The following is a 40,605-nucleotide window of genomic DNA, read 5'->3' on the forward strand; positions in this document are numbered from 1 at the left end:
GCAGCCGCCAACCACCCACACACCCCCATCGACGACCTCGACATCCTCCTACCCAACGAACACCACCAGATCCTCACCACCTGGAACAACACCACCGCCGAGCATCGCCCGGGCACGCTGAGCACACGTTTCGAGCAGCAAGCCGCACGCACTCCGTACGCCATCGCGGTCACCGACGGCGCCACCACACTCACCTACCAACAGCTCAACGACCGCGCCAATCAGCTTGCTCACCACCTCGGCGCAGGCCTCGAGACCACCGTCGCCGTCGCGGTGCCCCGCAGCACCCAGCTGCTCATCACCCTGCTGGCCATCGGCAAGACCGGGGCCGCCTACCTCCCCATCGACCCGGACCACCCCGCCACCCGCATCCAGCAACTGCTCGCGGACGCGCGGCCCCGGCTGCTCATCACCACCACCGGCAACGGCGCGAAGGGCGTCCCCGTCCTCTACCTCGACGACCCGGAAACCGCTGCGGCCGTGGCCGCCCGGCCCACCACCAACCCGACGCCCGGAACGCACCCGGACCACACCGCGTACCTCATCTACACCTCCGGGTCCACCGGCCGGCCCAAGGGCGTCATGGTGTCGCATCGGTCGATCGTCAACCGCCTCGACTGGATGCAGGCCGAATTCGGGCTCACGCCCGAGGACCGGGTTCTGCAGAAGACGCCGGCCGGCTTCGACGTCTCGGTGTGGGAATTCTTCTGGCCGGTCCTCGTGGGCGCAACCGTCGTGATGGCCAAGCCGGAAGGCCACCGCGAGCCCGACTACCTGGCCGCCGTGATCCAGCGTGAGCGGATCACGACCATCCATTTCGTACCGTCGATGCTCGCCACCTTCCTCCAAGAGCCGGCCGCCACGGCCTGCCGCAGCCTGACGCGGGTCATCTGCAGCGGCGAGGCGCTGCCCGCCCACCTGGCCGAGAAGTTCCACGCGACGCTGCAGGCCGGGCTCTTCAACCTCTACGGGCCCACGGAGGCGGCGGTGGACGTCACCTTCGCCCCCTGCACCCCCGGCCGGCAAGGTGCCTCGGTGCCGATCGGCCGGCCGGTCTGGAACACCCAGGTGTACGTGCTGGACCGGCGCCTCCGGCCGCTGCCACCCGGCGTCCCCGGCGAGCTCTACCTGGCCGGCGTCCAACTCGCCCGCGGCTACCACAACCGCCCCGACCTCACCGCCGAACGCTTCACCGCCAACCCGCACGGCACCCCCGGCAGCCGCCTCTACCGCACCGGCGACCTCGCCCGCTGGCTCCCCGACGGCACCCTCGACTTCCTCGGCCGCGTCGACCACCAGGTCAAACTCCGCGGCATGCGGATCGAGCTCGGCGAGATCGAAAGCACGATCCTGGCGCACGAGGCGGTGGCCGAGGCCGTCGTGACGCTCGATGTCGACCAGCGCGGCGAGCAGCGGCTGGTCGGCTACCTGGTGCCGGACGGGTCCAGGGCGGCCGCGGTCCGGGCGCTGTTGGCACTGGAGAAGGACGGGACCGTCGACGGCGTACCGCGCATGACCTTCCCGGACGGGATGTCGGTCTTCTACCGCAACCGGTCGGAAACCACGTTCTTGCGTGAGGAGATCTTCGAGGATGAGGAGTACCTGCGCAACGGCATCGTCATCGCGGAGGACGCGTGCGTGTTCGACGTCGGTGCGCACATCGGCATGTTCACGCTGTACGCCGCGGCGCGCGCCCCCAAGGGTGTGGTGCACGCCTTCGAGCCGATCCCGGACCTGTTCCAGGTGCTCGCGCTCAACACCCGGTTGCACGGCGTCAACGCGCGGCTGCACCCGATGGGCCTGTCCGACGCCGACGGGACGGTGAAGTTCGCCTACTACCCGGAGCTGTCCATCATGTCCGGGCGCTACGCGGACACCGACGAGGACCGGACGGTCGTCCAGGCGTACACGGAACAGACCTGGCAGGAGGTCACCGAGCCGGGAGTCGAGGGCCTGCGTGCGATGGTGGACGAGCTGGTCAGCGACCGGATGCGGCAGGAGATCGTGTCGACCCGGGTGCGCACGCTGTCCCAGATGATCCGCGAGACCGGGGTCGACCGCATCGACCTGTTGAAGGTCGACGCGGAGAAGAGCGAGGAGGACATCCTGCGCGGCATCGAGGACACGCACTGGCCGATCATCGACCAGGTCGTCGCCGAGGTGCACGACGTGAACGGCCGCCTCGACGCGATCACCGAACTCCTCAAGGGGAAGGGCTTCCAGGTCACTTCCGGCGTTACCTCGGCGCTGCACCGCACCCGGCTGGTGACGCTGTACGCCGTCCGCGAGGTGCGCGGCGGCGCCAATCCGCCACCGGTGAAGCGATGGTCCGACCCGGACCGCCTGGTCGAGGACGTGCGCGGGCACCTGCGTGAGCGGCTGCCGCTTCCGATGGTCCCCGACGCCATGGTCGTGCTCGACGGGCTGCCGCTGTCGCACAACGGCAAGCTGGACCGGCGCGCCCTGCCCCACGCGGCCCGGGCGGACCGGGGACCGCGCCGGCCGCCGCGGACCGACCGCGAAGAGGCGCTGTGCCGGTTGTTCGGCCAGATCTTGGACGTGCCGGAGATCGGCATCGACGACGACTTCTTCGAGCTGGGTGGCCAGTCCTTGCTGGCGATCCGGCTGGTCAGCCGGGTGCGCGCCGAGCTGGGCGGGGACGTGAGCATCCGGACTGTGTTCGAGTCGCCCACGGTCGCCGCGCTCGCCGAGCGGATCGGCGAGCGGACCGGCCGGGACGATGTCGCCGTGCTGCTGCCGATCCGGGCGTGGGGCAGTGAGCCGCCGCTGTTCTGCATCCATGAGCTGTACGGGCTGAGCTGGGCGTACCGCCGGCTCGCCGAGCACGTGCCGGCCGATGTTCCGGTGTACGGCCTGCAGGCCCGCGGGATCCTGGAGCCCGACCGGTTGCCCCGCTCGGTGGCGGAGATGGCGCTCGACTACGTGAAGCAGATCCGCTCGGTCGCGCCGCACGGGCCGTACCGGCTGCTGGGCTGGTCCTCCGGCGGCAATGTGGCGCATGCCGTCGCCACGGCCCTGCAACAGGAGGGTGAACAGGTCAGCTTCCTGGCGCTGCTTGACTCGTACGTGCCGGACTGGCACCGCCGGCAGGGTGACGACGACGAGGACATGGTCCTGCGCCGGATCGTCGAATTCCTCAGGCGGGACGACGGCCGGCAGCGGGACCGGGAAGCTGTCCTGGCGCTGCTGCGGGAGGAATACGGCGGCTGGGAGCATCTCGGCGACTGGATCTTCCCGGCGTTCGTGGACGCCGCGATCAACACCCGCGCGATCGTCCGGGAGTCCAAGCCTGAGGTGTTCGAGGGTGACGTGCTGTTCTTCTCGGTCGAGGGTGACCAGCCGCACCTCGGCTGGGAGCCCTACGTGACCGGACAGGTCGAACAACACCCGGTCTCAGGCGCGCACAACGACATGATGGAGCAACCGGCGGTGGACGAGATCGGCGCCATCCTCGGCCGGAGACTGGCATGACGAGCGGCAACCGGGACCGCAACGGACTGATGCGGCACGTCGAGTCGCTGGCCGCGGCGATGATGCCGACACCGCTGGTCCCGCTGGCCGATGAGCGGCTGGACCTCTACGCCAAGCTGGAGTTCAGCAACTTCTCCGGCAGCGCCAAGGACCGGTCGGCCCTGTGGATCCTGCGGCAGGCGATCCTGCGCGAGCAGGTGACCCCGAAGTCGGTCCTGGTCGAGTCGTCCTCGGGCAATTTCGCCATCGCCCTTGCGTCGCTCTGCGCCTCGCTCGGTCTCGAGTTCGTCCCGGTGATCGACTCGAACGTCAACCGGACCACCGAAAACTTCTTGCGGGCGCTCAGCAGCCGGGTGGAGCGGGTGCACGACATCGACGACACCGGCGGCTTCCTGAAGTCGCGCCTCCGACGGGTGCAGGACCTGTGCGCGGAACTGCCGGACTCTTACTGGCCCAACCAGTACGCGAACACCGACGGCGCGGACGCGCACTATCGCTTCACCGCATCCGAGTTGTGCGACGCGCTGGACCGTATCACCCACGTCTTCGTCGGTGTCGGTACGGCCGGCACCATCGCTGGTCTGTCCCGTCGTCTGAAGCAGACCGATCCGCGCGTACGCGTCATCGCGGTCGACGTCGAGGGATCGGTCATCTTCGGCGGCGCCCCGGGCCGCCGGCGCATCCCCGGCATCGGCTCCAGCATCGTCCCGCCGCTACTGCAGCACGCGCTCATCGACGAAACCATGCTGGTGTCCGAGTACGCGAGCATCGTCGGCTGCATCCAGCTGTGGCAGCGGCACGGCATCTTCGCCGGCGGGTCCAGCGGCAGCGTCTACGCGGCCGTCCAGCGCTACTTCGCCGGCTACCGCGGGCCCCGCCCGCGGGTCGTGTTCCTGTGCGCCGACCGCGGCAACGCTTATGCCGACACCGTCTTCAACCCACAGTGGGTCGCCGAGACCTATCCGGAGCGGATCGACGACGTGTTGATCTCCTCAACGGCATCAGTGTGATTGGAGGAGAGAGCATGCCCTACGCCCCGCCCGAAGCACTGCTCGTCGTCCGCGGCGCCGAGGTCGCCGAGCAGATCGAAGGGAACCGGGAAACGGTTCAGGACATCGTGCGTGACGCCTACCTGACGCACGCCCGTGGCGACTCGTCGCTGCCGCACAGCAGCTTCCTGCGCTTCCCAGACCGGGAACGGGACCGGATCATCGCGCTGCCCGGTTACCTGGGCGGGCGGTTCCGGGTCTCGGGCGTGAAGTGGATCGCCAGCTTTCCCGGCAACATCACGCACGGATTGGCGCGGGCGTCAGCCATCCTGCTGCTCAACGACGCCGGGACCGGGTTCCCGTACGCGTGCCTCGAGTCCTCGCTCATCTCGGCCGCCCGCACCGCCGGTTCCGCCACGCTGGCCGCCGAGGAACTGATCGGCGGGCGGCGTGCCGGGCGGGTGGGCTTCGTCGGCACCGGCTTGATCGCCGAGCACATCCGGCGCTTTCTCACCGAGCTCGGCTGGGAGATCGGCGGGTACCGGCTGTTCGACACCGATCCGGCGGCGGCCGAGCGGTTCGCGCAGACGCTGCGCGAGACCGACGCGCCCGACGTCAAGGCCGTCGGCGACGTCCGTGAGGCGTTCTCCGCGTGCGACCTGGTGATCCTCGCGACCGTCGCGGGCACGCCGCACCTCGCCGACCCACAGCTCCTCCGGCACGCCCCTGTTGTGCTGCACGTCTCGCTCCGCGACCTCGACCCGGCGCTGATCGCTGCGGCGCAGAACGTCACCGACGACATCGGGCACGTCGTGCGCGAGCGGACCTCGCTGCACCTCGCGGCGGAGCGGTTCGGACACCAGAACTTCATCGACGGCACACTCGCCGATGTGCTGACGGGCGGCTTCACCCGGGACCCGGGGCGAGCCGTCGTCTTCTCCCCGTTCGGGCTGGGCGTGCTCGACCTGGCCGTCGGCAAGCACGTCTACGACCGGGTGGCCGGACTCGGCGGAGGAAGCCCGGTGGCCGGCTTCTTCCCCGCGGGTTAGCCATGGACGAGCCGTTCCTGGACATCAACGGCCTTACCCGTACGTACCGGAGCAAGGGTGGCGCCCTGGTGCACGCCAACGTCGACATCGACCTGGCCGTCGCGCCGGGTCAGGTGTTCGGCCTGCTGGGCGCCAACGGCGCGGGCAAGACCACCATGGTCATGCAGATCCTGGGACTGCTCACGCCGACATCGGGATCGATCCGGGTGGCGGACGTGGACGTCGTCCGGCAGCCGGAGGCAGTCAAGCACCTGGTGGGTTTCCTGCCGCAGCAGGGCCTGGCGATGCGGCTCATCGAGGTGCGGCGGGCACTCGCCTACACCGGCCGGCTCCGCGGGCTGTCCGGCGGGGCCGCCCGGCGGCAGAGCGACGACCTGCTCGACGAGTTCGGCATCGCCGCCGACGCCGACCGCTACGTCAACGGGTTGAGCGGCGGCCAGTTGCGCCTGGTCAACCTCGCCATGGCGCTGGTCGGCCGGCCGCGGCTGCTGGTGCTGGACGAGCCGACGAACGAACTGGACCCGCGCAGTCGCCGGCTGGTGTGGGACGCGCTGCGACGCCGTAACGAGGAGGACGGCACCACCGTCCTGCTGGTCACCCACAACGTGCACGAGGCCGAGCAGGCGGTGCACCGGGTAGCCGTGATGAACGGCGGCCGGATCGTCGCCGAGGGCACTCCCGGCGAACTCAAGGAGCACCTGGGCAGCCAGGTCCGGCTGGAGCTACGCCTCAAGGAGGGTGAGACGCTCACCCCGGCCGCCGCCGCGCGGCTGGCGTCGTTCGGCTCGCTGGCTCCGCGCGGCAAGGAGGGCGGGTACGTGATCCGGGCCGAACCGGATCGCATCGGCGCGCTGATGGACGTGGTGGTGTCCGACGTCCGGCTCAAGCGCGTCGACGACTTCCGGGTCGCGCGCCCCAGCCTGGAGGAGGCCTATCTGGAACTGGAGGCTACCGGCGACCGGCGGGAGTTCCCCTCGCCGCCGGCGGCGCCGGTGCCCCCGGCCGTTCCCGCCGCAACCCCCCGCCCGCGGCCGCCGGCCCGGGAGTCGATCGGCCGCCGGGTGCGCGAGGTGGGCCACCTGTGGCTGGAACAGATGCTCGGAGCCCGTACCACCTGGGTGTGGAATGTGTTGTTCGGGGTTCTCATGCCGCTCGCCATGGTCTTTGGCATGACGAAGATCGGCTCCGGGCTGACCGACCGGCAGAGCATGCTCTACATCATCAGCGGCGCCACCGTCTTCGCGCTGACCACCGAGAACGTCAGCAACCTGGCGCAACGGGTCGGCATGCTCAAGGCCGAAGGCACGATCATGTACTACGCGTCACTGCCGATCAGCAAGGTCTCGTTCGTCTCCGCGCTCATGCTCTCCCGGCTGCTGCTGATAGCTCCGGGCCTGCTCACCCCGATGGTGGCCGGGGCGATGCTGTACGACCTGCAGCTGTCACCCTCCCCGCTCCTGCTGCTGGTGCTGCCGCTGTCGGCGCTGTCCCTGGCATCGCTGGGAATGATGATCGGCAGTCTGTTCGCCCGGGTGGACATCATCGCGATCGTCACCAACATCCTGGTGTTCGCGCTGCTGCTGATCGCCCCGGTGATGATCCCGGCGGCCGCGCTCCCGGTGCCGCTGCAGATCATGGGATGGGCGCTGCCGCCCACGTACGCGGCCGACGCGCTCCGCCGGACGATGAGCGGAGACCTGGGTATGCCGCTGACCGTCGATCTCGTCGTTCTCACCGGGATGGCGCTGCTCGGCCTGATTGGGTCGGCCCGCTGGTTACGCTGGCGGCTGTGAGTCTCACGCCGTCGGCGTGCCGGTGATGATCCCCTGCACGGCGGCGGCCAGCCGCTCCTCTCCCGCCTCCCATCCCGTCGTCCAGCCGAGCAGGCGGCGCCGGTGGGCCACGGCGCGCTCACCGGCCTCGGCGATCGCCCGGGCTCGGGACCGGGGACCCGGGCCGCCGCCGTACTCGGCCGCGGCGCACACCTCCGCCGGTTCCGTCGGCACGTCCTCGATGCGGTCCTTCAGCGCCTCACCCATCGACGACGCCTCCGCGTCCAGGACGAGCCGCACGGCCCGGCCCACCTCGTGGTGGGCGCGCCGGAACGGGACGCCGCTGCGCACCAGCTCCTCGGCGATCGCCGTCGCGACGGTCATGCCGTCCCGCGCGCGCCGCTGCATGGCCGCGGGGTTCACTGTGGTCCGGGAGAACACCTTGACCAGGATCGCTGCGGCGTCGCTGCTCTCGCGCAGCGCGTCCCATATCGGCTTGACTCCCTCGGTGCCCACCGAGATCGAGTTGGTGTACGGTTCGTTGCGCATCGCCGCGGCCGCGGTCACGAACGCCCCGAGCGCAGCCGAGGACTTGCCGCGTACGTTTTCAAGGACGAACGGATTGCGTTTCTGCGGCATCATCGAACTCGAGCCCACCAGGTCATCGGGCACCGTCAGCAGGTCGAACTCCTGTGACGACCAGAGCAGCAGGTCGGTCGCGGCCCGGCTCAGCAGCACGCCCAGCGTCGCGGCCGCGGCCCCGATTCGCAGCACCACGTCCCGCGCGGCTACCGCGTCGATCGAGTTGCGCAGCGGGCCGGCGAAGCCGAGCAGCTCGGCGGTCCGATCCGCGTCGATCGGGATTGAGGTGCCACCGACGGCACCGGCACCTAGCGAGCTGTACGCCAGCCCCTCGCCCGCTGCCAGCAGCGCGTCCACCTCCCGGGCCAGGCCGCCCGCCAGGCCGGTCAGGTAATGCCCGTACGTGATGGGGGTCGCCGGCTGGAAATGGGTGTAGGCCGGCATGACGCACTCGCCGTACCGCCGGCTGCGGTTGATCAGGACGAGTTCCAGCCGGATCAGGCGGTGAATCAGCTCGGCCAGCGGCTCGCGCAAGCCGAGCCGCAGGCAGGTGGCGTTGAGGTCGTTGCGCGAGCGGCCGGTGTGCAGCAGGCCGCCCACCCCCTCGCCCAGCGTCTCGATCAGGTGGCCCTCGTAGGCAAGGTACAGCCCGCGCGGCGCGGGCCGGCCCTCGATCGGCCGGAAGTCCTGCCGGCGCAAATCGGTGACGGCCGCCAGCAGGGCCGCGGCCGCGGCCCGCCCGACGATGCCCCTCTCGGCGAGCATGACCACGTGCGCCAGGTCCACCCGGGCGATGCGGTCCAGCTCGGCCTTCCACGGCGCGGTGACTTTCCAGCGGGGTTCCAGCAGCATGCGTTGAAGCTCGGGGTCCAGGCCGGTGGTCAGCCGTCCGGTGTCCGCCCCTCCTGTCGCTGTCAACTCAGGGTTCCTTCCGGATCTCCGGTGTGAGCTTGTGCAGCGCCGCCTCGGCGGCCGCGCCGGACTGCGCGACGACGTGGCCGATGCGGTCGCGGAAGTCGCCGTTGCGGGCCAGCAGGGTGCCCGGCTCGCGGTAGATCTGCACCTCGACGACGCCGGGGATCGCCGCGGCGTCCTCGACGCCGTGCACGGCGACCAGCTCGCCCTCGGTGTCCGGGATGAGGAAACGGATCGAGCTGGGTCGCGGTGCGACGTCCTGGGACAGGCGCGGCGGCAGGCCGGCGAACCCGCGGACGGTCTGCAGCACCAGGTCCAGGCCGGTCGCCTCCTGCACCAGGCGGGGAATCCAGCCGCCCGCCAGCCGCGGGTTGACCTCGATGAGCACCGGGCCGTCCGGGCCGAGGCGCAGCTCCACGTGCGCCGGGCCGAAGGACAGCCCGAGCCGCAACACCGCCCGCCGGGCCGCGTCTCGCAAAGCGTCCTCGTCCGGCGGGGAAAGCATCGCCGGAAAGTCGTGGCCGGCCTCCACGAAGGACGGCGGTGCGCCGAGATGCTTGCGCGTCACGCCGACCGGGACACCGCCGAAGAGCTCGACGGAGAACTCCGTCCCTGGGACGTACTGCTCCAGCAGGATCCGCTGCGGCAGCGGCCGGCCGCGCTCGTCGACCCGCTCGCCCAGCAGCTTGCCCGCGTACCGGACGGCCTCCTCCGCGGTGCCGCACAGGCGCACGCCGCGGCTGCCGCTGCCGGAGACCGGTTTGACGACGACCGGCGTGCCGAGCCGGTCAACCGCGACCGCCGCCTCGTCCGCATCGGAGACGCCGGCGAAGCGCGGGACCTGAACGCCAGCGGCGTGCAGCCGCTCGCGCTGCCGTTCCTTGTCCCGGGTGACCTCGACCGCGGCCGGGTCGGCGCCGGGCAGCCCGAACCGGCCCGCAGCCGCGGCCGCGATGCCCACGTAGTACTCCGAGCTGGTGCCTACCCCGGCCAGATCGCCGGCCAGCCTCGCGCACGCGCGCACCACGTCGTCGAGGTCGTCCGTCCGGGCCGCGACGACGTCCGGCTCGTCGTCTCCCCAGTGGTAGCGGGACGCGTTCTCGGTGAGCAGCACGGGCCTCAGGCCGCTCGCCCGGGCGCGCCGGACGAAGAGCCGTCCGGTGCCGGAGGTGTTGCTCTCCACCAGGACGAGGATGCGGTCGCTCATCGCGTACCCACCGCCGCCCGCAGGTCGACGACCTCGTCGCGGGTGCGCCGCCCCCAGGCGTACCGGCTCCAGCGGTCCTCCAGGTCGCCCGGATGGGCGATCTCCGTCGGCTCGCGGGGCGCCTCGACGCCGGCCAGCCCCTCCCGCCGCAGCCACGCGTCGTGGAAGACGGTCCGCTGGTAGCGGTGCCCCTCGTCGGGCATCACGGCCAGCACCGTGCCGCCCGGGTTGTGCCGCGTCCACCATTGCCCCACCTGGTAGGCGGCACCGCTGGTCGGGCCCATGAAAAGCGTGTGGTCGGCGTGCAGCCGCCGGGTCATGGCGAACGCGTCCCCGGCCGGCACCCAATGCACCTCGTCGAACAGTGAATGGTCCAGCACCTTCGGCAGCAGTCCGTTGCCCAGGCCGCGGAGTCGGCGCCGGCCGTTCGGCGCGCCGAACAGGACGCTGCCGGGGGTGTCGACGCCGATCAGCACGAGATCGGGCCAGAGCAGCCGGAGGAAACCGGCGATGCCGGTCGAGGAGCTGCCCGAGCCGACCGGGCAGATCAGTGCGTCCACCTGCGGGAACGACTCGGTGATCAGCTCGGCGACCCGGCCGTACGCGTTGGCGTGCATGGTGTTGTCGTACTGGCCGGGGGTGAATGGCGAGCGGTGCCGCGCCCGGATGCGTTCCACCCGGTCGAGGCGCGCCTGCTGGATCCCACCGGTCCGGGCGGCCTGTCCGCTGACGATGCTCACCCGGGCGCCGAGCGCCTCCAGCCGGCGCCGCAGGTGACTGTCGATGGCGGTGTCGCCGACCAGGATCAGCGGTAGCCCGAGCCGGCGGCACACCATGGCCAACCCCAGCCCGTACGTGCCGGAGGTGGTCTCGATGACCGTGCTGCGCTCGGTCAGCTGCCCCTGTTCCAGGGCCCGCTGCAGCACGAACTGCGCGGGCAGGAGCTTCATGAGCTGGAAGGCGGCGGCGTACAGGTCGCCGGAGAGGTGGATGAGCCGCGGCAGGACGGCCGAATCCACGACGTCCGTGAAGGGCTTACGAATCCGGAAGGCGCTCATCGTCCCCGTCCGTGAAGAACTCCCAGGTGCGGGAGATACCGATGCGGAAGAGCTCACGCCGGGCCCGGTCGATCTTGCCGGCGAGATTCGGGTCCGCGGCGTCGAAGAGCAGGCCGGCCACGCTGCCGCTGTGCGCCACCTCGATGCCGGCCGCCCGGGTCTCCTCGGCCACCTGGAGCAGCCGCGGGAAGTGCTCGATCGGCAGGAACCGCTGGTTCAGCCGGGCGCTCGCGGTGGCCACCCGGCCCAGCGCCGCCACGTCACCCTCGGCCGCGCCCCGGCGCAGCATGCCCCGCAGCGTGCGGAAGCTCTCGATCTCCCACCGGCTGTACCGGGCCGGCGCGAGTGCCAAGGTGTCGATCGGCTCGGGGCGGGCGGCGAAGCCGATCACCTTTATCCGGGGCATGCGCACCTGGAAGTCCTCCAGGATCAGGCCCTCCCGGTGGGCGAACAGCAGCATGCGGTCGTACATCAGCGGGTCCGCCGCGCGCTCGGCCTCGACCGCGATGCGTGCGATCCGGTCGGTGGGCAGGGTGGCGCCGAACGCGCTCAGCACGGCCCGGATCGTGGCGGTGACGTCGCTGGTGGACGACCCCATACCGAAGCCGGTAGGGATGTTGCTCTGCACCGACACGGCCCCGCCGGCCTTTTCGCCCAGGATGTCGGCGGTGGCGCGGGCGGCCAGCAACGCCTTGGTCTTCCACGGCGGGTGCGCCGTCCACTCCGGAGTTTCCTCGGTGACGACGACGCTCACCTCGGTGCTCATGATCGGGCAGGGCAGCGTGACCAGTCCCCGGTGCAGGGAACCGGCGAACTCGAAGACACCCTGCAGAAGCTCGCCGTGGTGGCCGTGTGCGGTCCCCCACCCCCGGCGGTCGCCGTCGCCGGGAAGGAGCAGGGTGCCCTGCGCCTCGTCCTGCTGGCTGCTCAATTGCCTACCCGTCTCTCTCCAGCGCCGGCGCGGCGTGCCAGCGCGAATTCCACCACCTGCCGGCTCACCAGGGCGAGCTGGTGCTCAACGGCCGGGCTCGGTATCCCCTGGCACAGCGCCGACGCGCGGTCCACCGCGACGCCCAGCGGGGTCGGCCAGCCGCGCAGGGAATGCACCGTGTCGCGCAGGGAACGCATCGTGTTGACTGGGCCCTGCGTACCCGCACCGACGGCGACACAGCCGACCGCCTTGTCGGTCAGGTACGGATTCGCGTGGTCCCGGAGTCCTTCCAGGTAGTCGATGGCGTTCTTCAGCAGTCCCGAGAGCGAGCCGTGATGGGAGGGCGATCCCAGCAGTACGCCGTCGGCCGCGGCCACCGAGGCGAGGAGCTCGCCGACCGCCGCCGCGTCGCGGGCGTCGACCGGCGAACCGTACAGCGGAAGCCGCAGCTGCTCGCCCCGGAAGAAGCACACGTCTGCGCCCAGCAGCTCGGCGTGCGTCGCCGCCACCCGCAGCAGGCTCTCCGTGGACGACTGCGGCGCCTGGCTTCCGCACAGGGCCACCACGCGGATCACGCCCATGTCGCTCACCGCATGCGCCGCAGCGGGGGCCGGGTGGTCTGCGCCGCGCCGGCCAGGGCTTCCGCCACGCCGGCAACGGTCGGGTCCATCATCACGTCCCGCAGGTTCAGCTCGACGCCCAGCTCGCTGCGGATCCGACTGAGCAAGCGGACGGCCAGCAGGGAGTGCCCGCCGAGGTCGAAGAAGTTGTCGTCATCGGTGACCGACGGCACCTCCAGGACCTCGGCGAAGAGTTTGCGCAGGATCGTCTCCCGCCCCCCGGCCGAGGCCGGCCCCGCCGCGCCCGGCTCTGCCGGGGCGGGCAGCGCGTCCGTGTCCACCGTGCCTGCGGCGGTCAGCGGCAGCGCGTCCAGCAGCACCAGTCGCCGGGGGACGAGGTAGTCGGGCAGCCGTTCGCTCCATGCCCGCCGGATGGCGTGGACTACGGTGCCGGACTGCCGGGGCACCACGTAGGCCAGCAGGCCGTCCTCGTCGGCCACCACGACGGCCTGGGACAGCAGGTCGCCGTCCGCCAGTCGGGCCGCTATCTCCGCCGGGTGCACCGGCACCCCGTCGATCAAAACCTGGTCCTCGACGCGGCCTGCGACGTGCAACTCTCCCTGCCGCGTCCACTTGGCCAGGTTCCCGGTACGCCGCAGACGCGTGCCCGGGGGTCCGAACGGGTTGGCCACCGTGTCCGCCGCCGGCCCTTCCGCGCTGACGTACAGCTCGCCCAGCACGCCGTACGGCACCGGCTGCAGCGCGTCGTCGAGCACGAACGACTGCCTGGCGTTGCCGGCCGCCATCAGATCGTGCCGGTCCTGCTCGCCGAGCACCGGCAGACGGCCGACTGGCAACGACGGGTCCGCGGCGGCCGCGGTGAGCAGCCGCTCCCAGGCGGCGACGAAGAATTCGATGGTCGCCCGGTCGAAGAGTTCGTCGGCGTACTGGATGAAGCCCTGCAGCCCCCGCTCGCTGCCGTTGTCGCCGAAGCGCTCGTTCACCTCGATGACCAGGTCGAACCGGGAGATCGGATTGAAGATCTCTTCGTCAGTGATGCCCAGGCCCGCGTAGTCGACCTTCGCGACGTTCTGCAGGACGAGCATGACCTGGAAGAACGGGTGGCGGGCCAGGGAGCGGTTGGGGTTGAGGGCCTCGACCAGGTAGTCGAAGGGCAGGTCCTGGTGGGTGTAGGCGTCGAGGTTGGTGGCGCGGGTCTGCTGCAGCAGCTCGGTGAAGGTGGGGTTGTCTGCCGTGCTGGTGCGCAGCACGAGGGTGTTGACGAAGAAGCCGATCAGCTTGTCCAGAGCGGGATCGGTACGCCCGGCGATGGGTGCGCCGATCGGGATGTCGGTGCCGGCTCCGAGGCGGGTCAGCAGGGCGGCCAGTCCGGCGTGGATGACCATGAACAGTGTGGCGTCGTGCCGCCGGGCCAGGCGGGTGAGGTCCCGATGCAGGGTGGCCGGCATGGTGAAGTGCGTGGTGGCGCCGTGATGGCTGGCGATGGCCGGCCGGGGCCGGTCGGTGGGCAGGACAAGGTGGTCCGGTAGCCCTTCGAGCTTCTGGCGCCAGTAAGCGAGTTGCTCGTCGCGTACGGTGCCGAGCAGCTTCTGCTGCCAGAGCGTGTAGTCGATGTACTGGACCGGCAGGGGCGCCCAGCCGGGGGGCTGTCCCTGCCGGCGAGCCTGATAGGCGGTGGTGAGGTCCTCGGCGAGGGGCGCGAAGGACCAGCCGTCGCCCGCGATGTGGTGCAGGGTCAGCAGCAGCACGTGTTGCCGGTCGTCCAGAGTGAACAGGTCCGCGCGCAGCGGTAGCTCACGGTCCAGGTGGAACGGCCGGCGCGCGGCGGCGGCGAGGTCGTCGGGCAACCGCGGCGCGGTGCTGTCGTGCCGCTGCAGTGGCACGGAGAAGTCTTCGAGGACGTGCTGGGTCGGTTCCCCCTCGACGACTCGGATCAGGGTGCGCAGGCTTTCGTGCCGGCCGATCAGATCACCTAACGCGGCGTGCAGGGCGTCGTGGTCGATCGGGCCGTCGAACCGCAGCGCATTGGGCAGGTTGTAGGTGGCACTCGGACCTTCGAGCTCGGCCAGGAACCACAGGCGGCGCTGCGCGTAGGACAGCGGGGGTCCGGCCGGCCGCGGCCCGGCGGTCAGCGCGGGCCGGCTCCCGCCGGTTGCCTCGGTGAGGCGGGCAGCGAGGGCGGCGATGGTGGGTGCCTCGAAGATGGCCCGGGTGGGCAGCTCGGTGTTCAGGGTGGCCCGGATCCGGCTGACCAGCCGGGTAGCGAGCAGCGAATGCCCGCCGAGCTGGAAGAAGTTGTCGTCGATCGTCACGCCGGCGGTGCCGAGGACGTCGGCGAACAGGTCCGCGAGCGTCGTCTCCGTCGCGGTGCGCGGCGCCCGCCCGCTGCTGCCGGCGGGGCTCTGCGGCACGGGCAGGGCCTTGCGGTCGATCTTCCCGTTCGGGGAGACCGGCAGGCTGTCCAGCACCACGAACACGGCCGGCACCATGTGCGGCGGCAGCAGGGACTCCGCCGTCTTGTGCGCGTCCTGCGGGTCGACCGGCCCGGCCAGGTAGGCCACTAGCCGCTCGTGGCCGGCTGTGTCGGCGCGCAGCATCACCACCGCGTCGCGGGTGCCTGGCGTGGTCCGCAGCGCCGCCTCGATCTCCCCCAGTTCGACCCGCCGCCCGCGGATCTTCACCTGGTGGTCGGTCCGGCCGAGGAACTCGAGCTGTCCGTCGGGAAGTCTGCGTACGAGGTCGCCGGTGCGGTACAGGCGCGCGCCAGCCCGGCCGGAGAAGGGATCCGGCACGAACGCCAGCGCCGTGCCGACCGGATTGTCGAGATAGCCGAGTCCCACGCCCTGCCCGCCGACGTACAGCTCGCCGGCCGTGCCCGTCGGGGCCGGCTGGAGCGTCTGGTCCAGCACGTAGAGCTCGGTGTTGCGGACCGCCCGGCCGATCGGCGCGACCACGCCGGCGACGTCCGCCGCGCTTCGGATGAACCCGTGCGTCACGTCATCCGAGCACTCGGTGGGCCCGTACGCGTTAACCATCGGCACGCCGGGGAAATGCCGGAACCAGCGCCGGCACAGGTCGGCGGAGAGGGCCTCGCCGGTGACCAGCAGCCAGCGGAGCGTCTCCAGCCCGGGCAGCGGCGCGCCGTCGTCCCAGGCGTCCAGCGCGGCGCGCAGCAGCGACGGCACCACCTCCAGTACTGTGGCCCGCTCCCGGTCGGTCTGCCGGAACAGCGCCACCGGGTCGAGGGCGGTGTCGTCGTCGACGACCAGGACGCAGCCGCCGACGGTAAGCGCCGCGAGCATCTGCCACACCGAGACGTCGAAGGTCAGCGGGGCGTTTTGCACCACGACGTCGGCGGCGACCAGGTCGAGGTCCTCGTTCTTGGCCGCCAGATGGTTGACCATGCCGAGGTGATGGACGAGGGCGCCCTTGGGCAGTCCGGTACTGCCGGAGGTGTAAAGCAGATACGCCGCCTGATCCGGCTGGACCGGGGGCGGCTCGATGCCGGCCGGCTTGGCAACCTCGCCGAGGACGACGACTCGCACCCCCGCAGCCGTGGAGATCTCCGCGGCGGTCTCGGCGTGCTCGGGGCCGGCGAGCAGGACATCCGCCCCGCTCGACTGCAGCAGCGACGCGTTGCGGGCGGCCGGGGCTCGGGTGTCGAGCGGCAGGAAGGCGTGGCCGGCCCCGTGCGTGCCGAGCACCCCGACGATGACGTTGACGCCGCGCTCGGCGTAGATGGCGCATCTGCCGCCCGGCGGGATGCCGAGGGACAACAGCTGACGGGACAGCGCGCCGGCTCGGCCGACGAGCTCCGCATAGGTGATGCGGACGCCGTCCGCGATCACCGCTGGCGCCTCGCCGTGGGCCGCCGCCAGCTCGTGCACCCGCTCCAGCAGGCTGCTCATGGCGTCGGGCCGGTGCGCCCCGGTCAGCTCGGTGATGAGCCGGGCCCGCTCGTCGGGACCCAGTATCGACAGCCGGCCCAGCGCGCGCTCGGGGTGGCCGGAGATCTGCTCCAGGAGCCGGATGAGCCGGTCGCCGATGGTCTTGGCCTCGGCCGCGGCGAACAGGTCCGGCCGGTAGTCGATTTGCAGCTGCCAGTCGGGGAACGGGATGGCCACGAGCCGGAGCGGGACGTGGGCCGCGTCGTGCACGTCGGCACCGGCCAGCGACAGCCCCGCGCCGAGGTTCTTGAACTTCGCCAGGTCCAGCGGGTAGTTCTCGACAATCACCACCGTGTCGTAGAGCTGGCTCAGGCCGGCCGTCCGCTGGATATCGGTCAGGCCCAGGTGCTGGTGAGGCAGCAACTCGGCCTGCTGCTCCTGCAGCTCGGCGAGCAGCTCGACCACCGGACGCGACGCCCGCGGGCGAACCCGGACCGGCACGACGTTGATGAAGGAGCCGATCATTTCCTCGGCGCCGGCCACCTCGTCGGACCGGCCGCTGACGGTGGCGCCGAAGCACACGTCGTCCCGGCCGGTGAGGCGCGCCAGCAGGATCGCCCAGGCGCCCTGGATGATCGTGTTCGCGGTGAGGCCGTGCCCCTTCGCCAGCCGGGTCATCGCCGCCGCCAACTCGGCTGGCAGCACGATCGTGTGCTTGTGCGGCATGACCGGCAGCCGGGCCGGGTCGGCCGGGGCGACCAGCGTCGGCTCGGTCAGGCCGGCCAGGGCCGCCCGCCATGCCTCCCGGGCTTTCTCGGCGTCCTGCCCGACCAGCCAGGCGAGGTGGTCGCGGTGCGGCACCGGAGCCGGCAGCGCGCCGGCGTCGCCGCGCCGCTCGTACAGCCGGAAGAGCTCCTGCAGCAGCACCGGCATCGACCAGCCGTCCAGCAGGATGTGGTGGTTCGTGAGCAGCAGGCGCCACTGGTCGTCCGCGCTGCGGATGAGGGTGAAGCGAATCGACGCGGGCTGCGCCAGGTCGAAGCGCCGGTCCAGCTCCGCCGCGGTCAGCCGGGCCACCTCGACGTCCCGGCGCTCGGCGGGCAGTTCCCGGAGGTCCTCGAAGCGCCATGACGCGGCCACGCCCTCGACGATCAGCTGCACCGACTGGCCGTTGTCGCGCTGGCGGAAGGCGGCGCGCAAGGCCGCGTTGCGCCGTACCAGCGCGTCCGCGGCGGCCCGCATCGCGGCCGGGTCCAGGTCTCCAGCCAGGTCGAGGGAGTACTGGACGTGGTACACGTCCGGGCCCTCCCGGTCGTACAGGGCGTGGAACAGCACGCCCTCCTGGAAGGGCGTCAGTGGCAGGATGTCCACCACTCGGACCCGGTCCGCCACGTCACGCCTGCCGTTCCATTGCTTGGACCAGGCTCCTCGGCCGCATGTCGGTCCAGTTCTCGGACACGTAGGTCAGGCAGGCGGCGCGGTCAGCCTCGCCGAACACCACGGTCCAGCCGGCCGGCACGTCTACGAACGTCGGCCACAGGGAATGCTGACCCTCATCGTTCACGAGAACCACAAAGGGCGCACCCTCGTCGTCGAAAGGATTCGTCACAGCGATGCTCCGGTCCGTCTCGAATGGATTCCGGTACTGGCTTCCGGCAGGCTAACAATCGCTCCTAACACTCGACTTAGCTGCGGCTTAAGCGGCTGCATGGTGATCGGCAAAGAATGTCTTCAGGCCGGTTCGGGACCGATGACTGAATACCGCACCGGCCCGCATGATGTATGCGGCCATCAGCCCCGAGGAAAGTGCGGAGCCATGTGCGGAATCGCTGGGTATCTGGACCTCCGCGGGGACCACCCCGTCGACCAGGAGGTTCTGTCGGCGATGACGGCCACGCTGGAGCACCGGGGCCCGGACAGTGCCGGGCGGTTCACCGACCCGGGGATCGGACTGGGCTTCCGGCGGCTGAGCATCATCGACCTCACGACCGGCGCTCAGCCGATCACCAACGAGGACGGCAGCGTGGTCCTCGTCTGCAACGGCGAGATCTTCAACCACCGGGAGCTCCGGGACGGGCTGACCGCCCGCGGGCACACCTTCCGCACCGGAAGCGACGTCGAGGTTCTGGTCCACCTGTACGAGGAGCGCGGGACGGGGCTGCTCGACGTGATTCGCGGGCAGTTCGCCTTCGCGATCTACGACCGGGCGCGGCGCCGGCTCTTCCTGGCCCGGGACCACGTCGGGATCCTGCCGCTGTTCTACGCGCGGACCGCTGGCCATTTCGTCTTCGGCTCGGAGAACAAGACCGTCCTGAGTCACCCGGCCGTCCCGCGCGCGGTCGACCTGGCGGGCCTCGACCAGGTGCTCACGTTTCCCGGGCTGGTCAGCCCGCGCACCATGTTCGCCGGCGTGCACAGCCTGGAGAGCGGCCACTATCTTCTGGTCCAGGACGGGCAGGTGCGGAAGGTCCGCTACTGGGACCTGGACTATCCCGAACTCGGCGAGGGGCCCGCGGAACGGCCCGAGGAGTTCTACGTCGAGCGGCTGCGCGGCCTGCTCGCGACGTCGGTGCAGCGGCGGCTGCTGGCCGACGTGCCGGTGGGGTTCTACCTGAGCGGCGGACTGGACTCGTCGCTCATCGGCGCCCTGGTCGGCGAGGTCTCGCCGCACACCCGGCGCCACTCCTTCTCAATCGCCTTCCGCGACGCCGGCATCGACGAGTCGCCCTTCCAGCGGCTGATGGCGGCCAAGCTCTCCTCGGTCCATCACGAGGAGATCTTCGGCGTCGCGGACGCCGCCGAGAGCTTCCGCCGGATGATCCGGCACGCCGAGTGCCCGGTGAAGGAGACCTATAACACCTGCTCGCTGTCCCTGTCGGCCGCGGTGCGGCGCGCGGGGGTCCGGGTCATCCTCACCGGGGAGGGCGCCGATGAGCTGTTCGGCGGCTATCCCGGCTACCGCTTCGACCAGATCGACCGCACCGGCCTGCCGCACCGTCGCGGCGTCCTCGACCTGCTGGAGGCCGAGGCCCGGCAGCACCTGTGGGGCGACGAGAAGGTCTTTTACGAACGCGACTACCTGGCCTGGAGCGACACCAAGCTGGAGCTGTACTCGGCGGAGGCGGCAGCCGAATTCGACACCTTCGAGTGTCTGGCCCTGCCGCTCGTCGACCACGAGATGCTGCGCAACCGGCATCCGCTGCACCAGCGGTCCTACCTGGACTTCAAGCTACGGCTCTCCGACCACCTGCTGGCCGACCACGGCGACCGGATGGGACTCGCCAACGCCGTCGAGGCGCGCTACCCGTTCCTCGATCTGGACGTCATCGACTTCGCCCGGACCATACCTCCGCGCCTGATGGTGACCCCACAGGGCGGCGAGAAGCACCTACTCCGGCAGGCGGCGCACGGGCTGGTGCCCACCGAGATCATTCAGCGGGAGAAATTCGGCTTCCGGGCGCCCAGCAGCCCCTGGCTGTTGCGCCAGCATCCGGAATGGGCGAACGACCTGCTGTCACACGCCCGCATCAAACGACAGGGCTACTTCAATCCCGACACCGTCGAGCGGCTCAAATCCCAATACCTGAGCGCCGATTTCGACGTGCATCCGCATGTGGGCGACGACCTGCTGCTGGTCGTCCTCAGCTTCGGGGTGCTGCTCGATGAGTTCGACCTGCCCGACCACCATTGATTCCCGGCACTTGGCATGGCCGTAACGGAGGAAGGAAAGAGGATGGCTTTCGAGGCGATCCATTCGCTGGTCCGCACAGCGGCCGAGCGGTCGCCGGGACGCCGTGCGGTGTCGTCCCCCGAACGCACACTGACCTACGCGGCGCTGGAGAACGCGGCGAACCGGCTTGCCGGCCGGCTGAGCGCGGCGGGCGTCGGGCCCGGCCACCTCGTCCCGGTGCTCACCGCGAACCGGGACGAGACGATCATCGCCATCCTGGCCGTCCTGAAGATCGGTGCCGTCTTCGTCCCCGTCGACCTGGCGGCGCCCCAGGCGCGCAACGGCGACATCCTCGCCGGCACCGCCGCCGGGCACGCGATCGTGCAGGGCGCGGCCGCCGAGGAGTTCTGCGGTACGCACCTGCCGGGCGCCCGCCTGCTGTGCGCGGACGTGGGCGACCCGGATCAGGACACGCTCGACGCGGACGCGGTCCGGCACATCCCGGCGGCCGACGACCCGTGCTATGTCATGCACACCTCAGGCTCCACCGGCCGGCCGAAGGGCATCGTGGGCAGGCTCGGCGCCATCGACCACTACATCCGCTGGGAGACCGAGCTGCTCGGCGCACAGGACGGCTGGCGGGTCAGCCACCTCACCTCGCCTGCCTTTGACGCCATGCTGCGGGACCTGTTCGTCCCGCTCGCCAACGGCGGGACGGTGGTCATTCCGCCGCCGGACCTGCTCCTCGACCCACCCGGCCTGCTCCGCTGGATCGATGCGGAGCGCATCCAGCTGGTGCACTGCGTCCCGTCGATCTTTCGCGGCCTTGCCTCGGTGGACGGGCTCGAGCTGCAGCACCTGAGCTGCATCGCGATGTCCGGCGAGCGGCTGTCCCCCGCCGACGCGGCCCGGTGGTTCGAGCGGTACGGCGAGCGGATCCGCCTGCTCAACCTGTACGGCCCGTCGGAGACGACGATGACGAAGACCTACCGCTTCGTCACCGCTGAGGACACGCAGGCCGCCTCGATCCCGATCGGCCGGCCCATGCCGGAGACGGAGGTGCTGCTCCTCGACGCGGCCGGGCGGCCCTGCCGGGAGGGGCGGATGGGCGAGATCTACTTGCGGACGCCGCACCGGTCGCTCGGCTACCGCGACCTACCCGAGGAGACGGCCGCCGCGTTCGTCACCAACCCGCTGACCGGGGACCCGGCGGACGTGGTCTACCGCACCGGCGACTTCGGCCGTCTGCTGGCGACCGGCGAGCTGGAGTACATCGGCCGCAAGGACCACCAGGTCAAGGTCGGCGGCGTCCGGGTCGAACTGGGCGAGGTGGAGAGCGTGCTGCGCACCCACCCGGCCGTACGGGACGCGGCGGTGGTGGTGCATGAGCAGCCCGATGGGGCGTCCTCGCTGTGCGCCTTCCTCGAGCTGTCCAGCCCGTCAGACAACGATGAGATCCGCCGGCACGTCGCGCAGCGGCTGCTGCCCAGCGCCGTACCCGCCGTGCTGGTGCCGCTCGACCAGCTCCCGCGGACCATCAGCGGGAAGATCGACCGGCGCGCCCTGCCGGTTCCGGTGGTGCCGGCCGCCCAGGACGACCAAGAGGTCGTGCCGCCGCGCACGCCGACCGAGAAGGCCCTCGCCCGGCTGTGGGAGGAGCTGCTTCCGGTGGCGGAGGTGGGCGTCCGGCAGGACTTCTTCGACATGGGCGGGCACTCGCTGCTGGTCATGGCAATGCTCTCCCGGCTGCGCGCGGAGTTCGGCGTGGAGGTGCACCTCCAGGCGTTCCTCACCGCGCGCACCATCGAGGCGCTGGCCGAGCAGCTCGAGGAGGCCCTGGCGAGCGAGCCCGATCAGGCCGAGGACCTGCTCGACGCGCTGACCGACGTTGCGGGGGGTACGCGATGACGCAGGTGGAGCCGGCGACGCTGCAGCAGGGACAGGCGCGCGTTCTCGAGCAGGAGGTCGAGACGGCGATCCTGGCGCACGAGAACGTCGCGGACTGCGCCGTCGTGTACCAGGGCTCCGCGCCGGCCACCGAGGTGGCGCGGGCATGCGTGCGCTGCGGCATGGACGCCGCCTACCCCGGTGCGGACCTGGACGACGGCGGCACCTGTTACTTCTGCCGCCTCTACACCGGCAACGAAGCGGCGATCCACTCGTACTTCGGGGATGTCGACGGCTTCCTGCGGAAGGTGCGGGAAAAGACCGCGGGCGGCGCCCCGGAATACGACGTCCTGCTCCTGTTCAGCGGCGGCAAGGACAGCACGTACGTGCTGCACCGCCTGGTGGACCTGGGCTTGCGGGTGATGACATTCACCTTCGACAACGGATTCATCTCGCAGACCGCGCTACGCAATGTCGAGAACATCACCGCCAAGCTGGGCATCGAGCACGTCACCCTCGGCCGAGCGGACCAGAACCGGGTCTTCGTGGAGAGCCTCCGGCAGCACCAGAGCGTGTGCAACGGATGCTTTCGCTCGCTGCTGAGCCTGAGCACCGAACTGGCCGCGCAACGCAAGATCCCGGTCATCGTCACCGGCCTGTCCCGCGGCCAGATCATCGACGAGCGCCTGAGCTGGTTCTACCGGCGCGGCATCTTCGACCCGCGGGAGATCGAGGAGCAGCTGGCGGTCGGGCGCCGGGTCTACCACCAGATCGGTGAGCGGGTCGACCCGAACGCGGTCGAGGCGTCCGAGGTGGTCGACTTCTTCCGCTACAGCGACGTCAGCAAGGGCGAGATCCTGCGCTACCTGGCTGAGGAGGCGACCGCCTGGACGCAGCCCACCGACACCGGCTTCTGCAGCTCCAACTGCCTGATAAACGACGTCGGCGTGTACGTCCACAGTGCCGAGCGCGGCTACCACAACTACGAGTCGCCCACCCGCTGGGAGGTGCGGCTCGGCCACCTGGAGCGGGCAGCCGCGGACGAGGAGCTCCGCACGCCCGTGGACATCCCGCGGGTCCGGCGCATGCTCGCCAAGATCGGCTATACCGATCCGGCCGACCGGCAGCGCCTCGGTCGCCGTCTGGTGGCCTACTACGTGGCGAGCGGGCCGGTCACCGCGGGTACGCTGCGCAGCTTTTCCGCGCGGACCCTGCCGGACTTCCTCGTTCCCGAGCAGTGGGTGGCGGTCGACCGCATCCCTCGCGACGGCGGCGTGCTGCAGCGGCAGGAACTGCCCTCCCCGGCCCCGGCCGCCGTCGAGCCGAAACCCCCTCAAGCATCCGCCGAGTCGTTCCCGCTAACCCCCGCGCAGCAGCAGATCCTGGCGGAGAGCGGCACGCCCGGACGGGTCGCCCTGGTCGGGCTGCCGGACGACGCAGACCTCGCCAAGGTCCGCCGCGCGGTGCTGCGGCTCATGCTGCGCCACGACGCGCTCCGGCTGCGCTTCGTGCCGCCCGGCCCGGACGGCGGGTGGACGCAGGTCGACGGCGGCATCGGGCGCATCGCCGTGCCGCGGGTCGACCTCAGCGGGCGCCCCGAGCCGCGCATCGACCTGCTGCCGACCGTGGCGGACCGGCTGCTCGCACAGCTGGACCCGGTGGCCGGCCCGGTGGTGCGCTGCGCGGTCGTCGACACCGACGACGCACGCCTGCTTCTGTTCGCCGCGCACGCCCTGGTCCTCGACGTCCGCTCGTTCCGGCTGCTGCTGACCGATCTAGCCGACGTGTGGGACTGGCTCGACGACGCGGCTCCCGAGCCGCCGCCGGCCGGATCGTTCCTCGCCCAGCTCGACCGGACATCACCGCCCACCGCCCAGCCCGCGGAGATCACCGCCGTGCTGGCCGTGATCGGCGCGCCCCCGCTCACCGTGGACGTCGTCGACCACACGGCGGGGTCCACGACCACGCTCGGCCCGTTTCTCGCCGTCGGGCCCGTCGCCGGGCCGGACATCGCGCCCATCCGGCTGCATTACTTCGGGCCGTTCGGGGCGGAGGCCAGCCAGGCCGAGCCATTCCAGCCCTCAGCCCTGCCGGGCCACGGCCTGGCCGCGCTGCCGGCCGTGTATCCGCTGGAGCTCGGCGTGAGCCTGATCGACGGACGACTCCGTCTGCACTGGACCGGCGGGCCGGCTGCCGGTGTCGATCCCGCCCGGATCGCAGCCCGGCTGGAGCGGCCGGCCGGCAACCTCTCGGCCGGCGATTCCCCGGCCGCATGACGATCCGGCGAAACCTCGGCGTCCTCGGCGGGATGGGTCCGGCCGCGACGGCCGAGTTCCTCCGCCTGCTGGCCGCCGAATCGCCGGCTACCAGCGATCAGGAGCACCCGCGCGTACTCCTGATCTCCGAGCCGGCCATCCCGGACCGCAGCGCCGCAGTACTTGCCGGCCGGTTGGACCCGCTGGCCCCGATCCGGGCGGGCCTGCTGGATCTCGTGCGCTGGGGGGCAGACCTGCTGGCCGTCCCCTGCAACACGGCGCACGTCTTCATCGACCGGATCGGCGACGAGCTGCCGCTGCCCCTGGTGCACATCGTCGACGCGACGCTGCGGGAGGCCGTCCGGCGGGCGCCCGGCGGCGGCTGGCTCGCGGCCACCACCGGCACCGTGGCAAGCGGTCTCTACCAGCACCGGGCCCGCCGGCTGGGTTACCCGCTGCACGTGCCCGGCGCCGCGGCTCAGGCTGCCATTCAGCAGACAAGCGTCCTGGTCAAGGCCGGACGGACGGCCGAGGCCGGGCAGGTGTTCGCGGCGGCGACCCGCGGGCTGTGGCGCCAGCACCGGGTTCCGGTGCTGGCCGCCTGCACCGAACTGCCCATCGCGTACGAAGCCGCCGGCCTGCCCGCCGACGCCATGGTGTCCAGCCTCCAGGCTCTCGCGCTGGCGTGTCTCGACCGGCTGCGCGGCGAGTCGGGCACGCCGACGCTCATCCGGCCGGGAGTGATGCCAGGGTGAACCAGTCCTTCTTCTCGGCGCCGCGCTCCAACTGCTGCGCCAGCTCCGCCTCGTGGCGCTCGTCGACCGCGACGGTCACGCCGAGGCGCTGCAGCAACCGCTGAAGCGACAGCACCAGCCACCCGCCGTCGGCGAAGGCACCGCCGAGGCGATCCCGATTGTCGAGCCAGATCAGCAGGCATGACACGGCGGCGTGGTGGGCACAGTGCTCCCGCGCGGCCGTGATGGCGGCGACCGAGCTTGACTGCCAGGACTCGGTGGCCGTGATGCGGTGGTGCAGGGCGGCGCGCAGCTCGCTCAGCCTGGCGCACAGGTCCAGAATCTCGGCGCTGGCCGCGGGCGGGCGCGGCCCCCGCAGCAGCGCCTCGGCGCGGCGGACGGCGAGTGGCCAGGCCCCGGTGATCTCGTCCAAGCCGCCGTTGGCCAGGCGCAGCCGTCGCCCGTCGGGGTGCCACGCCGCGGTGTTGTCGCCCAGGTCGAACAGCTGCCGCAGCAGGTCCTGCGCCGCGTCGTCCGGCTCGCCGGCGCCGGCCACCACGGCGGGCAACTGCTCGGCGATCCAGTGCAGGTTCACGTGGGTGGTGCCCTCGAACACGCTCGCGATCGCATGGTCGCGCTGCAGCTTCTGGAAGGCGCCGGAGGCGACGCCCTCGCGCAGGTAGCTGCGGGCGCCCATCACCACGCCGACGTTGTGCACCGTCTCTTCGGCCATGACCGGAACCAGGTACTTCGCGATCGCGGACCAGAGGCTCAGCCGCTCCGGCGCGAGCACCAGCGCCCGGGAGATCGGCAGCGTCGTGCACTCACCGATGAAGAGGTTGACGTGCTCCTGTACGAGCTGATGCCGGATGATCGGAATGGCGAAGATCCGATCGCCGTACAGGCGTCGGTCCATCGCGTAGCCGAGCCCCATGCGCAGCACCGCGTCCATCACGCCCAGCGACATCGCCGCGATGGCCGTCCGGGTGATCTGCAGGGTCTTGAGCACCTGGGTCACCCCGATGCCGGGCGGCCCGACCAACGCGTCACCCGGCAGCACGGCATCGTGGAACTCGACTCCGCTCAGGTCGTGCCCCTTGAGGCCGAGGGTGCGCACGAACGGCAGGTTGCGCACCGCGCCGTCGGACAGCTGCTGCTTGTCCACCAGAGCCAGCGAGAGGTCATGCTCGCCGGTGCGGGCCAGCACGGTGACGAACCGGGCCCGGGTGGCGTTGCCCACTGGCCACTTCGCCGCGTTCAGGCGGAAGCCGCCGTTCTCGCGGACCAGGGTCCCCTCGGTGGACAGCAGGTCGCTGCCGTGATCGGCCTCGGACACCCCGAAGCAGGCCAGCCCACCGGACAGCAGCTCGCCCGCGAGCTCCCGCTTCTGCCGCGCGCTGCCCCACAGCCACACCGGGTTCGCCGCCAGCAGGGTGGAGCCGTACATCACGGCGATCGTCGGGTTGCGCCGGGACAGAACCCGGCAGACGTGCAGCAGCTCGTCCAGGGTGCGCAGCCGGCCACCCTGCTCCACCGGCACGAGGAGTTCGTGGAACCCCCACTTCTCGATCGTCGAGCGGGCGTTCGGCGGCAGTTCCGAGGCCTCGTCACCGGCGACGATCTCGTCGTAGGAGAACGGCGTCCCGCCCGCGTAGGGGTCGCCCAGGTAATCGTCGAAGGCACCCGCCAGCACCTGGGCGGGGGACAACAATCCAGTCACCTATTCACCCTCGCGATTCGCTGGCAGGGCCTCGAGGTATTCGACGAGCTTGTTGACCGTGGGATAGCCCCACGTCGCCTGCATGTAATCGATTTCTACGCCGAGTTTGGTCTCCAGGTCGGCCAGCAGACTGACGGCGTAGACGGAGTTCATGCCATAGTGTGCCAGCTCGGTGTCCGGATCGATGGTGTCCGCCGGCTGGTCCAGATAGAACGCGATCCGCTCCCGCAACCAGGACTGAAGCTCACTCGTGCTCCCGATATCAAGGCTCTTTGTCATCGCTATTTTCCTCCGGACGCGGCACTGGGTATCGCGGGCGAGACTGTCAGGACAGTAACAGCGGGCCATAAAAGGCACCTTAATCGGCGCTTAAGAGCGACCGGGACCGGCGGCAAATCCAGGTCCGGCGGGCCGCGAATTCCTCTTATCGTATTCTCCGGCGGCAGCATTCCTCGCGAAGGGACGATCATGCGGTTCGGTCTGTTCTACGAGCTTCAGCTCCCTCGGCCGTGGCGGCCTGACTCAGAGCTGCGCATCGTGCACGACACGCTGAAGCAGATCGAGCTGGCCGACCGGCTCGGCTTCGACTACGCGTGGGCCGTGGAGCATCACTTCCTCGAGGAGTACAGCCACTGCTCGGCGCCCGAGGTGCTGCTCGGCGCCGCGAGCCAGCGCACCGAGCGGATACGGCTCGGCCACGGCATCATGGTGCTTCCGCCGGGGATCAACGCACCGGCCCGGGTGGCCGAGCGGATCGGCATGCTCGACCTGCTGTGCAACGGCCGGGCCGAGTTCGGCACCGGCGAGTCCAGCACCGAGGTCGAGCTGGGCGCGTTCGGCATCGAGATGTCGGCCAAGCGAGCGCAATGGCGGGAGTCGATCGACGCGGTCACCCGCATGTTCGTCGAGGAGCCGTTTGCCGGGTACGACGGCACGTACGTGCAGATGCCGCCGCGCAACATCGTGCCGAAGCCGCTGCAGAAGCCGCACCCTCCGATGTGGACCGCGTGCAGCAAGCGGGAGAGCCTCACGCACGCCGCCCGGCACGGCCTCGGCGCCCTCACCTTCTCCTTCGTCGCACCGGACGAGGCCGAGAAGTGGATCGGCGACTACTACGCGACCATCGAGTCGGAGGACTGCGTGCCGGCCGGCTACTCGGTCAATCCCCAGGTCGCCATGACGCTCTACCTGATGTGCCACGAGGACGAGGCCACCGCGCGCGAGCGCGGGCTGGCCGACCACCGGTTCTTCGCCCGGTCGCTCGCCTACTACTGGGGTCTGGGCTCGCACGTGCCCGGGAAGGGCGACCTCGCTCGCGACCTCGGGCTCGACACGCCGCGAGACCAGGTCGACAAGGAGTTTCCCGCGGTGCTCGAGGGCGCGTACAGCGGCATCGGCACCCCGGAGCAGATCCGCAGGACGCTCCGCGAGTACGAGGCGGCCGGCGTGGACCAGATCCTGCTGATCGCCCAGTCCGGCCGGATCAAACACGAGCACATCTGCTCCTCGATGGAGCTGTTCGCCCGCGAGGTGATGCCGGAGTTCGCCGAGCGGCACGAGAGCGCGGAGCTGGCCAAGGCCAAGCGGCTGGCCCCGGCGATCGAGGCCGCGCTGGCCCGCCGCACCGCCGCCCGCGAGGTGGACCCGGAATACCGGGTGCCCCGTACCGCCATGCCGACCGCGTTGCCGCGTTCTGCGGTGCAGAAGGGCTGAGATACGCATGCAGTCACGGCTCCCGCTCTCGGCCGCGCAGTCCGGCGTGTGGACGGCGCAGTACCTGAACCCGGACGACCGCTCCTACACCGCCGGCCAGTACGTGGAGATCACCGGCCCGCTCGATCGGTCCGCCATGCACCGGGCCGTGCGCCGGGTGATGGAGGAGTCCGAGGCGATCCGGCTGCAGGTGTCCTTCGATGATGACGGCTTCCATCAGGTTGTCGCGCCGGCCCAGGACATGGACTTCCCGCACGTCGACCTGACCGGTACGGCTGAGCCCCGGCAGGCCGCGGTGGATTGGATGGCCGCCGACATCGACCGCCCGGCCGATCTCACCGGGCGGAACCTGTTCGCAACCGCCCTGCTCGCCCTCGGCGACGAGCACTGGATCTGGTACATGCGCGGGCACCACGTCGTCATCGACGGGTACGGCGCTGGCCTGCTCGCCCGCCGGGTCGCCGAGCTCTACACCGCCGACGTGACCGGGGCCCGCTGCCCCGAGGCATCCTGGGCGACGGTCGAGGAACTCCTGGAGGAGGAGGCCGGCTACCGCGGCTCGGCGGACTACGAGCGTGACCGGACCTTCTGGAACGACCACCTCGCCGACCGGCCCGAGGTCGCCGGTTTCGCGGACACCGTGTCGCTGCCCGGCAACGGCCAACTGCGCCTGACCCGTACGATCCCGCCGTCGGCCCTGGAATCGCTGACCGCCGCCGCGGGCCTGTCCAGCCAGGGCTGGCCGGGTGCGTTCTTCGCCGGGGTCGCCGCCTACCTGCACCGCACCACAGGCGCGCGCGACATCGTCCTGGGAATGACGGTGACCGCGCGGCGCACGCCCGCCGCCCTCCGGACGCCGTGCATGATGTCGAACGTCCTGCCGCTGCGGCTCACCGTCGAACCGGGCGCGACCGTCGTGGACCTGATCCGGGCCGTCGGCCTGCAGACTCAGCGGCTGGTCCGGCATCAGCGGTACAACCAGGAGTTCCTCCGGCGCGACCTGGGTTATCTCGACTCCGGGCGCCGCCTGTACGGACCTGAGGTCAACGTCCTGCCGATCGACCAGCGGTTCGACTTCGCCGGGACACCGGCAACGCTGCGCTACGTGTCGTACGGCCCGGTCGAGGACATCGCCTTCACCGCGCACCCGGGAGCCGGCCCGGACCTGGTGCTCGACCTCGCGGCCACGGCGCGCAGCTACACCGCGGACGACCTCGACCTGCACGCCGACCGCGTGCTGGCTTTCCTGGACCGGCTGGCCGCCGACCCGCACCGCCCGATCGCCGACACCGAGGTCCTGCTGCCCGCAGAGAGCAAGCGGGTGCTGGTCGACTGGAACGCCACCGACGAGGGCGAGTCCTTCGAGAACGTCGTCCAGCGCATCCGGAAGGTCGCCGCGGAGTCACCCCGGGCCGTCGCGGCGGTGGATGACCGGACCATCCTGGATTACGCCGCGCTGGTCGGCTGGGGCAGCGCGATCTCCGGCAAGCTGCGGCAGGCGGGCGCCGGCCCGGAGGTGCTCGTCGGCGTGCTGACCGGCCGGGGTGTGCAGGTCGTCGCGTCCATGCTGGGCATCTGGGGCGCGGGCGCGGCGTACGTCCCGCTGGATGTGGATGCCGCACCGACCCGGAACGCCTCGCTCGTCCACGACAACGGCATTGCTCTTCTGCTCGTGGAGCCTGAGCACGCCGGGCTGGCGGAGGCGATCGCCGCCGCTGCGGACCGGCCGATCGAGATCGTGGTCCTCGACGAGGACCGCGACGCCCCGAACAACCTCGGTCCGCTGGCCGGGGACGACGACTATCTCGCCTACGTCTACTTCACCTCCGGCTCCACCGGCCGACCGAAGGGCGCGATGGTCTCCCAGCACGGGATGATCAATCACCTTGTGGCGAAGGTCCGCGACCTCGGCATGACCGCCGCCGATTCGGTGGCGCACAACGCGCCGCTCACCTTCGACGTCTCGGTGTGGCAGATGGTCGCGCCGCTGCTGGTCGGCGGCCACACCCGGATCGTCGGCAACGAGATGGCCGCCGACCCGCTCGCACTGTTCCAGCTGATCGCCGCCGAGAAGGTCACCATCCTCGAGGTGGTGCCGTCCTTCATGCGCGCGACGCTCGCCGCATGGAGCGGCGGCGGGCCGGCCACCGCCGCGCCAGACCTGCCGGCCTTCCGCTGGTACATCGTGAACGGCGAAGTCCTGCCGCCGGAGATGTGCGTGCGCTGGTTCGCCCTCCACCCGAATGCCAACATCATCAACGCGTACGGCGCCACCGAGTGCTCCGACGACGTCTCGCACGCCGTGCTCACCAAGGATTCCCCGTACGACGTGGCCCGGGTGCCGGTCGGCCACCCGCTACGCAACACCCGCCTATACGTGCTGGACGACAACTTGCGGCCGGTGCCGCTCGGCATGCCGGGCGAGCTCTACATCGGCGGCATCGGCGTGGGCCGCGGCTACCTGGCCGATCCGATGCGGACCTGCACGAAGTTCCTCCCCGACCCGTTCGCCGGCGACACCGGCGCCCGGATGTACCGGACCGGCGACCGGGTGCGCTACTTCCCCGACGGGCAGCTCGACTTCCTCGGCCGCCGCGACTTCCAGCTGAAGATCCGCGGACAACGGATCGAGCCCGGCGAGGTGGACGCGGTCCTGCGCGGCGCGCCGGGCGTGACCGACGCCGTGGTCGTCGCGGTGGACGGCCCGGCCGGGCAGAAGGTCCTGATCGGCTACGTCGTCGGCGGCTCCGATCTGCAGGCCCTGCGCGCATACGCCGCCGACCAGCTGCCCGACTACGCCGTACCGACCGTGCTCGTCCCGCTGGACGCCCTGCCGCTGAACCAGAACGGCAAGGTGGACCGCAAGGCGCTGCCGCCGGTGGACCTGGCGTCCGGGTCCGGTGGCCGCGCGCCGGCCACGCCCCAGGAGAACGACCTGTGCCGGATCTTCGGCGACGTCCTGGGCATCGCCCGGATCGGCGCCGACGACGACTTCTTCGTGCTCGGCGGCGACAGCATCCTGGCCATCCAGGTGGCCGCGCGGGCCCGCAACTCGGGCATGCTGCTGACCCCCAGGGACGTGTTCCGGCATCGGACGCCCGCCCTGCTGGCCGGCGCGGCGTCGACCGCGACGCCTGAGGACGCGGGCGCAGCCGCGCCGGACGACGGCACCGGCCGGGTCCCGGCAACGCCGGTCATGCACTGGCTGCGCGAGATCGGCGGCGACGTCCAGGGCTTCCACCAGAGCTTGGTGGTGAAGGTACCGCCGCTCGGCGAGGAGCAGCTGATCGCCGCGGTCCAGGCGGTGCTCGACGGGCACGACGCGCTGCGGGCGCGCCTGATCAGCAGCGGCGACGGCACGGTGTGGGGCCTGTCCGTCCCACCGGTCGGAGCGGTTGACGCCCGCAACTGCGTACGGCGGGTGACCGGTGGAGATCTGAGCAGCGAGTTCGTTCAAGCCCGCGGTCGGCTGGATCCCGCGGCGGGGCGGATGCTGGAAGTGGTCTGGTTCGCCGACGCGGGCCAGTTGCTGCTAGTCGCCCACCACCTGGCGGTGGACGCCGTGTCATGGCACATTCTGCTAGCCGACCTGGCCGCCGCCGGGCAGGCCACCGTGGACCGGCCCGTGACGTCCGTCAAGCGCTGGGCCGAGCAGCTGGTGCTGGCGGCCCAGGACCCCGCGCTGGCGGACACCCTGGCGGTCTGGACCGGCATGCTGGTGCCGGACGCGCCCACGCTGGCCAGCCGCCCCCTCGATGCGGAACGGGACCGGGCCGGCAAGGTGGAGTCGCTGGTGCGCACCCTTGGCGCCGATGAGACCGAGGCGCTCCTCGACCGGGCCGCCCAGGCGTTCGGCGCTGACGCGCAGGATGTGCTCGTCACCGGCCTGGCGATGGCGCTCACCGAGGTCACCGGCAGCCGCACGGGCGTACCGATCGACCTCGAGGGCCACGGCCGCGAGGACGTCGTGCCCGGCCTGGACCTGATCCGCACCGTCGGGTGGTTCACCAGCATCTATCCGGTGCGCTTCGACCTCGCCGGCGACCTCCCTCCTGGCGTCCGCGCGGTCGAGTCAGTCAAGCGGGTGAAGGAGCAACTGCGCGCACTGCCCCTCCGGGGGGTCGGGTACGGGCTGCTGCGCTACCTCAACCCGGTGACCCGCCCGGTGCTGGCCGCGCTGCCGGCCCCCGAGGTCCGGTTCAACTACCTCGGCCGGTTCCGGATGGCCAGGGGCGGCGACGATTACTGGCTGACCGACGAGAACTCCTTCGCGCTGACCCATCAGCCGCCGCAGATGCCGCTGACCCACGCCCTGGACGTCGTGGCGATCGTCCAGATGGAACCGGGCGGTCCCCGCCTGTCCCTGCGGATGACCTGGCCGGAAAAGGTCCTCGACGAGGGAAAGGCCGGCGAGATCGCAGACCGCTGGCTCGCCATCCTTCACGAACTGGGTGACTATGTCACCCGGACCGGGGCCAACGGACTCACCCCTTCGGACGTGGCGCTGGTCGAACTGGAACAATGGGAGATTGAGGAGTTCGAGGCGCAATTCGGATAGGAGAACGATGCACGATTTGATGACCGTGCCGGTGGTGGTGTCCTCCTCCCGCACCGAGCGAGCGCTGACCCTGGGCACCGCCCTCGCCATCGCCGTGGTCCTCGTGCCGGAGAGCCCCGCCCTCACTCTGGCTGGCGGCATCGCCCTGCTGCTCATCACGCTGGTCGCGGCCCTGCGGCCGTCGCCCGCCGTGCTCCGCCTGGTGATCTGCTGCGACCTGGTCGCATTCCTGTTCTCCCTGTACGTGTTCGCAGGCTTGCCGCCGGCGCTGGTCACGACGCTGTTCGTGGTCGCGCCGGCGGTGGCGGGCTGGGTGCTGCACCGGCGCGGACTGCTGCGTCCGATTGCGCCGTGGCTGAGGTGGGGTCCGCTGACGCCCGGCGGGATCGCGCTCTTCATCGCTGTCGTCGTCACCAGCGTCCTCGGGCTGTTCCTCTGGACCCTCATCGACGATCCCAAGCTCTCGGAGTTCCTGGGCCAGTTGCAGCACGCCTCCCCGTGGCAGGCGTTCGCCGTGATCCTGGGATTCGCCCTCGTCAATTCGGCCTGGGAGGAGCTGCTGTTCCGTGGCGTTCTGCAGACCGAACTCATCAACACCTGGGGAATCCACCTGGCACTGGTGATCGAGTCGGTGGCGTTCGGCATCTCGCACGCCAACGGCATCCCTTCCGGGCCGCTCGGCATCGTGATGGCCGGGGTGTGGGGCTACCTGCTCAGCGTGATCCGGCTGCGGACCGGCGGCATCGGCTATCCGTTCGCCGCCCACGTGGTCGCCAACACCACGATCGGCCTCCTGATCTATCTACAGGTCTGATGCAGCCGCTGCGCGGTTAACGATGGCTGCTAGGCGATGTGTAAACCATGTCGTGGGACGCATCTCTCAAGCATGTGGTGGGACACGCCGGCAGCCGGTGTCCAATCTCGGGACCTGTGTGACAGATCAGTCTCAGGACCTGACACTTTGTCGAGGGCTTGCCTGCCGGCCGGCTGCCAGGTTGCTTACCGCAGGGCGACTCTGCCTAGCTCTGAGTGGAAATCGCGTCCCTCACGCGGGTTCCCATCTTGAGCAATCACAGTAGGTACGGCACCGATAAGGCCGGCTACGCCGACATGCTCGCGGACGGTCGCAGGTATCCGGATCGGGTCTGGGCGGTGGAGGGCTGGCATCGGCAAGCACGTCGCCCACCGCCTGGTCACGACGGTGGGACGATGCGCGACGTGCCCGCGAAACTGTCGGCGGCGCAGACGCCGGTAGCCTGACCGCCGTGGTACGCACCATTTACCGTCCCGGGCGACGCCGTTGGGCCCTTGTTCCAGCCGGGGTCGCACTGATCGCGTTGCTGTCGAGCTGCGGCGGTGGCGCTGCGGAACGTGGGGTCGACAACTCCGCGTCGTTCTCGCCGCCCCCGCCGCCACCTGTCTTCTATGTGGACCCGGACAGCGAGGCCGCTCAGGAGGTCGACCGATGGGAGCGTGCCGGCAGGGTCGCCGACGCGGAGACGCTGCGCCGGATCAGCACCCGCCCGAGCGCGAAGTGGCTGGTCGGCGGCGATGCCCCGGTTCGCGAGGAGGTTGACGGCTACCTGACCCGGGCGACGATCGCGGGCCAGACACCGGTCCTGGTCATTCATAACGTGCCGGACCGGGACTGTGACCGGCAGGGCTCCGGGGGAGCCGCGACCGGCCAGGAGTACCAGCGCTGGATCCGTGAGCTTGCCGGCGGGATCGAGGGCAGGCCGGTCATCGTGGTCCTCGAACCCGGCGCGGTCCCGGACGCTGTGGATCGGTGCGTCCGCAACCTCAAGGAACGGCTCCTGCTGCTGCGCGACGCGGTCGCCGTGCTCAAGAGCACCGGCGCGGCCCGGGTTTACCTCGACGCCGGGCACCCCGAGTGGATCAGCGACACTGCGTCGCTGGCCGCGGCACTGGGTCAAGCCGGCGTCCGGGACGCCGACGGGTTCGCGCTCAACGTCGCCAATTTCCTCCGTACGCGGGATAACGTCCGGTACGGCCACCGGTTGTCCGATGCCCTTGGCGGCGATGTCCGGTTCGTGATCGACACGAGTCGCAACGGCAACGGCCCGGCCGCCGGCGCCACCGTGGACGGCGCACCGAGCTGGTGCAACCCGCCGGGCCGGGCACTCGGCGAGGAACCCACCGATGCCCCCGGCCTCGACCGGGTCGACGCGCTGCTCTGGATCAAGTACCCGGGTGAGTCCGACGGAGCCTGCCGCCCCGGCGAACCCGAACGCGGGGTCTGGTGGCCCGAGTATGCCCTCGCGCTCGCCCGCGACGCGGCCGGCTGATCCCGGACGCGCCGCAACATCACATCAACCCAGGCCAGAACGGAACCCACGTCGAGACAGACCCCAGCTTAGGCTTGGCCGGGTGCTGGCGGCGCGAGCCCGGTCCGGCGCAGCTTCTGCCAGCCCAGCCGGCCGCCGGTCAACGCGGTGACCACCGACTGGAGCAGCACCAGGTACATCAGTTGCCGGTAGGCGAACTGCTGCAGCGGAAGCGCCCAGAGCACTCCAAGCTTCTCCCGGTCCAGCCGGAATGCCGTGATCGCGGTGACGAACTGCAGGCCGAGCATCGCCAGCCAGGCCAGTACGGTCTCCGTCCGGTCGAGGAAGAGCAGGCCGTACACGGCGAGCAGGTCGATCACCGGCGCGCCGAGCGGCAGCAGCACCCCGTACAGCGCCAGGAAGGCCAGGCAGCGGCGGCTGAACCGGCCGGAGGCGCCCCGGTCGAAGACCGAAGCCGCGTGTTTCCACATCGCCTGGATGGTGCCGTAGCTCCAGCGGTACCGCTGCTTCCACAGTTGTCCGAGGGTGGTCGGCGCCTCGGTCCACGCGCGGGCCGTCTCCTCGTACACCACGTGCCAGCCGGCCCGGCCCAGCGCCATGGTGATGTCGGTGTCCTCGGCCAGCGTCTCGTCGGTCATCCCGCCTACCTCGTTGAGCGCCTGCCGGCGGAACGCGCCGATCGCGCCTGGGACGGTGGGCATGCACCGCAGGGTCTCGTACAGGCGGCGATCCAGGTTGAATCCGATGACGTACTCGATGTGCTGCCACTTGGCGATCAGGCTGCCACGGTTGCCCACCTTGACGTTGCCGGCCACGGCACCCACGCGAGGATCAGCGAACGGCTGGACCAGTCGCCGGACCGAGTCGCGCTCGAAGATGGTGTCCCCGTCCACCATGACGATCAGGTTGAACCGCGCCAACGCGACGCCGGTGTTCAATGCGCTCGGCTTGCCCCCGTTCGGCTTGCGCACCACCCGTACGTTCGGCAGCCGGAGGGCCTCGGCGATGTCGGCGGTGCCGTCGGTGGATCCGTCGTCGACCACGACGACCTCGATCCCGCCGGGGTGGTCGCCGCCCGCCAGGGACCGCACCGCCGCGGCGATGCCCTCCTTCTCGTTGTACGCCGGGACGACCACCGAGACCGGTTCGGTCACCGGGTGACCCCACGACCAGTCGTGACGCCGCCGCCGGCGTGCGTGCCGCAGGGCGAGCAGGAACAGCAGGACGGTACGCCCGAGCGTGAGCACCCCGACGATCACGAAGAGCACACCGAAGACGCTGAACGTGGCATCAGCAGCGCGCACCGCCAGCGCCAGCACGTCACCGCGCCACCGCTCGCCGAGCCTGACCGGGGTGTGCCCCGCCACCGCAACACCCGCCCCGGCCAGCGCGAGGTTCAGCCCCTCGGTCACGGTGGTGAAGCGGTAACCGCGCGCCTTCATCAGCGGGATGTACCGGTCAAGGGCGGCGACCGTTCCCGACCGGTCACCACCGGCGTCGTGCCACAGCGCGATTGCTCCCGCGTATCCCGACGGCGTGGCGTTGGCGATCATCGTCTCGATGCCGGGCTTCGCCCAGTCCAGGCTGTCGACGTCGTTGACCACCGTTAGGTAGCCCAGCTCACCGGCCTGCCGCAGCAGCGGCCAGTCCCCGTCCGTATAGGCGTCCGCGCGCGACGAGTATGGGAAGCGCAAAAGGGAAGTCCGGACTCCGGTGGCGCTGGCGATCGCCATCTGGGTCTGCTCGTACTCCAGCTGCCGTCGCCAGGCGGGGAGGTCGGCAAGGTTGGCGTGGGTGAACGTGTGCACGCCGAGTTCGTGTCCGGCCGCCACCATCTCCCGGGCCAGCTCGGGATGCCGGACAACCTGCGTGCCCAGGACGAAGAAGGTTGCCTTCACCTGGTGCCGCGCCAGCACCCGGAGCACCTCCGGCGTCCAGCGTGGATCCGGCCCGTCGTCGAAGGTCAGCGCCAGGGTACGGGGCGGCAGGCGGTGCGACTGGGTACGCCCGTCGGCGCCGACGTTGAGGATGGGGCCGCCGTCGCGTACCTCGGTGGGCACGTTGTCCTGGCCTCTGGGGGTGGCCTTGTGATCGGGCACGAAGGCGGCGTTGGCGTACGCCTCGACGAAGAGCAACCCCCCGAGCAGCACGAACACCATCGCGAGCACCGTCCAACTGGGGCGCGGCACAATACGCCGGTACGTCCGGCGCGCGTGACGCTGGGCCTTCAGCCCCAAGCCACTGCGGTCAGTCACCGGCAGACCCCTGCCCGGTCGGGCCTGGCGATGTGGGCTCCGGCTTGGGCTTCGGCGACGTCGGGACGGAGGGCCGGGGCGCACTCGGCCTGGCAGACGTGGAGCTACGGGATGTTGCGCCAGAGCCGGCCGCCGGCGTGCCGGTACGCAGCGAGGTGGGCCGGGCCGAAGGCCTGGCGGAGGCACCAGCGGTGGGCGACTGATCGGGCGAGAGGGCGGGGGGCGGCTGCCAGGACGGGCTCGCAGTGGGTTCGACAAACGGTAAGACGGTCTCGGGACGCGCCGGACCGCCAGCGAAGCTCACCCCCACCACCAGCGTGTAGCCGACACCGAGCACGCCGAAGCCGTACGCGAGGCGGCGCAGCCACCGCCGCCGCCGGCCGCTTGGATCGACAAAGACCGGGGGTGGCTCTGGTACGGCGGGAATGATGGCGGTTTGATCCACGCGCGGGATCTTAGTTGCGGAAAGGATTCGCCTTCGTCGCCCCCGTTCCGTCCGCCTGCAACTCTTCAAGAGGGCGTCTGATTCACGTATTTTGTAGGTAATGCCGCCTTCAGATGTCTCGCCAGGTTGGGGTGGTTTCGTGGGTGATGCGTTTGGTGAGGTTGTCGATCATCGCGATGCGGATCATGCTGGCGGAGTTGTCGGCTAGGGCCTCCACGTCAACCGCACCGGCATCGCCTGGCGCTACCATGCCAATGGTCTACTGTGGACCAGCTGGTGGATCGCACCTGCAGTCCGGCGATACGAGGGCTTTTCTGAACCAGACACGTTCTGCGGAACGAAGCTGGCATATCGGTGCGGCATCAGTCAGGGCAAATAGTGCCGATAGCCATGAGTCGGCTGCTCTGCTGGCCTGGCATTCGGCCGGCCGTATGCCGCCAATCACACCCAGACAAGATCAAAACGCCCAGTAAGACGCCGTTTCAACTGAATTCAGCGTGTTCGTGGATTGTCGCGTGACGGTCGGTAGATCGATGGGCGGTGTCGCGCCGGCCGGCCGTTTCCTCGGTGCCGATGGCGCTGATCGCTGCCCGTTCGGTTCTGGGCTAGTGCGCTGTCTTGTTCGACGGGTACCACGTGTCGCCGGCCGGCACGCCGGCAAGGTTCCAGCTCCAAGACACGGTGGGCGTGATGCGCAGGTAGGTGCCCGGACCGACCAGGCCGACCCGCTCGAAAGGCTGCTCGGCGTGGCCGTACACGCGGATGCCCCGGGCGACGAATGGTTCGAGCGACACCAGGTCGTCGACCACCAGCGCCACCTTGTGGTTTCCCGAGGCGATGTTGCGAAACTTCCGGGTGCCGCGCACGGTGGCGCCACCGCCGACCCACAGGAAGGTCCCGTCGAACTCGACGGCCACCGGCACCACGTCGGGCTGACCGCCCGCGCCGAGCGTCGCGAGCCGCCCGAGCGGCTGCGACCGCAGGTACGCGATCTCCTCATCGGTGAAGGCCATGGTCCGGAAACTACACGTTCAGTTTGTGCGTTGGACGCGGTCGCCGGGGTTTGAAAGCGACGTCCTGCGGCGCGAGGCGGGCGAGGTCACGCTTGACCTGTACACCCCGCCCCTTCCCCGCTAACCAGCGGTGCCGTAACGGCACGGCGACCCGCAACGCCTCCTTTTGTGGAGAGAACGGGCTTAAGCACCTTCCCTGACGGGTGTGGCGGCAAACCGAGGGTGCCGCCCGGCCCGGTCGTAGAGGCGCAGAGGAGTACACGCATGGTCGAGACCAAACCGTCAATCCCTGCTCCGCAGCCCCGGCCAGCCCGCCACTCCGCCACCGCCTCGTCGGAACCCACAGTTGTGGCGCCTGCAGAGGTGGAAACGCCTGTCCAGGTGGCACAACCGGCTCCCGAGGAGGAGAGTCGAAGCGCCACCTGTCGGCACTGCCGGCGACCCCTGTTCAAGGACTGGCTCTGGGGGTGGATGCACGAGGGCCACCGATACCTGTGCCAGGATCCGGCCACGGGCGAGTTGCTGTGCCAGCCCGCTACACCCGCCTAACGCCTCTGCCGCAGGTCGTCTGAACGGGCTCAAGGTCGCCTGTTCGCGTGATGGCCGGGTGGACTTTTGGCCGATGGTGAGTAAGGTCAGTTAGCTGTCCGTATCTGTGCTTTCGGAGGAGGCCAGCGACCGTGGCCGAGAGATCGACCGCTTATTCCGGCGATCGGGCTGCGCGACCTAACGGCGACGCGGCGAATGGCTTGGACAGCTGGGCCTCTCGGCAGTCTCGGCTGGCAGCAGACGATTCCGACTTGTGCCACGAGTGGCAGGGGGCGGCCACGTCGCAGTGGCGTGAGGACCTGCCGGAGTCGTACCAGCCCGAGAACGTCCACCAGGAGCACGAAGGGCGACACGCAAGGCACCGACACCAGCAGTACGACGAACAGTACGAGCAGTACGACGGGGCGTACCGCCAGCACGGGCACGCGTACGTCCGACCCGCTGGCCTACCGTTCCTAAAGACTGAGCATGGGTTGGACAGGCTCAGTCGCGTGCCCCGAACGGTGTTGGGCACACTGGTTTCCCGCGTTCGCTCCGCGTCCGGCTTCATCGGATCGTGTCCGTGGTCCGGGAATGTGGGGGCGGGTTCCCTCACGCTCTCGGGCACCAGGTTCGGCCTGGGCGCTCCGATGCCCGCGGCGATCGCTCTGGTCGTCGGGGGGCGGTGTCGTCCGTCGCCGGATCGGGTGTCCGAGGGCGCGTCGTCCGATCGCGATGCTAGCGGCGTCGTGACGGGTGGTCTTGCGGTTGGTGCTGGTCAGGGGGCCCTGCCAGTGCTGGGCGCCCCATTTGGAGGTGTAGGCGGGATCGACAGCGACGATGGTGATGCCCAACTCGGCCGCCATGCTGACGAGCCGGGACCGCAGCTTGGCCACTGGCATGCCGGAGATGAGCTTGCGGAACCGCTTGCGGCGGCCGTGTTTCTCCCGCGTGGTCTGCGCCGCGAAGTCGAGGTCTTCGATCGCGATGTTCAGCCCGTGCCGCTTGGCCCAGTGCAGAAGCCGGATCAGGGCGTGCCGTACCTGTGCGTCACGATG

Annotated in this window: 24 protein-coding genes and 1 pseudogene; 12 read left to right on the forward strand and 13 right to left on the reverse strand. The window is 70.6% G+C overall.

Translation table 11 applies throughout. The annotated features are described in order from the left end of the window. From ABZ783_RS34760 to ABZ783_RS34775, 4 genes are all read left to right on the forward strand, one after another. On the forward strand, positions 1–3,492 hold a 3,492-nt coding region (locus ABZ783_RS34760; protein ID WP_357446508.1), incomplete at its 5' end, for an amino acid adenylation domain-containing protein. Then, a complete protein-coding gene (gene sbnA / locus ABZ783_RS34765; protein ID WP_357446511.1) occupies positions 3,489–4,502 on the forward strand; it encodes a 2,3-diaminopropionate biosynthesis protein SbnA in 1,014 nt (337 codons plus the stop codon). The genes ABZ783_RS34760 and sbnA, both read left to right, overlap by 4 nt. Positions 4,503–4,516: 14 nt before the next feature. Further along, entirely contained in the window at positions 4,517–5,530 is a 1,014-nt protein-coding gene (gene sbnB / locus ABZ783_RS34770; RefSeq protein ID WP_357446514.1) for a 2,3-diaminopropionate biosynthesis protein SbnB, read from the forward strand. 2 nt (positions 5,531–5,532) lie between these two features. Then, positions 5,533–7,323: an ABC transporter ATP-binding protein/permease gene (locus tag ABZ783_RS34775; RefSeq protein ID WP_357446517.1), complete on the forward strand. Its 1,791-nt coding sequence runs from the start codon at positions 5,533–5,535 to the stop codon at positions 7,321–7,323. 3 nt (positions 7,324–7,326) lie between these two features. Here ABZ783_RS34775 and argH read toward each other — a convergent pair whose 3' ends face one another. Genes argH through ABZ783_RS34810 form a run of 7 tightly spaced genes read right to left on the reverse strand, consistent with a single transcriptional unit; the run spans position 7,327 to position 18,072 of the window. Further along, a complete protein-coding gene (gene argH / locus ABZ783_RS34780) occupies positions 7,327–8,802 on the reverse strand; it encodes an argininosuccinate lyase (RefSeq protein WP_357446520.1) in 1,476 nt (491 codons plus the stop codon). A gap of 1 nt (position 8,803) precedes the next feature. After that, positions 8,804–10,006 (reverse strand): ATP-grasp domain-containing protein, encoded by a 1,203-nt coding sequence (locus ABZ783_RS34785; RefSeq protein WP_357446523.1) that lies wholly within the window; start codon positions 10,004–10,006, stop codon positions 8,804–8,806. Further along, a complete protein-coding gene (locus ABZ783_RS34790) occupies positions 10,003–11,064 on the reverse strand; it encodes a pyridoxal-phosphate dependent enzyme (protein ID WP_357446526.1) in 1,062 nt (353 codons plus the stop codon). Before ABZ783_RS34790 ends, ABZ783_RS34785 begins: the two co-directional genes overlap by 4 nt. After that, entirely contained in the window at positions 11,042–11,995 is a 954-nt protein-coding gene (locus ABZ783_RS34795; RefSeq protein ID WP_357446530.1) for a hypothetical protein, read from the reverse strand. Before ABZ783_RS34795 ends, ABZ783_RS34790 begins: the two co-directional genes overlap by 23 nt. After that, positions 11,992–12,576 (reverse strand): NAD(P)H-dependent oxidoreductase, encoded by a 585-nt coding sequence (locus tag ABZ783_RS34800; RefSeq protein WP_357446533.1) that lies wholly within the window; start codon positions 12,574–12,576, stop codon positions 11,992–11,994. The genes ABZ783_RS34795 and ABZ783_RS34800 overlap by 4 nt, the downstream gene beginning before the upstream one ends. Before the next feature lie 5 nt (positions 12,577–12,581). Next, entirely contained in the window at positions 12,582–17,855 is a 5,274-nt protein-coding gene (locus tag ABZ783_RS34805; protein WP_357446536.1) for an amino acid adenylation domain-containing protein, read from the reverse strand. Position 17,856: 1 nt separating this feature from the next. Beyond that, positions 17,857–18,072 (reverse strand): MbtH family protein, encoded by a 216-nt coding sequence (locus ABZ783_RS34810; RefSeq protein WP_357446539.1) that lies wholly within the window; start codon positions 18,070–18,072, stop codon positions 17,857–17,859. Between the two features lie 207 nt (positions 18,073–18,279). Between ABZ783_RS34810 and asnB the strand changes: the two genes are divergently transcribed. The 4 genes from asnB to ABZ783_RS34830 are packed head-to-tail and all read left to right on the forward strand — an operon-like array spanning position 18,280 to position 25,030. Next, the gene (gene asnB / locus ABZ783_RS34815) at positions 18,280–20,154 is read left to right on the forward strand and encodes an asparagine synthase (glutamine-hydrolyzing) (protein ID WP_357446542.1); all 1,875 of its coding nucleotides are present in this window, start codon (positions 18,280–18,282) and stop codon (positions 20,152–20,154) included. Between the two features lie 42 nt (positions 20,155–20,196). Beyond that, a complete protein-coding gene (locus ABZ783_RS34820; protein WP_357446545.1) occupies positions 20,197–22,041 on the forward strand; it encodes a non-ribosomal peptide synthetase in 1,845 nt (614 codons plus the stop codon). Continuing rightward, positions 22,038–24,296 carry a 7-cyano-7-deazaguanine synthase gene (locus tag ABZ783_RS34825; RefSeq protein WP_357446548.1) on the forward strand — a complete coding sequence of 753 codons (2,259 nt, stop codon included), beginning with the start codon at positions 22,038–22,040 and terminating at the stop codon, positions 24,294–24,296. Before ABZ783_RS34820 ends, ABZ783_RS34825 begins: the two co-directional genes overlap by 4 nt. Next, positions 24,293–25,030 carry an amino acid racemase gene (locus ABZ783_RS34830; RefSeq protein WP_357446551.1) on the forward strand — a complete coding sequence of 246 codons (738 nt, stop codon included), beginning with the start codon at positions 24,293–24,295 and terminating at the stop codon, positions 25,028–25,030. The genes ABZ783_RS34825 and ABZ783_RS34830 overlap by 4 nt, the downstream gene beginning before the upstream one ends. On the opposite strand, the gene ABZ783_RS34835 is transcribed toward ABZ783_RS34830, so the two are convergent. Both ABZ783_RS34835 and ABZ783_RS34840 read right to left on the reverse strand, forming a co-directional pair. Further along, the gene (locus ABZ783_RS34835; RefSeq protein ID WP_357446554.1) at positions 25,002–26,729 is read right to left on the reverse strand and encodes an acyl-CoA dehydrogenase family protein; all 1,728 of its coding nucleotides are present in this window, start codon (positions 26,727–26,729) and stop codon (positions 25,002–25,004) included. The genes ABZ783_RS34830 and ABZ783_RS34835 overlap by 29 nt on opposite strands. Continuing rightward, positions 26,730–27,008, reverse strand: a complete 279-nt coding sequence (locus tag ABZ783_RS34840) for an acyl carrier protein (RefSeq protein ID WP_357446557.1) — start codon at positions 27,006–27,008, stop codon at positions 26,730–26,732. A 189-nt stretch (positions 27,009–27,197) separates the two neighbouring features. Between ABZ783_RS34840 and ABZ783_RS34845 the strand changes: the two genes are divergently transcribed. The 4 genes from ABZ783_RS34845 (at position 27,198) to ABZ783_RS34860 (ending at position 35,306) form a co-directional block, all read left to right on the forward strand. Next, positions 27,198–28,442 (forward strand): LLM class flavin-dependent oxidoreductase, encoded by a 1,245-nt coding sequence (locus ABZ783_RS34845; protein WP_357446560.1) that lies wholly within the window; start codon positions 27,198–27,200, stop codon positions 28,440–28,442. 7 nt (positions 28,443–28,449) lie between these two features. After that, on the forward strand, positions 28,450–33,000 hold the full coding sequence (locus tag ABZ783_RS34850; RefSeq protein ID WP_357446563.1) for an amino acid adenylation domain-containing protein: 4,551 nt from the start codon (positions 28,450–28,452) through the stop codon (positions 32,998–33,000). A gap of 7 nt (positions 33,001–33,007) precedes the next feature. Further along, positions 33,008–33,814 carry a type II CAAX endopeptidase family protein gene (locus tag ABZ783_RS34855; protein ID WP_357446566.1) on the forward strand — a complete coding sequence of 269 codons (807 nt, stop codon included), beginning with the start codon at positions 33,008–33,010 and terminating at the stop codon, positions 33,812–33,814. Positions 33,815–34,265: 451 nt separating this feature from the next. Further along, a complete protein-coding gene (locus tag ABZ783_RS34860) occupies positions 34,266–35,306 on the forward strand; it encodes a glycoside hydrolase family 6 protein (protein WP_357446569.1) in 1,041 nt (346 codons plus the stop codon). Between the two features lie 68 nt (positions 35,307–35,374). Here ABZ783_RS34860 and ABZ783_RS34865 read toward each other — a convergent pair whose 3' ends face one another. The 4 genes and pseudogenes from ABZ783_RS34865 to ABZ783_RS34880 all read right to left on the reverse strand — a co-directional run. Further along, positions 35,375–37,465 (reverse strand): glycosyltransferase, encoded by a 2,091-nt coding sequence (locus ABZ783_RS34865; protein WP_357446572.1) that lies wholly within the window; start codon positions 37,463–37,465, stop codon positions 35,375–35,377. 650 nt (positions 37,466–38,115) lie between these two features. Then, positions 38,116–38,205 (reverse strand): annotated as a pseudogene (locus tag ABZ783_RS34870) (IS5/IS1182 family transposase); the annotation flags it as partial. A gap of 406 nt (positions 38,206–38,611) precedes the next feature. Then, positions 38,612–39,019, reverse strand: coding sequence for a PPOX class F420-dependent oxidoreductase (locus ABZ783_RS34875; RefSeq protein WP_357446575.1), 408 nt, complete (start codon positions 39,017–39,019; stop codon positions 38,612–38,614). A gap of 1,004 nt (positions 39,020–40,023) precedes the next feature. Next, a partial coding sequence (locus ABZ783_RS34880) for an IS200/IS605 family accessory protein TnpB-related protein (protein ID WP_357446578.1) occupies positions 40,024–40,605 on the reverse strand: 582 nt, incomplete at its 5' end.

It is taken from the genome of Micromonospora sp. NPDC047738, from assembly GCF_040642675.1.
Lineage (GTDB): Bacteria > Actinomycetota > Actinomycetes > Mycobacteriales > Micromonosporaceae > Micromonospora.

Coding starts and splice junctions, on each gene's coding strand:
- ABZ783_RS34850 (WP_357446563.1), top strand. CDS start 28,450: ATGCAGTCACGGCTCCCGCTCTCGGCCGCGCAGTCCGGCGTGTGGACG.
- ABZ783_RS34875 (WP_357446575.1), bottom strand. CDS start 39,019: ATGGCCTTCACCGATGAGGAGATCGCGTACCTGCGGTCGCAGCCGCTC.
- asnB (WP_357446542.1), top strand. CDS start 18,280: ATGTGCGGAATCGCTGGGTATCTGGACCTCCGCGGGGACCACCCCGTC.
- ABZ783_RS34800 (WP_357446533.1), bottom strand. CDS start 12,576: ATGGGCGTGATCCGCGTGGTGGCCCTGTGCGGAAGCCAGGCGCCGCAG.
- ABZ783_RS34845 (WP_357446560.1), top strand. CDS start 27,198: ATGCGGTTCGGTCTGTTCTACGAGCTTCAGCTCCCTCGGCCGTGGCGG.
- ABZ783_RS34775 (WP_357446517.1), top strand. CDS start 5,533: ATGGACGAGCCGTTCCTGGACATCAACGGCCTTACCCGTACGTACCGG.
- ABZ783_RS34820 (WP_357446545.1), top strand. CDS start 20,197: ATGGCTTTCGAGGCGATCCATTCGCTGGTCCGCACAGCGGCCGAGCGG.
- ABZ783_RS34830 (WP_357446551.1), top strand. CDS start 24,293: ATGACGATCCGGCGAAACCTCGGCGTCCTCGGCGGGATGGGTCCGGCC.
- sbnA (WP_357446511.1), top strand. CDS start 3,489: ATGACGAGCGGCAACCGGGACCGCAACGGACTGATGCGGCACGTCGAG.
- ABZ783_RS34855 (WP_357446566.1), top strand. CDS start 33,008: ATGCACGATTTGATGACCGTGCCGGTGGTGGTGTCCTCCTCCCGCACC.
- ABZ783_RS34865 (WP_357446572.1), bottom strand. CDS start 37,465: ATGGTGTTCGTGCTGCTCGGGGGGTTGCTCTTCGTCGAGGCGTACGCC.
- ABZ783_RS34790 (WP_357446526.1), bottom strand. CDS start 11,064: ATGAGCGCCTTCCGGATTCGTAAGCCCTTCACGGACGTCGTGGATTCG.
- ABZ783_RS34785 (WP_357446523.1), bottom strand. CDS start 10,006: ATGAGCGACCGCATCCTCGTCCTGGTGGAGAGCAACACCTCCGGCACC.
- ABZ783_RS34825 (WP_357446548.1), top strand. CDS start 22,038: ATGACGCAGGTGGAGCCGGCGACGCTGCAGCAGGGACAGGCGCGCGTT.
- sbnB (WP_357446514.1), top strand. CDS start 4,517: ATGCCCTACGCCCCGCCCGAAGCACTGCTCGTCGTCCGCGGCGCCGAG.
- ABZ783_RS34840 (WP_357446557.1), bottom strand. CDS start 27,008: ATGACAAAGAGCCTTGATATCGGGAGCACGAGTGAGCTTCAGTCCTGG.